Origin of the sequence: Streptomyces sp. NPDC005423, assembly GCF_040606415.1 — a bacterium.
Lineage (GTDB): Bacteria > Actinomycetota > Actinomycetes > Streptomycetales > Streptomycetaceae > Streptomyces.
In genome coordinates this window covers 225,620-281,890 of sequence record NZ_JBEXET010000003.1, presented here as the reverse complement: position 1 = coordinate 281,890, position 56,271 = coordinate 225,620, and the positions used below count along the sequence as shown (strand labels likewise).

General features: G+C 71.5%; 53 protein-coding genes (1 of these 53 running past the window's edge). 16 read left to right on the top strand and 37 right to left on the bottom strand.

Annotated features, from left to right (window positions below; translation table 11 throughout):
* The 6 genes from ABZT12_RS07580 to ABZT12_RS07555 all read right to left on the bottom strand — a co-directional run.
* On the bottom strand, positions 1–513 hold the 5' portion of the coding sequence (locus ABZT12_RS07580; RefSeq protein ID WP_356378843.1) for a lytic transglycosylase domain-containing protein. 192 nt of this gene lie to the left of the window's left edge; only the first 513 of its 705 coding nucleotides appear in the window; the start codon lies at positions 511–513; its stop codon lies off the left edge, out of view.
* Between the two features lie 424 nt (positions 514–937).
* Positions 938–2,263 (bottom strand): PhoH family protein, encoded by a 1,326-nt coding sequence (locus ABZT12_RS07575; protein WP_356378840.1) that lies wholly within the window; start codon positions 2,261–2,263, stop codon positions 938–940.
* A 317-nt stretch (positions 2,264–2,580) separates the two neighbouring features.
* Positions 2,581–3,354 carry an isoprenyl transferase gene (locus tag ABZT12_RS07570; protein WP_356378837.1) on the bottom strand — a complete coding sequence of 258 codons (774 nt, stop codon included), beginning with the start codon at positions 3,352–3,354 and terminating at the stop codon, positions 2,581–2,583.
* A gap of 624 nt (positions 3,355–3,978) precedes the next feature.
* Positions 3,979–4,764 carry a methyltransferase domain-containing protein gene (locus ABZT12_RS07565; RefSeq protein WP_356378834.1) on the bottom strand — a complete coding sequence of 262 codons (786 nt, stop codon included), beginning with the start codon at positions 4,762–4,764 and terminating at the stop codon, positions 3,979–3,981.
* Positions 4,765–4,870: 106 nt separating this feature from the next.
* Positions 4,871–5,743 carry an LLM class flavin-dependent oxidoreductase gene (locus ABZT12_RS07560; protein ID WP_356378831.1) on the bottom strand — a complete coding sequence of 291 codons (873 nt, stop codon included), beginning with the start codon at positions 5,741–5,743 and terminating at the stop codon, positions 4,871–4,873.
* A gap of 128 nt (positions 5,744–5,871) precedes the next feature.
* Complete coding sequence (locus tag ABZT12_RS07555) at positions 5,872–6,609, bottom strand: A24 family peptidase (protein WP_356378828.1); 738 nt, start codon at positions 6,607–6,609, stop codon at positions 5,872–5,874.
* Between the two features lie 124 nt (positions 6,610–6,733).
* Here ABZT12_RS07555 and ABZT12_RS07550 point away from each other — a divergent pair, with 124 nt between their 5' ends.
* Complete coding sequence (locus tag ABZT12_RS07550; protein ID WP_356378825.1) at positions 6,734–7,102, top strand: DUF192 domain-containing protein; 369 nt, start codon at positions 6,734–6,736, stop codon at positions 7,100–7,102.
* 63 nt (positions 7,103–7,165) lie between these two features.
* Here the strand turns inward: ABZT12_RS07550 and ABZT12_RS07545 are convergent, their stop codons facing one another.
* The 16 genes from ABZT12_RS07545 to ABZT12_RS07470 all read right to left on the bottom strand — a co-directional run bounded on the left by ABZT12_RS07545 (position 7,166) and on the right by ABZT12_RS07470 (position 21,454).
* Positions 7,166–7,711 (bottom strand): hypothetical protein, encoded by a 546-nt coding sequence (locus tag ABZT12_RS07545; RefSeq protein ID WP_356378822.1) that lies wholly within the window; start codon positions 7,709–7,711, stop codon positions 7,166–7,168.
* A gap of 29 nt (positions 7,712–7,740) precedes the next feature.
* Positions 7,741–9,582 (bottom strand): hypothetical protein, encoded by a 1,842-nt coding sequence (locus ABZT12_RS07540; protein WP_356378820.1) that lies wholly within the window; start codon positions 9,580–9,582, stop codon positions 7,741–7,743.
* Positions 9,583–9,793: 211 nt separating this feature from the next.
* Entirely contained in the window at positions 9,794–10,429 is a 636-nt protein-coding gene (locus ABZT12_RS07535) for an OmpA family protein (RefSeq protein ID WP_356378817.1), read from the bottom strand.
* A gap of 7 nt (positions 10,430–10,436) precedes the next feature.
* The gene (locus ABZT12_RS07530) at positions 10,437–11,018 is read right to left on the bottom strand and encodes a hypothetical protein (protein ID WP_356378815.1); all 582 of its coding nucleotides are present in this window, start codon (positions 11,016–11,018) and stop codon (positions 10,437–10,439) included.
* A 34-nt stretch (positions 11,019–11,052) separates the two neighbouring features.
* Positions 11,053–11,658: a pilus assembly protein TadG-related protein gene (locus ABZT12_RS07525; protein WP_356378812.1), complete on the bottom strand. Its 606-nt coding sequence runs from the start codon at positions 11,656–11,658 to the stop codon at positions 11,053–11,055.
* The gene (locus ABZT12_RS07520; protein WP_356378809.1) at positions 11,655–11,891 is read right to left on the bottom strand and encodes a hypothetical protein; all 237 of its coding nucleotides are present in this window, start codon (positions 11,889–11,891) and stop codon (positions 11,655–11,657) included. Before ABZT12_RS07520 ends, ABZT12_RS07525 begins: the two co-directional genes overlap by 4 nt.
* Before the next feature lie 166 nt (positions 11,892–12,057).
* Positions 12,058–12,987, bottom strand: a complete 930-nt coding sequence (locus tag ABZT12_RS07515) for a response regulator transcription factor (RefSeq protein ID WP_356378806.1) — start codon at positions 12,985–12,987, stop codon at positions 12,058–12,060.
* 56 nt (positions 12,988–13,043) lie between these two features.
* The gene (locus ABZT12_RS07510) at positions 13,044–14,519 is read right to left on the bottom strand and encodes a histidine kinase (protein ID WP_356378803.1); all 1,476 of its coding nucleotides are present in this window, start codon (positions 14,517–14,519) and stop codon (positions 13,044–13,046) included.
* Between the two features lie 17 nt (positions 14,520–14,536).
* Complete coding sequence (locus tag ABZT12_RS07505) at positions 14,537–15,427, bottom strand: DUF5936 domain-containing protein (RefSeq protein WP_356378800.1); 891 nt, start codon at positions 15,425–15,427, stop codon at positions 14,537–14,539.
* A 31-nt stretch (positions 15,428–15,458) separates the two neighbouring features.
* Positions 15,459–16,400: a type II secretion system F family protein gene (locus ABZT12_RS07500; RefSeq protein ID WP_356378797.1), complete on the bottom strand. Its 942-nt coding sequence runs from the start codon at positions 16,398–16,400 to the stop codon at positions 15,459–15,461.
* Positions 16,401–16,408: 8 nt separating this feature from the next.
* Positions 16,409–17,746: a CpaF family protein gene (locus tag ABZT12_RS07495; protein WP_356378794.1), complete on the bottom strand. Its 1,338-nt coding sequence runs from the start codon at positions 17,744–17,746 to the stop codon at positions 16,409–16,411.
* Positions 17,747–17,770: 24 nt separating this feature from the next.
* Positions 17,771–18,145, bottom strand: coding sequence for a TadE/TadG family type IV pilus assembly protein (locus ABZT12_RS07490; RefSeq protein ID WP_356378792.1), 375 nt, complete (start codon positions 18,143–18,145; stop codon positions 17,771–17,773).
* A 1-nt stretch (position 18,146) separates the two neighbouring features.
* Positions 18,147–18,563, bottom strand: coding sequence for a TadE/TadG family type IV pilus assembly protein (locus ABZT12_RS07485; RefSeq protein ID WP_356378789.1), 417 nt, complete (start codon positions 18,561–18,563; stop codon positions 18,147–18,149).
* 4 nt (positions 18,564–18,567) lie between these two features.
* Entirely contained in the window at positions 18,568–19,815 is a 1,248-nt protein-coding gene (locus tag ABZT12_RS07480; protein WP_356378786.1) for an AAA family ATPase, read from the bottom strand.
* Positions 19,816–19,824: 9 nt separating this feature from the next.
* Entirely contained in the window at positions 19,825–20,535 is a 711-nt protein-coding gene (cpaB, locus tag ABZT12_RS07475) for a Flp pilus assembly protein CpaB (protein WP_356378783.1), read from the bottom strand.
* Positions 20,536–20,644: 109 nt separating this feature from the next.
* Positions 20,645–21,454 (bottom strand): hypothetical protein, encoded by an 810-nt coding sequence (locus tag ABZT12_RS07470; protein WP_356379051.1) that lies wholly within the window; start codon positions 21,452–21,454, stop codon positions 20,645–20,647.
* A 660-nt stretch (positions 21,455–22,114) separates the two neighbouring features.
* Between ABZT12_RS07470 and ABZT12_RS07465 the strand changes: the two genes are divergently transcribed.
* Positions 22,115–23,815 (top strand): glycosyl hydrolase family 18 protein, encoded by a 1,701-nt coding sequence (locus ABZT12_RS07465; RefSeq protein ID WP_356378780.1) that lies wholly within the window; start codon positions 22,115–22,117, stop codon positions 23,813–23,815.
* Positions 23,816–23,915: 100 nt separating this feature from the next.
* Here the strand turns inward: ABZT12_RS07465 and ABZT12_RS07460 are convergent, their stop codons facing one another.
* The 5 genes from ABZT12_RS07460 to ABZT12_RS07440 form a co-directional block, all read right to left on the bottom strand.
* A complete protein-coding gene (locus tag ABZT12_RS07460; protein WP_356378777.1) occupies positions 23,916–24,623 on the bottom strand; it encodes a hypothetical protein in 708 nt (235 codons plus the stop codon).
* Between the two features lie 64 nt (positions 24,624–24,687).
* On the bottom strand, positions 24,688–26,193 hold the full coding sequence (locus tag ABZT12_RS07455; RefSeq protein WP_356378774.1) for a gluconate:H+ symporter: 1,506 nt from the start codon (positions 26,191–26,193) through the stop codon (positions 24,688–24,690).
* Positions 26,194–26,321: 128 nt separating this feature from the next.
* Positions 26,322–26,729 (bottom strand): RidA family protein, encoded by a 408-nt coding sequence (locus ABZT12_RS07450; protein ID WP_356378771.1) that lies wholly within the window; start codon positions 26,727–26,729, stop codon positions 26,322–26,324.
* On the bottom strand, positions 26,726–27,493 hold the full coding sequence (locus ABZT12_RS07445) for an IclR family transcriptional regulator (RefSeq protein ID WP_356378767.1): 768 nt from the start codon (positions 27,491–27,493) through the stop codon (positions 26,726–26,728). The genes ABZT12_RS07450 and ABZT12_RS07445 overlap by 4 nt, the downstream gene beginning before the upstream one ends.
* Positions 27,490–28,551 (bottom strand): sugar kinase, encoded by a 1,062-nt coding sequence (locus ABZT12_RS07440; RefSeq protein ID WP_356378764.1) that lies wholly within the window; start codon positions 28,549–28,551, stop codon positions 27,490–27,492. Before ABZT12_RS07440 ends, ABZT12_RS07445 begins: the two co-directional genes overlap by 4 nt.
* Before the next feature lie 136 nt (positions 28,552–28,687).
* Here ABZT12_RS07440 and ABZT12_RS07435 point away from each other — a divergent pair, with 136 nt between their 5' ends.
* Together ABZT12_RS07435 and ABZT12_RS07430 are read left to right on the top strand one after the other, a co-directional pair.
* Complete coding sequence (locus ABZT12_RS07435; RefSeq protein WP_356378761.1) at positions 28,688–29,965, top strand: amino acid deaminase; 1,278 nt, start codon at positions 28,688–28,690, stop codon at positions 29,963–29,965.
* A gap of 32 nt (positions 29,966–29,997) precedes the next feature.
* Entirely contained in the window at positions 29,998–31,626 is a 1,629-nt protein-coding gene (locus ABZT12_RS07430; RefSeq protein ID WP_356378758.1) for a D-aminoacylase, read from the top strand.
* A gap of 8 nt (positions 31,627–31,634) precedes the next feature.
* On the opposite strand, the gene ABZT12_RS07425 is transcribed toward ABZT12_RS07430, so the two are convergent.
* Complete coding sequence (locus tag ABZT12_RS07425; RefSeq protein ID WP_356378755.1) at positions 31,635–32,459, bottom strand: serine protease; 825 nt, start codon at positions 32,457–32,459, stop codon at positions 31,635–31,637.
* Positions 32,460–32,639: 180 nt separating this feature from the next.
* On the opposite strand from ABZT12_RS07425, the gene ABZT12_RS07420 reads away from it, so the two are divergent.
* Complete coding sequence (locus ABZT12_RS07420; protein WP_356378752.1) at positions 32,640–33,851, top strand: pyridoxal phosphate-dependent aminotransferase; 1,212 nt, start codon at positions 32,640–32,642, stop codon at positions 33,849–33,851.
* Between the two features lie 103 nt (positions 33,852–33,954).
* The gene (locus ABZT12_RS07415) at positions 33,955–34,371 is read left to right on the top strand and encodes a hypothetical protein (protein WP_356378749.1); all 417 of its coding nucleotides are present in this window, start codon (positions 33,955–33,957) and stop codon (positions 34,369–34,371) included.
* Between the two features lie 417 nt (positions 34,372–34,788).
* On the opposite strand, the gene ABZT12_RS07410 is transcribed toward ABZT12_RS07415, so the two are convergent.
* A complete protein-coding gene (locus ABZT12_RS07410) occupies positions 34,789–36,639 on the bottom strand; it encodes a phosphoenolpyruvate carboxykinase (GTP) (RefSeq protein WP_356378746.1) in 1,851 nt (616 codons plus the stop codon).
* A gap of 318 nt (positions 36,640–36,957) precedes the next feature.
* On the opposite strand from ABZT12_RS07410, the gene ABZT12_RS07405 reads away from it, so the two are divergent.
* The 3 genes from ABZT12_RS07405 to ABZT12_RS07395 all read left to right on the top strand — a co-directional run bounded on the left by ABZT12_RS07405 (position 36,958) and on the right by ABZT12_RS07395 (position 39,994).
* Positions 36,958–37,671 carry a hemolysin III family protein gene (locus tag ABZT12_RS07405; RefSeq protein WP_356378743.1) on the top strand — a complete coding sequence of 238 codons (714 nt, stop codon included), beginning with the start codon at positions 36,958–36,960 and terminating at the stop codon, positions 37,669–37,671.
* 125 nt (positions 37,672–37,796) lie between these two features.
* Positions 37,797–39,365 carry an MFS transporter gene (locus tag ABZT12_RS07400; protein ID WP_356378740.1) on the top strand — a complete coding sequence of 523 codons (1,569 nt, stop codon included), beginning with the start codon at positions 37,797–37,799 and terminating at the stop codon, positions 39,363–39,365.
* The gene (locus ABZT12_RS07395; RefSeq protein WP_356378737.1) at positions 39,362–39,994 is read left to right on the top strand and encodes a TetR family transcriptional regulator; all 633 of its coding nucleotides are present in this window, start codon (positions 39,362–39,364) and stop codon (positions 39,992–39,994) included. Before ABZT12_RS07400 ends, ABZT12_RS07395 begins: the two co-directional genes overlap by 4 nt.
* A gap of 34 nt (positions 39,995–40,028) precedes the next feature.
* Here ABZT12_RS07395 and ABZT12_RS07390 read toward each other — a convergent pair whose 3' ends face one another.
* The gene (locus ABZT12_RS07390) at positions 40,029–42,059 is read right to left on the bottom strand and encodes a thioredoxin domain-containing protein (protein ID WP_356378734.1); all 2,031 of its coding nucleotides are present in this window, start codon (positions 42,057–42,059) and stop codon (positions 40,029–40,031) included.
* Positions 42,060–42,217: 158 nt separating this feature from the next.
* Between ABZT12_RS07390 and ABZT12_RS07385 the strand changes: the two genes are divergently transcribed.
* Entirely contained in the window at positions 42,218–45,427 is a 3,210-nt protein-coding gene (locus ABZT12_RS07385; RefSeq protein ID WP_356378731.1) for a tetratricopeptide repeat protein, read from the top strand.
* 37 nt (positions 45,428–45,464) lie between these two features.
* Here ABZT12_RS07385 and ABZT12_RS07380 read toward each other — a convergent pair whose 3' ends face one another.
* Positions 45,465–45,731 carry a hypothetical protein gene (locus tag ABZT12_RS07380; protein WP_356378728.1) on the bottom strand — a complete coding sequence of 89 codons (267 nt, stop codon included), beginning with the start codon at positions 45,729–45,731 and terminating at the stop codon, positions 45,465–45,467.
* Positions 45,724–46,584: a mycothiol conjugate amidase Mca gene (gene mca / locus ABZT12_RS07375; RefSeq protein ID WP_356379048.1), complete on the bottom strand. Its 861-nt coding sequence runs from the start codon at positions 46,582–46,584 to the stop codon at positions 45,724–45,726. Before mca ends, ABZT12_RS07380 begins: the two co-directional genes overlap by 8 nt.
* Positions 46,585–46,719: 135 nt before the next feature.
* Between mca and ABZT12_RS07370 the strand changes: the two genes are divergently transcribed.
* Together ABZT12_RS07370 and greA are read left to right on the top strand one after the other, a co-directional pair.
* Positions 46,720–47,118 (top strand): DUF4307 domain-containing protein, encoded by a 399-nt coding sequence (locus tag ABZT12_RS07370; protein ID WP_356378725.1) that lies wholly within the window; start codon positions 46,720–46,722, stop codon positions 47,116–47,118.
* Positions 47,119–47,286: 168 nt separating this feature from the next.
* The gene (gene greA, locus ABZT12_RS07365; RefSeq protein ID WP_356378722.1) at positions 47,287–47,787 is read left to right on the top strand and encodes a transcription elongation factor GreA; all 501 of its coding nucleotides are present in this window, start codon (positions 47,287–47,289) and stop codon (positions 47,785–47,787) included.
* A 150-nt stretch (positions 47,788–47,937) separates the two neighbouring features.
* Here greA and ABZT12_RS07360 read toward each other — a convergent pair whose 3' ends face one another.
* The 3 genes from ABZT12_RS07360 to ilvA form a co-directional block, all read right to left on the bottom strand.
* Positions 47,938–48,795: an ABC transporter permease gene (locus tag ABZT12_RS07360; RefSeq protein ID WP_356378719.1), complete on the bottom strand. Its 858-nt coding sequence runs from the start codon at positions 48,793–48,795 to the stop codon at positions 47,938–47,940.
* Complete coding sequence (locus ABZT12_RS07355; protein WP_356378714.1) at positions 48,792–49,820, bottom strand: ATP-binding cassette domain-containing protein; 1,029 nt, start codon at positions 49,818–49,820, stop codon at positions 48,792–48,794. Before ABZT12_RS07355 ends, ABZT12_RS07360 begins: the two co-directional genes overlap by 4 nt.
* 218 nt (positions 49,821–50,038) lie before the next feature.
* Positions 50,039–51,268, bottom strand: a complete 1,230-nt coding sequence (gene ilvA, locus ABZT12_RS07350) for a threonine ammonia-lyase (protein WP_356378711.1) — start codon at positions 51,266–51,268, stop codon at positions 50,039–50,041.
* 163 nt (positions 51,269–51,431) lie between these two features.
* On the opposite strand from ilvA, the gene ABZT12_RS07345 reads away from it, so the two are divergent.
* The 3 genes from ABZT12_RS07345 (at position 51,432) to ABZT12_RS07335 (ending at position 52,910) form a co-directional block, all read left to right on the top strand.
* Entirely contained in the window at positions 51,432–51,938 is a 507-nt protein-coding gene (locus ABZT12_RS07345; RefSeq protein WP_356378708.1) for a MarR family transcriptional regulator, read from the top strand.
* 185 nt (positions 51,939–52,123) lie between these two features.
* Complete coding sequence (locus ABZT12_RS07340) at positions 52,124–52,627, top strand: sigma factor-like helix-turn-helix DNA-binding protein (RefSeq protein WP_356378705.1); 504 nt, start codon at positions 52,124–52,126, stop codon at positions 52,625–52,627.
* A gap of 25 nt (positions 52,628–52,652) precedes the next feature.
* Positions 52,653–52,910, top strand: coding sequence for a hypothetical protein (locus ABZT12_RS07335; RefSeq protein ID WP_356378702.1), 258 nt, complete (start codon positions 52,653–52,655; stop codon positions 52,908–52,910).
* 15 nt (positions 52,911–52,925) lie between these two features.
* On the opposite strand, the gene ABZT12_RS07330 is transcribed toward ABZT12_RS07335, so the two are convergent.
* Entirely contained in the window at positions 52,926–54,083 is a 1,158-nt protein-coding gene (locus ABZT12_RS07330) for a cystathionine gamma-synthase (protein ID WP_356378699.1), read from the bottom strand.
* A gap of 175 nt (positions 54,084–54,258) precedes the next feature.
* On the opposite strand from ABZT12_RS07330, the gene ABZT12_RS07325 reads away from it, so the two are divergent.
* Positions 54,259–55,377, top strand: a complete 1,119-nt coding sequence (locus ABZT12_RS07325) for a hypothetical protein (protein WP_356378696.1) — start codon at positions 54,259–54,261, stop codon at positions 55,375–55,377.
* Positions 55,378–55,741: 364 nt separating this feature from the next.
* On the opposite strand, the gene msrA is transcribed toward ABZT12_RS07325, so the two are convergent.
* Positions 55,742–56,254, bottom strand: a complete 513-nt coding sequence (msrA, locus tag ABZT12_RS07320; protein WP_356378693.1) for a peptide-methionine (S)-S-oxide reductase MsrA — start codon at positions 56,252–56,254, stop codon at positions 55,742–55,744.
* Positions 56,255–56,271: the final 17 nt, after the last annotated feature.

Here is a 56,271-nt window from a genome sequence, read left to right as displayed (position 1 = left end):
GTAGTTCCAACTGGACTCGTGGTCCACGATGTTGCTGAAGCACTGGAACTGGCCGCTGGGCACCACTGCCGCCGCCATCGCCTTGATCTGCGCGACGGTGTAGGAGCTCTGGACCGGGAAGCTGGCCGCGGAGACGCTCTTGCTGCGGCTGGCGGCCGCAACCTTCGCCGCCGCACGCTCCTTGGCTGCCTTCTCCGCCTTCTCGGCCGCGGCCTTCTTGGCCACGGCGGTCTCGGCGGCGGCCTTGCGGGCGGCTGCCTCGGCATCCTTCTTGGCGCTCGCGTCGGCCTGGATGGCCTGGGCGTCGGCCTGCTGCGTCAGGGACGCGGTCTGCACCTGGGCCTGCTGCCCTGTGGGGATGTCCGCCAGGAGCGTGGTGTCGGCTGCCGTCGCTTCGGCGTCATTGTTCTGCGCCTGCGCAACGCTGCCCGAGGCAACGCCTACGACGCTTCCGACGGCGGTGACCGCGGTGGCCGAGGCCACTGCGAATCCCCGGACCGAAATCCGGCTCACTCGGTTTCCTTCCAGCATCGCCCGCCTCGGTGACCCTGGCGGACGCAATCGTGCCCCTGAACGCTGGCCTCCCCACTACGCGGGTCACGGGAGGCACGGGCCCGGTGGGCGACTCCCGCACGGGGAGCGCCACATGAAGCGCGGGCGGCATACGACTACGCTGTTGAGTTGGCTTTGCTGCATCAAGTGGTGCCGTGTACCGCTGGGGGTACAGGTGTGTCGTATGCGGGGCCTGACAGGACTGAGACTCTGCCGTAACCGGACGCCAAGTGGCAATTCCGAGTTGCGTGTGAAAGCTCACACCCGGTTTGCCCCACGGGATTTGAGGAAATCCCCACGCACGAAGGCGCCGCCCGGCTAGGCTTGATGCCTTTCCCGGACGGCGCCAACTGCCGCGTAACCGACCCTTATTGGGCCTTGGTGCTCAAATCTGCCCGTCCTCCAGCATTTCGGTCACAAGAGCCGCGATCTGGGACCTCTCGGACCGGGTCAGCGTGACGTGGGCGAAGAGCGGATGCCCCTTCAGTTTCTCCACCACGGCGACGACACCGTCGTAGCGGCCGACCCGCAGATTGTCCCGCTGGGCCACGTCGTGGGTGAGGACCACCCGCGAGTTGGCGCCGATCCGGGACAGAACGGTCAACAGGACGTTCCGTTCCAGGGATTGGGCCTCGTCGACGATCACGAACGCGTCGTGGAGCGAGCGGCCGCGGATGTGCGTGAGCGGCAGGACCTCCAGCATCCCGCGGGAGGTGACCTCCTCGATGACCTCGCGGCTGGTGACCGAGGAGAGGGTGTCGAAGACCGCCTGCGCCCAGGGGCCCATCTTCTCGGCCTCGGAACCGGGCAGGTAGCCGAGTTCCTGCCCGCCCACCGCGTACAGCGGCCGGAAGACCATCACCTTCTGGTGCTGCCTGCGCTCCAGTACCGCCTCAAGTCCCGCGCAGAGCGCGAGAGCCGACTTCCCGGTGCCGGCCCGGCCGCCCATCGAGACGATGCCGATGTCCGGGTCGAGCAGGATGTCCAGCGCGATGCGCTGCTCCGCGCTGCGGCCCTTGAGCCCGAACGCCTCCCGGTCGCCGCGGACGAGCCGTACGTTGCCCTCGGCCGTGACCCGGCCGAGGGCCTTGCCGCGCTCGGACTGGATGGTCAGGCCCGTGTGCACGGGCATGTCCGCCGCCTCCGGGACGTAGGCGTGGCCCTCCTCGAAGAGGATGTCCACCTGCTCGCCCGGCAGCGTCAGTTCGGACATTCCGGTCCAGCCGGAGGCGTCCGTGATGGCGAGTTCGGCGCGGTACTCCTCGGCGAGGAGCCCCACGGACGAGGCCTTGATCCTGAGGGGCAGATCCTTCGACACGACCGTGACGTCGAACCCCTCGGCCTGAAGGTTGCGGGCGACCGCGAGGATGCGGGAGTCGTTGTCCCCCAGGCGGTAGCCGCTGGGCAGCACGCTGGGGTCCGAGTGATTGAGCTCGACCCGGACCGTCCCGCCGAGTTCCCCGATCGGGATGGGGGAGTCGAGGCGGCCGTGCCGGACCCGGAACTCGTCGAGCAGGCGCAGGGCCTGCCGGGCGAAGTAGCCGAGTTCGGGATGGTGCCGCTTGGCCTCCAGCTCTGTGACCACGACGATCGGGAGCACGACTTCGTGCTCGTCGAAGCGGCTGAGCGCGTTGGGGTCGGCCAGCAGGACGCTGGTGTCGAGAACATAGGTGCGCCGGTCAGGCATACGGCGCTTTGTGCTGGTCACCACGGAAGGACGTACCCCCTCGGAAGAGGTCGGGGAGCGACGGAGAGGAGCTGGACCGGTCCGGGCCGCGGTGCGCGGGCCGGAGACCGGCCCTCCGTCTCGCCCGTACTGACCGCACGGTCGGGCTGGTGCAAAGGGCCTCCCGGGCGGACGGCCCCGTGCCGTCCGCTGAGATCCGACACCCGTGGTTCGGGCGTCGACCTGCTAGGTCTATGCCCTCGAACGAGCGTCGCCATGCCATGACATGAGGCGGCGCGCCGGTGAACTCCTTGTTACGTCCGTGCCGGAGGGGGTATGCGCTCCGGCCGTGTCCGGGCCGGTCAGCCTCCGTAGCGCCGGTGGCGCGCGGCGTAGTCGCGCAGGGCCCGCAGGAAGTCGACCTTGCGGAAGGCGGGCCAGAAGACCTCGCAGAAGTAGTACTCGGAGTGCGCCGTCTGCCAGAGCATGAATCCGGACAACCGCTGCTCCCCGCTGGTACGGATCACCAGGTCGGGGTCGGGCTGGGCGCCGGTGTAGAGGTGCTTGCCGATGAGGTCGACGTCGACGGCCTCGGCGAGCTCCTCCATCGAGGTGTTCTTCTCGGCGGCGTCCAGGATCATCGAGCGGACCGCGTCGGCGATCTCCTGGCGGCCGCCGTAGCCGATGGCGACGTTGACCAGTATTCCGTCGACGTGCTCGGTGGACTCCTCGGCCTCTTTCAGGACGGACTGCATGCGCGGCGGCAGCAGGTCCCGGATGCCGACGTGGTGGACGCGCCAGCGGCCGTCGGCGGCGAGGGAGCCGACCACGTTCTCGATGATGCCGAGCAGCGGGCCGAGTTCCTCCTGCGGGCGGTCGAAGTTGTCCGTCGACAGCAGCCACAGGGTGACGACCTCGACGTCCGTCTCGCTGCACCAGCCGAGGAACTCCTCGATCTTGTCGCCGCCGGCCTGGTGTCCCTGGACGGTGGTGGAGCCGGCCGCCTTCGCCCATCGCCGGTTGCCGTCCATGATGACGCCGATGTGCTTGGGCACCTGGGCGTGGTCGAGATGGCCTCCCACCCTGCGTGTGTAGAACCTGACCAGCAGGCGGCGCAGGGTGTCGCGCAGGTTCACGTGTTGTCAGCCCCTCCGTGCGAATCGGACAGGCGCGGCCTGAAGCGGCCCTGAGAGTGCGGCTCGGCGCAGCGCTGCCCGTATGGCGGTCCCCCGGGGGGCGAAGCCTACCCCCGCCCGGACCCGGCTCTTCCGAAGGGTGACCGGGCACAAAAAACGGGCCGGTCCGTGGGGGGATACGGACCGGCCCGAGGGGGGGTTTCCACCATAACCCTTTGTAAGTGATGCCGCGCGCATCGGCGTGTCACAACTACTCTCCGGAGTCGCCCGGCAACACCCCGAGGAGGTCGGAACGCCTGATTCCGGCTCCGGTCATGGCCGGTTCACGGCGGATCGCCTGGTGGGAGCGGAGAAGAAGCGGAGATCCGGCGAATACCGGGAGGTCTGCCGGTTCACGGGGCCATCAGGACGCTCGCCCGCGTGTCGCCCGCAGGGGGTACCCCGTCGGCGAACGTCCGCTTGACGGAGACGGCACCGCGCGGCCCCCTCCTCCGCACGGTGCCCACCGCGCGGCTTTGCTCACGCGAATATCGTTGGCCTGAAGCTACGTGAGGACGAGGGCGGCAGGTGAGCCGTCGCCGGCAACGATGTGAAAACCCCGTGGCGGAACGGGCGCCCAAGGCCTCAGCGCTCGCGTTTTCGCGCGTCGAAGAGGTGCCGGGTGCTGTGCGCCACGAACGGGCCGTGCCTCTCGATCCGCTCGTGCAGGGCGCGGAGCCGGGGCTCGTACGCCTCCGCCGTGAAACCCGGGACCATCCAGATCACCTTGCGCAGGAAGTGGACGACCGCGCCGATGTCGTGGAACTCCATGCGCAGCCGCTCCGCGCGCACTGCGCCGACGTCGAGCCCCGCGGCCTCGGCCTCCGCGCGCTCGCCGTCGGGGTGCCGGGCGCCCGGTACGCCCGCCGCGCGGGACCCCAGGAACCACTCGGAGAGCTCGAAGACGCTGCGGGGCCCCACGTGTTGGGCGAAGTAGGTGCCGCCGGGTTCGAGGACGCGGGCTATCTCGGTCCACCGGGGGCACACCGGGTGGCGGCTGAGCACGAGGTCGAAGGCCCGGTCGGCGAAGGGCAGCGGGGCGTCCTCGGGGACGGCGACCACGGTGACCCCGCGCGGGCGCAACAGGGCGGTCGCCCTGGCCGTGTTGGGCGGCCAGCCCTCGGTGGCGGCGACGAGCACCGGCGGCCGCTCCGCGGCGGCGAGGGAGAGGTCGAGGACCTCTCCTCCCCCGGTCTGGATGTCCAGGGCCGCGGTGGCACGGGCGAGGCGTCCGGCGGCGGAGCGCGCGTATCCCCACGAGGGGCGGGCCTCGGTGGCCCGGCCCTCGAACCAGGAGAAGTCCCACCCGTCGGTGGGTACGGCGGCCCCCTCGGCCACCAGCTCCTCGAAACGGCTCGTCGCGTCGCTCATACGGAGATGGTGGCAGGGCGGTGCCGGTGGGCGCCGCTGGTTTTTCCGGCCCGGCGCCCGACAAGGGCGCCCTGGGGACGGCGGACGGGGCCGTGCGGACCGCCCGTCACCCGACCAGCGGCCGTACCTCCTCGGCGGCGAAGCGTATGAAGCCCTCGGGGTCCGGTTCGTCGCCGGTGGGCTGGAGGACGACCGTGTCGGCGCCGGCTTCGGCGAGACGCCGGACGGCCTCCGCGACGGTGGCCGCGTCGCCCGCCACTCCCGTGCCGGAGGCCGACTCCACGCCCTCGGCGGCCAGTTCGGCGCGCAGGCGGGCGCCGGCGTCGGGACCGGTCGCGGTGAGGAGGTAGACGACGACCCGGTGGGGGTCGGTGCGAGCGGCCGACCGGCGGCCCTCCTCGATGAGCAGGCGGGCCCGGCGGACGCCGTCGGGGGAGGTGGCCGCGGTGAGGACCGTACCGTCGGCCGCCTCGCCGGCGAGGCCCAGGGAGCGCGGGCCGGTGGCACCGGCGTAGATCTCGACGGGGTGCTCCGGCGGCCAGTCGAGGGCGACGTCGTCCAGCGTGACGTACCGCCCCTCGACGGTGAGCCGCTCACCCCGCAACAGGGCGCGCAGCGCGCCGAGATGCTCGCGCAGCAGCGTCACCGGCGACTCCGCGCGCGCCCCGACCTGCCCCATCCACGCCTGTACGCCGTGGCCGACGCCCAGGATCACCCGGCCCGGGAAGAGGCGGTGCAGGGTGGCGGCCTCCATCGCGGTGACGGCGACGTTCCGCAGCGGTACGGGCAGCAGTCCGACGCCGACCCGCACCCGCTCGCTCCACGCGAGCGCCGCTGCCGCCGCCGAGATCCCGCCCTCGCGAAAGCAGTCCTCCCACAGCCAGAGTTGCTCCAGTCCCGACTCGTCGGCGAGCCGGGTCACGGCACGCAGTCGCTCGGGGGGCAGTTGGGGCCGGAAGACAGCGCCGAGTCCAGTCATGGATCTTCCCCTACCCGGACGACGGGGGCCGTCAATCGCCGTGACCGGCACGGTTGTTGAGCTGAGCCGTACGGTCCTCCGGACGGGCGGGGCACCTCGTCGGCCGGCGGGGGCGGCCCGTCACCGCCTCACGCGGTCGCGGCCGCCCCCAGCAGGAGGCCCGTGAACGCGCCCCCGATCATGAACGGCCCCAGCGGGATCGCCGACTTGCGGCCCGCCCCGCGCAGCACGACCATGCCGAGGCCGTACAGGGCCCCGTAGAACAGGCCCGCGCAGCCGCCCGCGACGAGGATCGGCCAGCCGTACCAGCCGAGGGCCGTGCCGAGGGCGAGGGCGAGCTTCACGTCGCCGAAGCCCATGCCGGCCGGGTTGAGGAGGAAGAGCGCCAGGTACGCGGCGCTCAGGGCGACTCCGCCGAGCAGGGCGGTGGGCCAGGAGCCCGCGTCGGCCGGGAGCGCCGCCGCACCACCAAGGAGCGCGAGGACGGCGGCGGCGAGGGGCAGGGTCAGCACGTCGGGGAGGCGGTGGACCCGGTGGTCGATCAGGGCGAGCAGCACGGCCACGGGGGCGGTGAGCAGCCATACGGCGAGTTCGGGACGGGGTCCGGTGGCCGCGGCGAGGGCCCCGCAGACGAGGGCCGTGACGGTGGCCACGACCACCGCGGACGGGCCGTAGCCGCCGCAGGTTCCGGCGCAGCGGGCGGGTCCGAGCCAGCCGGCGAGCGGCCCGGTGATGGGGTGACCGGCGGGGCACGCGGCGCTCCACGGCTGCCCGGGGTCGACGGAGAACCGGTGCGCTGCCCGCGGCAGCAGCAGCCCGGCACCCGCGCCCCACAGGACACCCGCGACGATCAGAAACTCGCGCACGCCGGGACCCTATGCCGGGGCCGCCGGACGCGGCATGGGCCCGTGGGCCCATGTAGGGCCTACTCCCCGGTGGATACGGTCGGTGGGCACCGGATGCCGAGGCAGAGCGGGAAGGCGGCCTGACATGGGACGACGCTGGCGTGACGGGCGGGGGAAGCTGGTCGTGCAGGGGGCCCGGGGCGCGGTCGCGGTCCCCCTGGAGGTGGCGGCCTCCTACGGGGCCCGGACGAAGGGGCTGCTGGGGCGGGACGGGATCGACGGGGCGATGCTGCTCTCCCCGGCGAGCAGTGTGCACACCTTCCGGATGCGCTTCCCGATCGATGTGGCGTATCTGGACCGGCAGTTGACGGTCGTCGCCGTGCACACGATGGAGCCGGGGCGGCTGGGGCTGCCGCGGTTGCGGTCGCGGCACGTGCTGGAGGCGGAGGCCGGGGCCATGGCGGAGTGGGGGCTGGGCGCCGGGGCGCGGGTCACGGTGGAGACGACGACGTAGCGGTGGCGGCCGTCGCGACGGGGCGACGGGCGACGGGCGACGGTGGCCGTTCGCCCGGTCGGCTCAGCCCGGCCGGCCGCCGTCCGCGTGGTCCTGTTCCCAGCGGCGCATGTCCTCCGCGTTGCCGATCCTGATGCCGAAGGGCCAGCCGGGGTCGAAGAACAGCCAGTGGCGGCTTTCCAGTTCCAGGGCGAGGCAGGTGAGCGCGGAGTCGCCGGGGCCGAGGCCGGCGCCGGGCCGCGGGTACGGGCGGACGGTGGTGCAGCGCAGCCGGGTCCATCCGTCACCGAAGAGCTGCTCGCCCTGGGAGGAGAGGGCCAGTTCGTCGCCCTCCTCGGCGATGGCCTCGAAGAGGTCCACCCCGGCCAGCGAGACGGCGTCCACGAGCTCGGCGTCCAGCCGCCCGTACTGGCCGGCCGACTCCAACCGCAGCGCCCCCTCGTCGAGTTCGACGAAGACGACGAGCGGCTGCGGCACGAACCGCGCGATCCCGGCGACCGTCTCGTCCTGGTCGATCCGGCCCGGCACGAGGACATCGGTGACGTACCGGTCGCGCAGCGCGTCCTCGATACGGCTCCAGGGGGTACGGCTCCCGGTGGGAGGGGTCACTGCTGCTCCTGTCGCCCGGCCGGTGCGGCTCACTCGGCCCTCTTGGTGATCTCGATCGACGTGTCCAGGCCCTCGCCGGTCTTCAGCGCGGTCCAGAAGTCGCCGTTGTCGCGCAGGACGATCGTCACGCCGTTGCCACGGTAGATCAGTCCCTCCGGCTCGCCCTTCTTCAGCGTGCCCTTGCCGACCAGCTTGAAGGTGCCGTTCTCGATGGTGGCCTGGATGTCCTGGAGGAAGCGCGGGCCGTCCTCCTTGAGCTTCTTGTACTTGGTGCCGAGCGCGTCCTCCACCAGTTTCTTGTGGCGCAGGAAGTGGTCCTTGAACTTCTTCGGGTCGCCCTGGCCGACGGTCGGCCGCTTCGCCGCCTCGACCTCCGCCTTGTCCATCCGGCCGGCGGCGTGGTCGGCGTCGTCGGCCTGTTCGCGGGCGTCCTCGGCCTCCTTCTCGGCGTCCTCGTCACAGCCGTCCTCGGCGAGGACGACGTAGGGCGAGGCACCGGCCGCCAGGACGGTGGTGGTGGCGCCGCCCGGGACGGGGCCGGCGCCGCCGCCGTAGGGGACGCGGCGGGCCGGGGCGGAGACGGTGCAGCCGGTCTTCCTGGCCTTCTCCTCCGCCTCCGCCGCCGCGTCGTCGGCGTCCTTGGCGGCCTTCTCCGCGGCGGCCAGGTCACCGGCCTTCGCCGCCTTCCTGGCCCTCTCCGCCGCTTCGGCGGCCTTCTCGGCGAGCTCGCCCAGCTTCCCTAGCCTGCCGACCTTGCCGAGGTCGCCGACCTTCTCGACGACCTTGCCGACGTCGTAGCCGGGGATGAAGAGGGACCCGACGTTCCACAGGACGTGGCTGACGGCGCGGGTCTTCTGCCCGTGGTTCCAGTCGTCGGCGACGTCGTCCCCGACGAACACGTCGTAGACGACCGTGCCGCCGGTCTTCAGCGACGCGCCGCCCCAGTCCCATAGGGCCCCGCCGTAGTCGCCGTCGGCCCACTTCTTCGCGGCGCCCCGGGAGTTCTTCGTCCAGTCCGTGCCGAGCTTCTTGCCGTAGTCGCCGATGCCCTTCACGGTGTCGACGGGGTGGCGGACCAGGCCGTAGATGCCGGTGAGGTCGCCCCAGACGCCGTCCACGCCGACGCCCTGGCCGACCTGTTTGACCTGGTCGCCCGCGCAGCCGAAGAAGGCCCCGACGCCGGAGAAGCAGCCGTCGTCCTTCCCGCCGTCCTTCTTCTTCGCCGAGACGGGGACGGCGGGCGTGCCATCTCCCTTGTCCCGTACGGACGTTGTGTCCGTACCGTCGCCTCCGCGGGCCGGTGCGGGACAGCCGGCGCCGGTGACCTTGCAGACCTCCGACCGGATGCCGTCGAAGATCCGCGGACCGAGACCGCCGACGAGCAGGGCGGTGACGAGGGCGACGACGATCGCCACGAAGCCGAGGTACTCGACGGACGTCTGTCCCCCGTCGTGCCCTGGGCGGACCAGCCGGGCCAGGGAGAACGGCCGGCGTTCCACCCGGTCCAGGACGGGCAGCCCGTACCACTCCCGGCTCTCCGGCCGGAGCACGAAGCAGAGGACGAGCACCGGGAGCAGGAGCTGCGTGCCGCCGCGGGCGGAGCCGGCGGCGACATGGGCGAGCGCGCCGACAACCGACCAGACCTGTACGGCGACCAGCCCGCGCCGGACCCGGACCCCGCCCTCCCAGCTACGCCGGGCCAGCCACCAGCCGAGGACCCCGGGCGCGGCCCCGTAGGCGACGAGCCCGACGGTCTCGCCGTCGAGCACGCCGTACGACGCGGCGGTCGCCAACAGGCCGAGCCCGCCGACGACCGTCACCGCGAAGAGTGTGTGGACCAGCACCAGCGCGACGCGGACGGAGTCGGGCATCGCCCGGCGCCCGCCCGTCCCGGCCGGCCCCCGCCATCCGCCCGCGGGCCCTGGCACTCCCCCGTAAGAGGCCATGTCTCACCCGTCCCCCGACGTCAACGGTGCGCAACACCGCCAGAACTCAGAGAGGTTACGGACCCACGGTCATCCGCGCATGGGCCCGTGGGCCCAACGCGGGCCCACGGGGGGGGTGGGCCCCGGGGGCCTGCGCTCAGTCTCCCGGTCGGGGGAACGTCACCTCGACGCGCCGGTTCTTCTTGCGGCCCGCTTCCGTCGAGTTGTCGGCGATCGGGTACTGCTCGCCGTACCCGCGCACCTCGAAGGTGATGGCCGGGTCGTTGAGGTCGGAGTCCAGGACGGCCTGTACGGCGTCGGCGCGCTGCTTGGACAGCACGTCGCCGTGGGCCGAGGAGCCCAGGTCGTCCGTGAAGCCGAAGACGCGGACCTGCGTCGCCTTCTGCTTCTTGATCTCGGCCGCGATGGCGTCGATACGGGACTTGGCCGCGGCGCCCAGCTTGGCGCTGTCCTTGCCGAAGAGGACCTCGGCCTGGAGCGCGAACGTCACGTCGGAGTTGGTGTCCTCGCGGCGTTCCTCGCCGCCCTGGTCCTCCACGACGGACTTGATGTCGAGGACCTTGGGATCGGCGAGGGTCGCGCCCTCGGGCAGTTTCAGGTCGGGGTCGGTCGGGTCGACCTTCACCGGCGCGGACGCGGTGGCCTCGGTGCCCGGGGGCACGCTCGGGGCGGGCGTGTCGTCGGCGCGGGCCGCCACCGCGCCGACGATGTTGGCGGCGACCATGATCGTGGCGGCGGTGATCGTCACGGCGAGGCGTGGAGTGGTGGTCACTGTGGCCTCATCCGGAGATCTTGATCGTGCCGCTGGAGAAGGTGGGCAACTCGAGTGTCACTTGGCTGGCGCTCGTCGGCGGTGCGGGGAACTGCATGAAGACCGGGATCGTCTGCCCCGCCTCGATGGTCGTGAGACCGGTCGTCGTGAGCGGGCGCCCGTCGGTGTCCCGCAGTACGTAGTAGCGCTTCTTGCCCTGGGAGTCGATCAGCGAGGCACCGCCGAGGGACGTACCGTGCTTGAGGATCTCGGTCTCGTCACCGCGCACTTCGGCGGGGATCACCACTGACTGCGACGCGTCGTTCTTGAACTGGCCGTTCAGCGTGAGGAATCCGCCCGAGTCCCGCTGGGCCGAGGTGATCTGGAGAAGGAGTCCGCCCCCACCCTTGAGTTCGGCCAGGGGGGTCTGCGGCTGCGTCTCCTGAGCACTGGTTCCCGCACCACTGCCCTGCGAGGCGGACGCCGAGGAATCCGGCTTCTTGTCGTCTCCGCCCCCGCTGCCGCAGCCGGACGCACCGATGGCCAGGCCGGTCACGAGGGCCAACGCGACCATCCCCCTGCGGGCCTGCGCAGTGAACCGAACGCTCATCGCTCTGCTTCCTTCATCACTCGTCGTTCGCTTGTCAGTCGGCCAAATGGACGTCGAAGAGGTCCGCGGGTCCCGGGAGGGAGGTGGGGTTCTGCGGATCCGGATTCCAGGTCTTCTGGTTGTCGCAGAAGAGTTCCGGCAGCACGCCGCCGGTCCCGGTGCCCGTACCGGGGAGCTGGAAGTGGCAGAGCGGTTGGACGACGGCCGTAGCGCTTGCCTTCGACCTCTTGTGCGCCGTGATCGGGACGACGGACCGGCCCATGGTCTCCCTGGTCTGCACAACGATGTCGTAGCCCACGCCGTGAGACGTCGGCAGACATCCCTTCAGCACGGCGTCGTTCTGGCCGGCCAGCTGACCAGCCCGCGCACACGCACCGGGAGCCGTCCCGGCGCCGGCGAAGATGGGGCCCCACTTGGTCGGATCGAGTAGGTCGGTCACCCACTGGCCCGCGAGTTCGTCCCGGAGGTCCTGAGCCGCGGCGAGCGCCGCCGCGTCGGCGGCGGTCTGGGCACCGCTGCGGTTCACCGTGGCCTGGCCGACCGCGAAGTAGGCCAGCGCGAGAAAGAGCAGGCCCCCCACCACCGTGATGTAGATGGGAAAGACCTGCCCTGAGTCGCTGTACCGGCGCGGTCCGCTCAAGGGCCACCGACCTTGCTGATGATGCTCGTGATCTTGTTGAGGATCGCGGTGCCGATGCTCGTACCCCCGATCGCGACCACGATCGCCACCACCACGGCGATGATGCCCAGGTACTCGACCGCGGTCTGTCCCCTGTCGCCCGCGCGGCGCTGGACGGCCTGGACCGTCGTGTTCCTCCAGCCGCTCATACGGACCTGCGTCGCAACGGCGGTCTTCAGCATCAGGTCGCTCATGGTTTTCCTCTCCGAGTGAGGCGTAACCGGCTTCCTCCTTGCCGGTGCCGCTGACGCAAGCACGGTATGCGGCGCCCGCGGGTCCGACACAGGGCCCGTGGGCCCAATCCGGGGCCCAAACCGAGGCCCGGAGCCGGTCTTCCCCTCCCGCTGCGGCCATGGCGGATCACCCCAGCCCTCGGTGCGAACCCGGCGCGGTACCCAGCCACTTGGCGGCGGCCTCGGAGCGGCTGGTGCTGTGCAGCTTGGCGAAGATGCGGTTGATGTGGTTCTTGACCGTCTTCTCGCTGATGAAGCACAGGGCGGCGATCTGCCGGTTGTTCATGCCGGCCGCGATGTGGTCCATGATCTCCACCTCCCGCGCGCTCAGTTGGAACCGTGACCTGTCGACGGCGGCCGGCCGGCCGCCTGTCCACCCAGACGACGACTGTCCCACATTCGGTTGCATTTGCGAAAGGTTTTCTGAAGAACTGTTTGAGGGGTGGGCAGTTGGCGAGTACTGAGCATGTGCACTCGCACCGAATTGCGGCTCCTGGGAACCCAGGCCCTCGGGCAGGGACGGGCCGCCCTGTCCCTGCTCCGGCCGCTGCCCGTACCCCTCACGCAACTGGGCGAGCAGCGCACCCGCCGCCGTGGCGCTGAAGTGCGCCCGGCCCTCCCTGATGTCCCTGACGGCGGAGACCAGTTCGTCGGCGGTGAACTCGCCGTGGACCAGGTAGCCGCCCGCGCCCCGGCGCAGCGCCTCCTGGACGATCTCCGACTCGCGGCTGTACGTCAGCATCACCACCGGCGCGATCCGCACCAGGTAGGGCAGCGCCGAGATGCCGTCCACACCGGGCATGCGGACGTCGAGGAGGACCACGTCGGGCCGGTGCTGGTGCGCCGCCTCGTAGGCCTGGCGGCCGTCCGCCGCCTCCGCCACCACCGTGATGTCCGGGCGGCCGGAGAGCAGGGCCGTGAGGCCGGCCCGGACCACGGGGTTGTCGTCGGCGACGACGACCCGCAGCGGGGCGGCCGGTGTGGCCGCCGGGAACTGCTCGAAGGGGTTCGGGGGCGGTGACTGCGGAAAACCGGGGGGCGTCGTCTGGTCCGGCATCGGGCGGCCTCCTCTCGGGTCGTGGGGGATGTGGGGCGGCGGATACGGCGTACCGCTCATGATGCCGCCGCCGTCAGGGCGCCGAGCGGGAGTTCCAGGCGGACTTCGGTGCCCGTCGGACGGCCGCCTCGGCCGATGCGGATGCGGGCACCGACGGAGGCGGCCCGTTCCACCATGCCGACGAGGCCGAAGTGGCCCGCGCGGCGCAACTGTTCCAGGGTGGTGCCGGGCGGCAGGCCGCGCCCGTCGTCGTAGACGCTGATGCGCAGGAGGTCGCCGTGGACGCCCGCTTCGACGTCCACGCGGGTCGGGGCCGCGTGCCGGTGGGCGTTCTCCATCGCCTCCGTGGCGATGGTGAGCAGTTGGCGGGCGACGGCGAGCGGTACCGGCGGGACGTGGCGTTCGCCGGTCGGGTGGTAGTCGGCGGCCAGGCCGGTGCGGGCGCTGAAGTCGCGGGTACGGGCGGCCAGTTCGACCAGGACGTCGGTGGCCTCCTCCGGGTCGGACTCGCGGCGCAGGTCCGACAGGAGTTCCCGGGACTCGGCCGCGGCCCGGCGGGCGGAGCGGGCCACCAGTTCCGCCTGCTTCTTGACCAGGTCCGCGTCGAGCCGGTCGGCGCCCGCCGAGGAGGCGAGGCCGTCCGCGACCAGGGCCACGCCGTGCAGGGTCTTCGCCACCGAGTCGTGCATCTCCCGTGCCAGCCGGGAGCGTTCGGCGCCGACCGCCTCGGTCACGGCGAGCCGGGCCTGCACGGTGGTGAGGGCCTGGGTGGCTTCGCCGAAGCGGAGCATCAGGTTGCGGAGGGTGACCCCGACCGCGCCGCTGATGACACAGAGGCCCGGCAGCAGGGAGGCCTCCGCGACGCCCGGGTGGGCGCCGGCCGCGGCGCTCTGGGCCAGCAGCAGGATCAGCGCCTGGAGCGAGGCGAAGCAGCCCGCGCCGCGCCAGCCGTAGACGAGGCCGGCCAGGAGGGGGGTGCAGACGCTGACGTAGGCGAGGGTGCTGCTGGGGCCCGCGGAGATCAGGAGCAGGGAGGCGAAGAGGGTGTCGACGACGAGGAGGGAGGGGTGGCGCAGCAGGAGGGGGCCGAAGCGTTCCCAGTCCCGGAACAGGACGTAGGAGAGCATGAAGGTGATCACCACGGCGGCGCTGACCAGGTTTCTGGCCGGGCCCGGGTTGGAGTTGAGGAGGGCGGAGGGGGAGGCGAGGGCGATCATGGCCAGCCGGAAGCCGAAGACCTGCCGGCACATCGCCTGGAGGGCACTCACCTGGATCGGTATGGTGCGGTCGTCGGCGGGATCCGCGGTCTTGGCCGGGCCGCCGGAGGCCGACGGCCCCTGGGGGTCGCCCGGCCGGTCCGGGCCCGTCGGTGCCCATCCCGGCGGCAGCGCCGGCGTCACCGAGGTGACGGGGATGTCCGCGGCGCCCGTACGGACGTGGTCCGGCAGGACGGTTCCCACCGGCGGACCGGTGATCTCCGTCGTCTTCGGGCGCCGCCGCAGCAGCCCCTTCCGTTCGGCGGTGGTCGTCATGGTTGCGGTCCCTTGCCCTACTTGCCCGTGACCGAGCTGAAGTCCGTGCCGGACCCCAGGAGGAGGCTGGCGCCGAGCAGCAGCATCGTGGCCGGGACCATGAACGTGGTGATCATCACGGTCGCCTTGGGCACGGCACGAGCGGCCTTGCGGCGGGCGTTCTGGGCGTCGGTGCGACGCATGTCCTTGGCCAGTGACACCAGGGTGTCGACGATCGGCGCGCCCAGCTCCTCGCCCTGCTGGAGCGCGGTCACGAACATCGCCACCTGCTCGGAGTCGTTGCGGCGGCGCAGTTCGGCGAAGGCCTGGCGGCGGCTCATGCCGAGGTCCATCTGCCGCAGCGTGATGCGGAGTTCGTCCGCCCAGGGGCCCTCGTACTTCGAGGAGACGCGGTCCAGGGCCTGCCGGAAGCCGAGGCCGGCGCTGACCACGACGGCGAGGACGTCCAGGAAGTCCGGCAGGGTCCGCTCGATCACGTCCTTGCGGAGGCGGATCGCGGACCAGATGCCGACCTCCGTCCAGAAGGCACCAAAGGCGAAGAGGATCAGGGCGACGAAGTAGCTGCCCTTCATGATCATGACCAGGCCGCCGAAGCCGCCCAGGAAGCCGTAGACCGCCCGCCGGGCCGCGTACCGGTCGATGGTGAGGCCACCCGGGTTGCCCGCCAGGTCGATCTTGCGCCGGTACTTGATTACCTGTTTGGGGCCCATCAGCCGCAGGACGGTGGGCGCGTAGCGCATGCCGAGGCGGTCGACGAGGGAGTCGACCGCGCCGGTGCGGGTGGAGCCGACCTCCAGGGCGAGGGCGAGGTCGCTGGGGAGTTTCGCGTCCGCGCGGTACATGCGGACGCCGGCGAAGATCCCCCAGACGCTGAGGGCCATCACGAGAGCGAGCAGGAGTGCTGCCATGGGTGCGTAACCTCCTCGGGACCTGTCGGCCTCAGACGTCGATGCGGGAGAGCCGGCGGATCAGGATGAAGCCGACGGCGTAGAGCGAGAAGGCGATGATCACGCAGGCCTGGCCGACCGGGGAGCCCGTCATCCGGTCCAGGGCGCCGTCCTTGACGCCGTTCATCAGGAACAGCGCGCCGACGCCCATCACCGGCACGGCGTAGGAGGTCATGTTGACCTGGGACAGCTGGGTGCGGACCTCACGCCGGGTCTCCTTGCGTTCGTCCAGGGTGTCCGTGAGGTTGCGCAGCGCGCTCACCACCTGGCCGCCCGCCCGGTTGGAGAGGACCAGTGTGGTGACCAGGACCACCAGTTCACGGGAGGGGAGGCGGTCGGCCAGTTCGCCGAGTGCCTCGTCCATCGACGCCCCCACCGCCAACTGGTTGGCCACTTTACCCAGTTCCTCGCCGGCCGGTGCCTCCAGCTCCTCCGCCGCCATGCCGATCGCGGTGCGCAGGGCCAGGCCGGCGTGGGTGGCGTTGGCCAGGATGCGGGCCAGTTCGGGGAGTTGGTTGATGAACCTCTCGATGCGCTTCTGGCGCTGCCAGTTGAGGAACTGGACCGCCACCCCGATACCGAGCAGTCCGGCGATGGGGCCGAAGAAGGGGGCCAGGGACGCCTGGCCGATCAGCCACAGGGCCGCCACGGTGGCCAGCATGTAGGCGAAGAACTCGCCCGGGGTCATGTCCAAGCCGGTGGCGGCCAGGCGCAGTTCGAGCTTCTTGCCCAGTTTCGTGCGGCGCAGCCGGCGGTCCAGGCCGCGGAACCGGCGCTGTCGGCCGATCCGGATGTTGCCGGTCGAGGAGAGCCGGTCCACCAGCGCCGCGCGCTGCGCCTTGCCCATGGCGTAGGCGTGCAGTCCGGCGACGGCCAGGACGCAGGTGAGCAGGGTGACGCCGGTGGTGAGCGTGGCGAGGGACTGAAGATCCATGGACGGTCCTACCTGGCTTCTCGGACGGCCAGTTGGTCCGCGCTCTGCGCGACGCCGAAGGCCTGGGGTATGGGCTGGCTCGCCATGTAGAGCCGGTCGGCGGTGCGGCGAGAGAGCGGGAAGTACTCGAAGGCGCCGTAGACACGGCCGTCGGCGGCCATCGGCTGGGCGTTGAAGCGGGCCACGGTCGCCAGCCGGTAGGGCTCGCTGCCGTGGCTGTCGAGGAGGGCCACCTCGGTGATGCGGCGGACCCCGTCGGCGAAGCGGGTGAGCTGGATGATGACGTCGACGGCGCTGTTGATCTGGTCGTGCAGCGCCTCGAAGGGCACACCGGCCTCTGACATCGATGCCAGTGTCTTCAGCCGCATCAGCGCGTCCTCGGCGCTGTTGGCGTGGACGGTGGCGAGGGAGCCGTCGTGGCCGGTCGACATCGCCTGGAGCATGTCGAGGGACTCCCCGCCGCGGACCTCGCCGACGACGATGCGGTCGGGGCGCATCCGCAGGGAGTTGCGCACCAGGTCGCGGATGGTGACCCGGCCCTGGCCCTCCACGTTGGGCGGCCGGGCCTCCAGCCGGATCACGTGGGACTGCTGGAGCTGGAGTTCGGCGGAGTCCTCGATGGTGATGATGCGTTCCGTCTGGGGGATGAGCCCGGAGAGCGCGTTCAGGAGCGTGGTCTTCCCGGTGCCGGTCGCGCCCGAGACGATGATGTTGAACTTCGCCTGCACCAGCCCGGCGAGGAGGTACAGCATGTGCTCGTCGAGGGAGCCGAAGCCGATCATCTCGCGGAGGGTGAAGGAGCGCGGGAAGCGGCGGATGGTGAGGACGGCGCCGGTCAGCGAGAGCGGGGGGATGATCACGTTGACGCGCTCGCCGGAGGGGAGGCGGGCGTCGACCATCGGATTGGACTCGTCCACCCGGCGGTTGACCGTCGAGACGATCCGCTCGATGGTCTGCATCAGCTGGTCGTGGGAGGGGAAGCGGAGCGGCAACTGCTCGACCCGGCCGCCGCGTTCGACGAAGATCGCGTCGGGTCCGTTGACCATGATCTCGGTGATCGACGCGTCTTCGAGCAGCGGTTCCAGGATGCCGAGACCGAGCGCCTCGTCGACCACCCGGCGGATCAGCTGCGAGCGCTCGACCGTCGAGAGGACCGGGCCCTCGCGGCTGATGATGTGGCCGAGCACCCGCTCAAGACGGGCCCTGCGCTCGGCGGCGGCCAGCGCGCTCATCTCCGCGAGGTCGATCTCCTCCAGGAGCTTGGCCCGGTAGGAGGCGACCAGGTGGCCGTCCTCGCCCCGGTTGCCGTTCTCCTCGGGGGAGTTGATGCGTGCCCGCAGACTCATGGGTCCGTGCTCCTCGCTCCTCGTTCAGTGGTCGAGCGGCATGGTGGCCGTCTTGTGGACGTTTCTACCGCCCCAGCCGGGGAGGACGGAGGGGATGTGGACGGTGGCGGTGACCGTGACGGTGTCGGCGCCGCGCGCCTGGACACAGGTGGTGCTGCGGGCGAGCCGGCTGCTCACGGCGGCCCGGCAGGCCTGCTGGGCGCTGTGCCCGAGCGAGGCGCTGCGCGCCCCGGCGCGGGCCGCCGTACCGGCCTGCTGTGCCACGTAGGCGATCACTCCGAGCTGTACGGCCGCCAGCGCCACGAGCAGCAGGATCGGGATGAACCCGATGTACTCGATGGCGACTTGGCCCCGGTCCCGCCCGGCGCGCGGCCCGCCGCCCCTCCCGCGGTACGCCATCTCAGTTCGTCGCCTCCTCTACGGCGCCGGCGTGGCCGTGGATGCCGGGGACGTGGAAGCCGATCGAACCGGGGAAGAGCACGGGGACGTTGAGGTACACGTCGGCCGTGACGAAGCCGTTGCTCGTCCAGCAGCTCACCTGGGCACCGCTCCTCCACGCGGCCGACAGCTTGTCCAGACCGGCCTGCCGGCAGGCGGCGTCCCGCGCGCCGCCCCGTACGGCCGCCGTCGCCGCGCGCACCGCCTCGTCCGCGGCGTTGCCCGCCAGCGTATAGGTGTAACCCACCAGCACGATCTGCCACATCAGTACGAGGGTCAGGATGATCAGCGGGGTCATCCCGAGCAACTCGATGGTCACCTGGCCCCGGTCCCGCTCCCGCGCCCGGTCCCGCCCGCGCGCTTTCACCCGTCCGTCCATCCCCTCACTCCTTCCGGCGCCGGAAGGAGACCGAGCCCCGGTCGCCGCCACGTGCGCGGCCACCCCGCTGAGGGGTCTCCTGGGCCCGGACCAGACCCAGTTCGCCGGCCAGGCTCCACAACGCCTGCTTCACCACACTCTTGTTGTCCAGTTCGTGGATGCGCCCGGCGTCCACCACGCTCTGAAGTTCCTTGAAGTGGGCGGGGATCGCGGTGGCCGCCACCGCCGTGCCGGTGATCTTCTGGATCAGCGGGGGCTGGATCTCCGTAGCGCGGGTGTGCCGGTTGACGACGATCGTCGTCTCCTCGGCCTTGCGGATCTGGAGGCGGTCCCACATGCGGACGGTGCGTTTGGCCGCGCGTACGGCGACCACGTCCGGGGTGGTGAGGAGCAGCGCGGTGTCCGCCATCTCGACGGCCGCCGCGCCGGCGCCGCTCATCTGGGCCCCGCAGTCGACGACGACGACCTCGTAGCGGGAGCGCAGGGCGCTGATGATCTGGCGGGCCGACCGGTCGCTGACCTCCTCGCCGCGTTCGCCCTCGCCGGGGGCGAGCAGCAGGGCGACGCCGGTGTCGTGGCGGAAGACGGCGTCGGCCAGGACGCGCGGCGAGATGTCGGTGATGGCGGCGAGGTCGACCACCGAGCGGCGGAACTGCACGTCCAGGTAGGAGGCGATGTCGCCGGTCTGGAGGTCCATGTCGACCAGGACGGTGGGGCGGCCGGACGCCTGGGCGGCGAGGGCGAGCTGGATCGCGGTGAGGGTGGCGCCGGTGCCGCCCTTGGCGCCGCTGACCGTGACGACGGTGCCGCCGACGCCGGTGAACACGTCGCCGCCGTGGCCGAGATGGCGCCGTACGCCGACCGACCACTGGGCCACGGCCTGGACGCGGCTGGCGAGTTCCTCGTAGCTGAGGGGCATGGCGACCAGGCCACGGGCGCCGGAGTCGACGGCGGCCTGGAAGAGGCCGGGGCTGACGTCGGTGGTGACGAGGATGACGCCCACCGCCGGGAAGCGCAGCGCCACTTCGCGGATCAGTTCGAGCGCGGGGACCGGACCGATCCGCTCATGCACCACCACGACCTCGGGCAGCTCGTCGACGGACTCCGCGGCCAGGCGCGCGAGGGTGTCGATGAGCTGGGTCGAGTCGGCCACCGGGGTCACCGGGTCGGCGTCCGGGAGCTGGCTGAGCCGCGTCATGATGGCGCGGATGGCGTCCGCGTCGCCGACCGCGGGGAGGATCCTCGTGGGCATGCGGGTCCCTCACTTGTCGTTCGCGAGTTCGTACGTCCGGTCCTTGTCGGGCACGGTCGTGGCGCTGCCGGGTGCCACCAGCGCGAGCCTGACCCGCTGGGCGAAGGACTCGGCGTACGTGATCCGTTGAGCGTCGAGGGTGGACAGGGCGAAGGTGATCGGGACGGCGTCGGTGGGCTGCTGGGTGGTCTTGTCGCTGCTGCTCGGGTCCAGTGCGGTGATTTTACCGACGTCGATGACCTGGGCGTTCGTCACGATGATCTTGGATTCGGACGGGTCCCCCTGGCGCGCGCCGGTGAAGGTGGCGTAGACGTTGACCGTGGCGCCCGCGGTGATCTTGCCGGCCACGCCGGTCGCCGCGTCGATCATGATGGCGACCTCCTGCTGCCCGGGCTTCAGGGCCGGCTGGTCGACGATCATGTCCGTCTGGAGGAGGGACCCCTGGCGCAGGGTATTCACCGCGATCTTGCCCTCGATCTGCCGCAGGTCGGTCACGGCGTTGCCCGACAGCCACCGCTTGGGCATCTTGATCTTCTCGAACTGGCCCGCGGTGAGCGGCGTGTAGGGCGCCACGTCACTCTTGATCTGGTAGGCGGTGACCTCGGGGCCGACCTTGGACTTCACGTCACTGATGACGGAGAGGACGCCGACGAAGGCGCCGAGGGCGCAGACGACCGACAGGAGCAGGAGTATCACGCCGCGGCGCTGACGGGAGTTCATGAACCGTACAACCTCATTGGGGATATCGGTCGATCGGGCGGGATCGGTACGAGCGGTGCGCTGACGGGTGGTTCGGGGTGTTCGGGTGGTGCGTCCCGTGGTGCCGGACTCACCTCGCCTGTATCTGGTTCTCGTGGACGGGTGCGGTGGCGGAGCAGAAGACGCAGCGATCACCGATGACGTCGATGCCGCACCAGTGGCAGACGGACTGCCGGACCGAGGTGACCAGTTGGTAGAGGACCGACAGGTCGGGCAGGAAGGTGCAGAACTCGACCAGTCTGCCCGTCCCCCACCAACTCGCGGACTCGGCGGGCAGGGTGGCCTCGCGCAGCCCCAGCACGTTCCACGCCGGGGCGAGGGCGGTGCCGATCCACTCGGACTGGAGCTGGCCCTTGGCGACCAGCATCCAGGTGCCGAACTCCGGTCCGTTCAGCGTCGCGTCGGGTCCGATCCGGACGAGTTGCGGCTCGGGGTGGGCTAGGACGGCGAACTGGGTCCCTGGGACCCAGGACTTGGCATGGGCCCTGAGACCCACCGGGACCCGGTCCAGCTTGGTGACGGAGCCGAGCAGCGCGCCCGCGTGGATGTAGTGGGTGAGCAGCCGGCCCGCCGAGGCGAGCACCCCGGGGGTGAGGTCGCAGGAGGCCAGCTGCCTCAACTGACGGGCGAGTACGGCCAGTCCGAGCGGGGGCAGATCGGGCTGGAACAGGGCGATCCGGTCACTCTCCAGGATGGACCGCACGGTGTGCAGCCGTCGCCGCACCCCTTCGGAGACCGCCTGCGAGGAGACGACGATGAGATGTCCGTGCTGGTCGAGCAGGGCCTGGACCTCCGACAGCACCTCGTCGAGGGGCCGCCGGTCCAGTTCGGCCAGGACGACGGCGGGCAGGGTCCGGTCGTCCTGCGCCGGCAGCGCCATGTCAGCACTGGTCACGGCAATGGCAGTTGGCACGCGTAGCTCCCGATTCACCGCCAGTGGGCCCACCGGTTCTGCTCCGGTGCGCCGGATCGACTTCACTGCGTGACTTCCTCCGCACTGTATCCACGCCTCTGTGGCCGGAGAACAGCGTTTCTGTAGCTGTGCGGCAACGGCCACCGCACAACACCCGCCAAACCGGGGCAGGTCGAGCGCCCGGTCCAGGTTGGGTCCGGGTTTGGGTCCGCAGGCCCACGCCGCCCGGGGGTGCCCGAACCTACGTTTACGGCACAGCCAGTCGCTGTGATCCACACGGCAAGAAAGGGCCAGCGAAATGAACAGCACCCAGAAGAAGATCCAGACGCTGACCGGCGCCCAGTTCTCGGGCACACCCCAGTCGAGGATGCGCACGTACGTCCCCTACAACTGCTGCGTGAACTGATCACCTCCCACACAACTCCTCCCGTACGACACCTTGTTCCACACGATCACCTCCGTCACACAGGACGGCCGCGGACGCCGGGCCGCACGGCCGTTCAATTCTCCCTGGCACTGGACAAGTTGGTCTGGACCTCTTGACAAGAGAATTGGTCTGGACCAACTTGTAGATGCAGCGGTGGCCACCGTCCCCAACTCCTCCCCTCTCCCCCACCGGAGGCATCAGTGGACCGCCTACCAGGATCTCCCGGCAGAAGACGCGTCTGGGCCACCACCGCCCTCGCCGCCCTCGCCCTCTCCCTCGCGGGCACCGGCCAGGCGTCGGCCGCCGACGTCAACAACGCCAGGAACGCCGGTTTCGAATCGGGTCTGAGCGGCTGGACCTGTACGGCCGGCAGCGGAACGACCGTCTCCTCCCCGGTGCACGGCGGCTCGGCCGCGCTCAAGGGGACACCGGCCGGGCAGGACAACGCCCAGTGCACGCAGTCGGTCGCGGTCAAGCCCAACTCGACGTACACGCTGAGTGCCTGGGTGCAGGGCGGCTACTCCTACCTCGGTGTGACCGGCACCGGCACGACCGACGTGTCGACCTGGACGCCGGACACCAGCGCCTGGAAGCAGCTGTCGACGTCGTTCACGACGGGCGGTTCGACCACCTCGGTCACGGTGTACACGCACGGCTGGTACGGCCAGGCGCCCTACTACGCCGACGACCTCTCCGTGTACGGCCCGGACGGCGGCGGCGGGGGCGACCCGGCCCCGACGGTCCCGGCGGCGCCGACGGGCCTCACGGTGGCCTCCGCGACCTCCTCCTCGATCTCCCTGTCCTGGGGCACGGTCTCCGGCGCGACGGGCTACAACGTCTACCGCAGCGGTACGAAGGTGACCGCGGTGACCGGCACCTCGGCGACCGTGACCGGCCTCTCGGCCTCGACGGCGTACTCGTTCCAGGTCACGGCGGCCAACTCGGCGGGTGAGTCGGCGAAGTCGGCGGCGGTGACCGGCACGACGGCCGCCACCGGCGGCGGGGGCGGTACGGGTCTGCCCAAGCACGCGGTGACGGGTTACTGGCAGAACTTCGACAACGGCGCCACGGTGCAGAAGCTGTCGGCCGTCTCCTCGCAGTACGACATCATCGCGGTGGCCTTCGCGGACGCCTCGACGACCCCGGGCGCGGTGACCTTCAGCCTGGACTCCGCGGGCCTCGGCGGTTACACCGTCGACCAGTTCAAGGCCGACATCAAGGCCAAGCAGGCGGCCGGCAAGAAGGTCGTCATCTCCATCGGCGGCCAGAACGGCACGGTGTCGATCAGCGACTCCACGTCGGCGGCGAACTTCGCCAACTCCGTCTACTCCCTGATGCAGACGTATGGATTCGACGGCGTCGACATCGACCTGGAGAACGGCCTCAACGCGACGTACATGACCCAGGCCCTGCGCTCGCTGTCGGCCAAGGCGGGCTCCTCCCTGATCCTGACGATGGCCCCCCAGACGATCGACATGCAGTCGACGTCCAACAGCTACTTCCAGACGGCCCTGAACGTGAAGGACATCCTCACGGTCGTCAACATGCAGTACTACAACAGCGGTTCGATGCTGGGCTGCGACGGCAAGGTCTACAGCCAGGGCTCGGTGGACTTCCTGACGGCGCTCGCCTGCATCCAGCTCCAGGGCGGGCTCGCCCCGTCCCAGGTAGGCCTCGGCCTCCCCGCCTCCACCCGCGCGGCGGGCAGCGGCTACGTCTCCCCGGCCGTGGTGGACAACGCCCTCGACTGTCTTGCCAAGGGCACCGGTTGCGGCACCTTCAAGCCGTCGAAGACCTACCCCGACCTGCGCGGGGCGATGACCTGGTCGACCAACTGGGACGCCACCGCGGGCAGTTCGTGGTCGAACACGGTGGGAGCGCACGTCCACGCGCTCCCGTAGCGTCCAAGCACCCGCCACGCCCCTCAGGTCCCCGGACCCGCCGTGCCGCCCGGCCCCTCACACAGGGCCGGGCGGCACGGCGGTCTCAACCGGGGCCCCGCTACGGCTTCTTAGGCGCGCCGGCCGACTTTCCGTCGGCGGGCTCGACGGGTTCGGCGGGCGCCTCGGCCGAGGCGTCGGTCGCGTCGGCGTCGCCCGTGTCGTCGGCGTCAGCGGCAGCCGTGCCGTCCGTGTCCTCGGTGCCTTCGGTGCCTTCGGCGTCAGCGGCCTCGTCGGCACCGTCGTCGAAGAAGGCGTCGAGTACCGCGTCCAGTTCGGTCTCCCACTCGGCGAAGCGGCTTCTGGCGGCCGCCTCGATCTCGATGGGGTACCAACGGCGGTCCGGGGTGTGCACCGTGATCGTGAACCGCTTGCCGAAGCGCGGGGTCTCGGTCTCGATCGCGCCGATCTCGTCCCAGCGGAACTCGCACTGCTGGTCGTCGAGGCGCAGGCGTACGCCACTGTGGTCGGCGACGATCTCCGCGCGGCGGTCGGACGCCTCGAAGACCGGGCCCTCGGGGGCGACTTCCTCGGGAGTCCCCTCCTCGGCGTCCTCGGGGGCCTCCGCGTCCTCGGGGGCCTCGGGGGCCCCGGCGTCCGGCGCCGGCGGCTCGGTCGTGTTCTCGGGCTCCTCCGCCTGGGCCTGCGCGGCCTCCGGCTCCGTGTCCCGCTGTCCGCCGGACACGGGCGGGGTGAGCCCGGGGATGAAAGCCGGGTCGAACCCGGCGCCCTCCAGGGGCTGGCTGCTCGAACCTATGCGCTGCTCCACAGCGGGCAGTATGGTCGACGATCCTGTGCCGGGCACAGCCAGCCCCAACTTCGTTATCAGACGACTACACGAAGAGGCTCAGCACCGCCGCCACCGCGAACCCGGCGACCGACAGCACCGACTCCAGCACGGTCCACGTCCTCAGCGTGTCCCGTTCGCTGATCCCGAAGTACTTCGCCACCATCCAGAAACCGCCGTCGTTGACGTGCGAGGCGAAGATGGAGCCCGCCGAGATGGCCATGATGACCAGCGCGACGAAGGCCTGCGAGTGGTCGCCCTCGGCCAGCAGCGGGGCCACGATGCCCGCCGTCGTCACGATCGCGACGGTCGCCGAACCCTGCGCGACCCGCAGCACCAGCGAGATCAGGTACGACAGGACGAGCACCGGCAGACCCACGTCGTGGAAGGTGTCCGAGAGGGCCTGCGCGACCCCGCTCGCTTTCAGCACGGCGCCGAAGATCCCGCCCGCGCCGACCACCAGCAGGATGTTGCCGACCGGCTTGAGGGACGAAGTCGACACCGCCTCAAGGGACTTGCGCGACCAGCCGCGGCGCAGGCCCAGCAGGTAGTAGGCGAGGAGCAGGGCGATCGTCAGGGCCACGAAGGGGCTGCCGAAGAACTCCAGGACCGAGCGGAGCGTGGAGGGGTCCAACGCGATCGAGGAGAAGGTGGCCGCCAGGATCAGCGCCAGCGGCGTACCGATGATCGCGAGGACCGTGCCGAGCGGGACGGGCGTCTCCTGCGGCTCGACGCCGGCCGCCCGCTGCTCGTCGAGCACCGCTTGCCGGGCCTCCTGAGCCGCCTCCACCATGTCCTGCGGTACGGCGACGAAGATGCGCTTGCCGATCCAGGCCGCGTAGGCCCACGCGGCCAGCACCGCCGGGAGACCGCAGACGACGCCCATCAGGATGACCCAGCCGAGCTGGACGTGGAGCAGGCCGGCCGCCGCGACGGGACCGGGGTGCGGCGGCAGGAACGCGTGCGTCATCGACAGGCCCGCGAGCAGCGGCAGGCAGTAGAGCAGGATGGACTTGCCGCCGCGCTTGGCGGCCGCGTAGACGAGCGGTGCCAGGACGAAGATGCCGACGTCGAAGAAGACCGGGATGCCGAAGATCAGGCCGGTCAGGCCCATGGCGAGGGGTGCCCGTCTCTCGCCGAACAGCCCGAGCAGCCGGGACGCCAACACCTCGGCGCCGCCGCTCACTTCGAGGATCGCACCGAGCATCGTGCCCAGGCCGATGATGATCGCGACATGGCCGAGGATGCCGCCCATGCCGGACTCGATGGTCGAGACGGCGTCGGAGCGCTGGACCGTGCCGAAGAGTTCGGTGACCGACAGACCGGCGAGCAGGCCGACGGTTATGGAGACGGCGAGGAGCGCCACGAAGGGCTGCAACCGGGCCTTGATGATCAGGAAGAGGAGCAGGGCGATACCGAGGGCGGCGACGGTGAGCAGTCCCGTCGTGCCGCCGACGAGGAGGAGCAGGCCTCCGGTGTGGGGTGGGGCGGCGGGTGCGGTGGCGGCGAGCGGTAGGTAGGACAAGGGGGGTCCTCTGGTGGGTGGGAGCATCGGGCTTTCGGGCAGGGGGTATCGCGGCGCGGCGTCCGCCGCGTGCGGGGCGCCGTGCCGTGACGAACGCGGCATACGGTGTGCGGGAGTTGGGGCCCGGGGAGGGCCGGCGGGGCGGTCGGGGGCGGTCAGCCCAGGACGGCCAGCGCGTCGATCTCGACGAGGAGCCCGGCGGGCAGGCCGACGTAGACCGTCGTACGGGCGGCCGGCGCCTCGGTGAGGTGCTGCTCGAAGTACTCGTTGTAGATCGTGTTCAGCTCGGCGAAGTGGTCGGTGTCCGTCAGGTAGACGCGGATCATCACCACGTCGTCCCAGGAGGCCCCGCCCTCCTCCAGGATCGCCCGGACGTTGGCGAGGGTCTGGAGGGTCTGCTCGCGCAGGCCGGGCCCGGCGGGCGTGGGCGGCCTGCCCTCCTCGGCGGGGAGGAAGCCGACCTGCCCGGCCACCTGGAGGATGTTCCCCTTCCGCACCCCGTGCGAGAACCGGGCGGGCGGCGCGGTGTGGGTCTTCGGGGTGAGCGCGGTCTTCTCGGTCATGCCGGGTCCTTTGCTGGTGCGGGGGTGCGGCCGGAGTACTCGCCGCTGATGGCGTCCGCCGTGCGGCGCACCAGCGGAAGCAGGGTGAGGAGTTCGTCGGCGGTGACGACGACGTTGGGCGCGGAGACCGACATCGCGGCGACCACGCGTCCGTCGGCGCCCCGGATCGGCGCGGCGACGCAGTTGATGGACTCCTCGTGGCCGCCGAGGTCGGTGGCCCAGCCCTGCTCGCGCACCTTCTCCAACTCCCGCAGGAAAGCTGCGGCGTTGGGGGTGGAGCGGGAGGTGTAGAGGGGGTAGTCGAGCTTCTCGGCGAGGGCGCGGCGCTCGGGTTCGGGGAGGTCGGCGAGGAGGAGTTTGGCGACGGCGGCGACGGTGATGGCCACCGGTTTGCCGATCCGCGAGTACATGCGGACGGGGTAGCGGCTCTCCACCTTATCGATGTAGAGGACCTCGTTCTCCTCGTGGACGGCGAGGTGGACGGTGTGGCCGCACCGCTCGTTGAGCCGGGCGAGGTGGGGGTGGGCGATCTCGCGGATGTCGAGGTTCTCCATCGCCTCCTGGGCGAGCGCGATCAGCCGCGCGCCGAGGCGGTAGCGCTGGTCGGACTGGCGGTAGACCAGCCCGTGTTCGTGGAGGGTGCGCAGCAGCCGCAGCGCGGTGGACTTGTGCACGTCGAGCCGGCCGGCGACCTGGCCGAGGTCGGCGGGGCCCTCGGCGAGCAGCGGCAGGATGCTGAGCGCGCGGTCGACGGTCTGGCTCATGGTGTGTGTACCTCCTCGTCGGCCCGCGAGGCGTCGGTCCAGCCGGGGCCGAGTCGCAGTCTCTCCCACGCCGGGTCGTCGAGGGCGGCCAGCCGGTCGGCGTGGCCGCGGGCGGGCGGGGCGGCGAGGTCGCCGTGGACGGTGAGGGCGGCGGCGGCCGTCAGATGCCCGTGCCGCAGCCGGTCGCGGACGGGCAGTCCGCGCAGGGTCGCGGAGAGGAACCCGGCGGCGAAGGCGTCCCCGGCGCCGACGGCGGCGACGACGTCCACGCGCGGTGCGGGCACGAAGGTGACCGTCGGCCCGCCGTCCCCGGCGCCGCGCGCGAACACGGTCGCGCCGCGCCCGCCCTGCTTGACGACGACCGTCCTGGGGCCGGGCAGCGCGGCCCGTACGGCGTGCGCGCCGCGCAGCCCCCACACCTCCTGCGCCTCGTCCTCCCCGACGAAGACGGCGTCGGCGCCGCGCGCCAGTTCCAGCAGCGGCCCGGGCCCGTCGGTCCCGCGCCACAGTCCGGGCCGGTGGTTGACGTCGAAGGAGACGAGGGGGCGGCCGGGCCGGGGCGCGGTCAGCGCGCGCACCAGGGCGAGGCACTCCGCGGAGAGCGCGGGGGTGATCCCCGAGAGGTGGAGCACGCGGGCGGCGCGTACGGCGGCCAGGTCCACGTTCTCCACACTCATCGCGGAGGCGGCGGACCCGGCCCGGTAGTACGCCACCTCGTGGGCGTCGGTGGCCCGGTCGCCGGCGGTGCGGAAGTAGACGCCGGTCGGGCGGGCGGGGTCGCGTCGTACGGACGAGACGTCCACGCCGTAGCCGCCGATCGTCTCGACGAGGTGGTCGCCGAAGCCGTCGGCGCCGACCCGGCTGACCCAGCGCGCGGAGTGCCCGGCCGCGGCGAGCACGCAGGCGACGTTGGACTCGGCGCCGCCGATGGCCCGGTCGAAGGACGGTACGTCGGCGAGGCGGCCGGGGCGGGTGGGCAGGAAGGTGACCATGGACTCGCCGAGCGCGACGACGTCCACGACATCGGGGGCGGCACGGACAGGTCCTTCGGCGGTCACGATGGCGGGGCTCCTCGTCGGTGCACCGGGGGCGGCGGCTCCGTTGACCCGGTGTTGGGCGAGATGTTAGACAGCAGTAAGCGGCATACGCAATGAGCGTTGCAGAGAACACAACACACCAGTTCAGGGAGGCTCCATGGTCCGCGACACGGGTACCGAAGCGCTCGCCCGGCTCGCCGGGGAACGCGTCGACCACCGCTTCAAGGGCCTCCCCCCGGACGCGTACGGCCTGACCGTCGGCGAACTGGCCGCCCAGCGCCGCAACCTCTTCACCGGCGGCTTCACCACCCCGGTCCTCGCGCTGTCCGCCGAGCGCCTGGAGCACAACCTGACGCTCATGGAGGGCTACGCGACCCGGCACGGCCTCGCCTTCGCCCCGCACGGCAAGACGTCCATGGCCCCGCAGCTCTTCCACCGGCAACTCGCGCACGGCGCCTGGGGCATCACCCTCGCCGTACCCCACCAGGTGCGCGTGGCACGGGAGTTCGGCATCGACCGGATCTTCCTCGCCAACGAGCTGGTCGATCCGGCCGCCCTGAAGTGGATCTCCGCCGAACTCGACTCCGACCCGTCCTTCCACTTCGTCTGCTACGTCGACTCCGTGCGCGGGGCCGAACTGATGGACGCGGCCCTGCGCGGCGCCGCCCGCCCGCTCGACGTGGTGGTCGAACTCGGCGCCGGCGCGGGCGCCCGCACCGGCGTCCGTACGGAGGCGGAGTGCGCGGCGGTGGCGGACGCGGTGGCCGCGGCGCCGGCCCTGCGGCTGGTCGGTGTCGCCGGCTACGAGGGCGAGGTGCCGGAGGCCGATCCGGAGCGGGTGCACGCGTGGCTGCGCCGGCTGACCGCGCTCGCCGTGGACTTCGACCGGGCCGGCCGGTTCGCCGGGACGGACACGATCGTGGTCAGCGCCGGCGGCAGCGCCTGGTTCGACGCGGTGGCCGACGTCTTCGCCGAGCTGCCCGAACTCTCCTTGCCCGTGCTGAAGTTGCTGCGCTCGGGCGCCTACGTCTCGCACGACGACGGCCACTACCGCAGGCTGACCCCCTTCGCCCGGGTCCCGGAGGAGGGCGCCCTGCACCCGGCGTTCCGGCTCTGGGCGCAGCTCGTCTCCCGGCCCACGCCCGGCCAGGCGTTCGCCAACGCGGGCAAGCGGGACGCGGCCTACGACCTCGACCTGCCCGTGGCCCAGGCGGTCCGCCGGGACGGCACCGAACGCCCGGCCACCGGCGTCGAGATCACCGGCCTCTCCGACCAGCACGCCTGGCTGCGCACCTCCCCGGAGGCGGACGTGCAGGTCGGCGACTGGCTCGCGATGGGCCTGTCCCACCCCTGCACCTCCTTCGACAAGTGGCAGCTGATCCCGGTGGCGCGGGCGGACGGCACGGTCGTCGACTACCTCCGTACGTTCTTCTAGAAGACCCCGCACGCACACGGCAGGAGGCCGGCATGGAAGAGCTCGTCATCCGGGACGCCGACGTCGTGGACGGCTCCGGCGCCCCCTCCTACCGCGCCGACGTGGTCGTCGACCGCGGCAGGATCGTCTCGATCGTCCAGGAGGCAGCGGCGGCCGGCTGCCAACGCCCCAAGGCGCGGAGGGAGTTGGACGCGGAGGGGCTGGTCCTCTCCCCCGGCTTCATCGACATGCACGCGCACAGCGACCTCGCCCTGCTGCGCGACCCGGACCACAGCGCCAAGGCCGCGCAGGGGGTGACGCTCGAAGTCCTGGGCCAGGACGGGCTGTCGTACGCGCCGGTCGACGACCGTACGCTCGCCGGGGTGCGGTCGGCGATCACCGGCTGGAACGGGTCCGGCGACGACATCGACTTCGACTGGCGTTCGGTGGGCGGCTATCTGGACCGGCTGGACCGCGGGATCGCGGTCAACGCGGCCTACCTGGTGCCGCAGGGTACGGTCCGCGCGCTCGTCGTCGGCTGGGAGGACCGGGAGGCGACGCCCCAAGAGGTGGACCGGATGCGGCAGTTGGTCGCCGAGGGCCTGGAGCAGGGCGCGGTGGGCCTCTCCTCCGGCCTCACCTACACCCCCGGCATGTACGCCCGGAACGCCGAACTCACCGCACTGTGCCGGGTGGTGGCGTCCTACGGCGGCTACTACTGCCCCCACCACCGCTCCTACGGCGCGGGCGCCCTGGAGGCGTACGCGGAGATGGTGGAGCTGACCCGGGAGGCGGGCTGCGCGCTCCACCTCGCGCACGCCACCATGAACTTCGGCGTGAACGAGGGCCGCGCCCCCGAGCTGCTGGCGCTGCTGGACGAGGCGCTGGCGGCCGGCTCGGACATCAGCCTCGACACCTACCCCTACACCCCCGGCTGCACCACCCTCGCGGCCGTGCTGCCGGGCTGGGCGAGCGCGGGCGGCCCGGAGGCGGTGCTGGAACGGCTGGCGGACGACTCCACGGCCGAGCGCATCCGCCACCACCTGGAGGTGACCGGCTCCGACGGCTGTCACGGCGTACCGATCGACTGGGACACGATCGAGATCTCGGGCGTGAACGACCCGGCCCTGGCCGCGATGGTGGGCCGCACGGTCCAGCGGTCGGCGGACCTGAACGGCGAGACCCCCTGGACGACGGCCCGGCGGCTGCTGGTCGAGGACCGGCTCGGCCCAACGATCCTCCAGCACGTGGGCCACGAGGGGAACGTCCGGACGATCATGCGCCACCGCGTCCACACCGGCGGCTCGGACGGCCTGCTGCGGGGCAGCAAGCCGCATCCGCGCGCCTACGGCACGTTCCCGCGCTATCTCGGCCACTACGTAAGGGAGTTGGGGCTACTGTCGCTGGAGGAGTGCGTCGCCCACCTCACCTCGCGGCCGGCCGCCCGGCTGCGGCTGCCGGACCGGGGCCTGGTGCGCGAGGGGTACCGCGCCGACCTGGTCCTGTTCGACCCGGCGACGGTAGCGGCCGGCGCCACCTTCGCCGCACCGCGCACACCGCCGACGGGCATTCCGTACGTCCTGGTCGACGGCCGGTTCGTGATCGAGGACGGCCGGCGCACGGACGTCCTGGCGGGGCGGTCGGTCCGTCGCAGTCCCGTGCGACGGAACGGTCCCGCGTGACCCGGGCCCTACGGCTTGGGCAGCGTGCAGCCGCTCGCGCTGAGGCTGAGCACGTTGGCCGAGGTGAAGCAGGCCGGGATGGTGTAGGTCTCCTCGGCGTAGTTGATGCCCTCGCGGACCGTCACGTTGCCGTTCGCGTCGACCTCGCACGGGTTGTCGACGGTGCAGGTCTCACCGTCCTCGTTGCCCGTGTTGTTGACGGCGACGACCTGGCCGGTACTGGTGTCGATCACCGGGGAGCCGGAGGTGCCGCCGATGGTGTTGCAGGCGGAGGTGTAGCGGACCGAGTCCTTCCAGGTCCAGTCGCCCTCCTTGAGCCGGTACACGAACCCGTCGATGGCGCAGCTGTAGATCGTCTTCCAGTACCCGGAGACGACCTTGATCGCGGTGCCGGCGGTCGGGTGCGTGGCGCTCACGGTGAGCGGGCTGATGCCGTACGCGCTCTTGATCGCCGCGTACGTCGTGGTGGTGCGGTAGATCGTCACGTCCGTGTCGGTCATCGTGGAGTAGACGACCTGGTTGGCGCGGAGCGTGGCGACCTTGCTGCCGGCCGAGTTCAGCAGCCCGAAGGTACGGCTGGAGGACTGGCCGGTGATGACCTCGCCCGGGTCCGGGAAGCCGGTCTCCAGGCAGTGGCCGTTGGTCAGCACCAGCGCGGGGGCGGTGTCGGCCGAGCCCGGGAAGCGGATGACCGACCCGGAACAGTTGCTGAGGGAGACGGTGCCGGCGAAGTCGACGGTCACCGCCGCGGTCCGCTGCGCGGCGACCGCGGGCGCCACGCCGGTCCCGGCCAGGGCCAGGACGGAGAGCGCGGCAAGGAGAGGTTTGTTCATGTGGGGGTTCCCCTCTACTGACACGGGCTGCCGGAGATCTTCCGGCCCACCCGGAGTTGTCATGCGCATTGTTAGCGGAGGGGTGCGCGAGGGCAAGGATCCGTTTCCGGCCGCGAGCGACGCGTCCACGTGGCGGAAAACACGAGCCTCGGCGCGTTACCGGGCCGTAAGCTCCCAGACATGCAGGTGATCCAGTCGACCAAGCTCGCCAACGTCTGTTACGAGATCCGGGGACCGGTCCTTGAGGAGGCGATGCGGCTGGAGGCGGCAGGCCACCGCATCCTCAAGCTGAACACCGGCAACCCGGCCGCGTTCGGCTTCGAGTGCCCGCCCGAGATCCTGGAGGACATCCTCCGCAACGTGTCGTCCGCCCACGGCTACGGCGACGCGAAGGGGCTGCTGGCCGCCCGCCGCGCGGTGGTCATGCACAACCAGACCCTCGGCATCGAGACCGACGTCGAGAACGTCTTCATCGGCAACGGCGTCTCCGAACTGATCGTCATGGCGATGCAGGGCCTGCTCGACGACGGCGACGAGGTCCTGGTACCCGCCCCCGACTACCCCCTGTGGACCGCCGCCGTCTCCCTCTCCGGCGGCACCGCCGTGCACTACCGCTGCGACGAGCAGTCCGACTGGATGCCCGACCTCGCCGACGTCGAGCGCAAGGTCACCGACCGCACCAAGGCGCTCGTCATCATCAACCCCAACAACCCGACGGGGGCCGTGTACGACGAGGCGATGCTCAGGGGCCTGACCGACATCGCCCGCCGGCACAACCTGCTGGTCTGCTCCGACGAGATCTACGACAAGATCCTCTACGACGACGCCGTCCACACCCCGACCGCCAAGATCGCCCCCGACCTGCTCACCCTCACCTTCAACGGCATGTCGAAGGCGTACCGGGTGGCCGGCTACCGGGTCGGCTGGGTCGCGATCTCCGGCCCCCGCGCCCACGCCGAGTCCTACATCGAGGGCCTGACGATCCTGGCCAACATGCGGCTCTGCGCCAACATGCCCGGCCAGCACGGAGTCGTCGCCGCGCTCAGCGGCCGGCAGACCATCGGCGACCTGGTGCTGCCCGGTGGCCGGCTGAAGGAGCAGCGGGACGTCGCCCACGAACTGCTGACCCAGATCCCCGGCGTGACCTGCGTGAAGCCGCGCGGCGCGCTCTATCTCTTCCCGCGGCTCGACCCCAAGGTCTTCAAGATCAAGGACGACCGGCGGATGGTCCTCGACCTGCTCCGCCGGGAGAAGATCATGGTGGTCCAGGGCACCGGCTTCAACTGGCCCGAACCCGACCACTTCCGGGTCGTGACCCTGCCGACGGTCGGTGATCTGCGGGACGCGGTGACCCGGATCGGCAACTTCCTCGACGGGTACGGCCAGCCCTGACGGTGACCGGACGTAGCCGGTCCGGCCGGGTTTGTGAGCAGCTCAACTTTAGACGACATCTAAGCTAGGATGGTTTCCTGTCAGAGCACAGGAGGCCATCCCCATGTACGAACCGATCCGCACCAAGTCGGTGCACAGCACGATGGCCGGCGTCCCCTCCGACTTCCCCCATCGGTCACGCGAGGAGGAGCTGGACATCCAGCTCGCGAGTCATCTCGCCGCACTGCTCACGGTCACCGACGAACTGCGCGCCCTGGAGCCGTCCGCCGACCTGGACGCGGCGGCCGAGCGGCTCGCCGCCGAGGTGGCCCGGCTGCGCGGCGGAGCGGGACCGCTCCGCGCCACCGTGACCGTCTCACCGTCACCCCTCGCGGCCCTGCACCGGCGCGCACACGCCCTCGCCAACCGCGCCCTGGTCGTCGCCGCCTCCCGCGCCGACACGGCCGCCGCGATCCTGGCCGCCGAGCGCATGGACGCCCACGCCGACGCGCCGGAGCCCCGGGCCCTCGCGTCCCACTGAGCCCGTCCCGCCGAGCCCGTGCCGCGGCGCTCGTCGCGCGCCGAGCCCGCCCCCCCGAGCTCTTGCCCCGGAGCTCGCGCCGGTCAGCCCGTCCTGTCGAACCGCTCCACCGAACTCAGCGCGCCGCATGCGTAGCGCTGAGCCCCTCGTCCTCGCCCCGTCCGGCCGTCCGTGCCGGGCGGGTCCCGAGCCCCCCGGCTCCCCAGAACGGCCCCGGTCCGCGCGCACCCGCAGCGACGTGCGGACCGGGTGCCACGACCCCCTGCGGGCGCGTCGAGCGCACGCGGCGAGCAGACGAGAAGGGCCCCGCACGACGTCGGTCGTCGTACGGGGCCCTCACTCGTCTGCTGTCTCCGCGGCCGGCCGTGACGACGCTGGTCAGGGCAGACGGGACCGGCCGCGGAGGTCGAGGGGTGCTCAGCCCAGGCGCTCGACGAGCGCGTGGTACTCGTCCCACAGCTCCTTGGGCGTGTGATCGCCGAAGGTGTTGAGGTGGTCGGGGACCAGCGCCGCCTCCTCGCGCCACACGTCCTTGTCGACGGTGAGCAGGAAGTCGAGGTCGGCGTCGGACAGGTCGAGGCCCCGGGTGTCGAGGGCGCCCTTGGCCGGCAGCACGCCGATCGGGGTCTCGACACCCTCGGCGCGGCCGTCGAGGCGGTCCACGATCCACTTCAGGACGCGGCTGTTCTCGCCGAAGCCGGGCCACACGAACTTGCCCGCGTCGTTCTTGCGGAACCAGTTCACGTAGTAGATCTTCGGGAGCTTCGACTGGTCCCGGTCCTTGGCGACATCGACCCAATGGCCCATGTAGTCACCCATGTTGTAGCCGCAGAACGGCAGCATGGCGAACGGGTCGCGGCGCAGTTCACCAACCTTGCCCTCGGCGGCGGCGGTCTTCTCGGAGGCCACGTTGGCGCCGAGGAAGACGCCGTGGTTCCAGTCGAAGGACTCCGTCACCAGCGGAACGGCGGACGCGCGCCGGCCGCCGAAGAGGATCGCCGAGATCGGCACGCCCTTGGGGTCCTCCCACTCGGGCGCGATGATCGGGCACTGCGAAGCCGGCACGGTGAAGCGGGCGTTGGGGTGCGCGGCGGGTGAACCGGACTCCGGCGTCCAGGAGTTGCCCTTCCAGTCCGTCAGATGGGCCGGAGTCTCCTCCGTCATCCCCTCCCACCACACGTCGTTGTCGTCGGTGAGCGCCACGTTGGTGAAGACGGAGTTGCCCCACAGGGTCTTCATCGCGTTGGCGTTGGTGTGCTCGCCGGTGCCGGGCGCGACGCCGAAGAAACCGGCCTCGGGGTTGATCGCGTAGAGCCGGCCGTCCGCGCCGAACCGCATCCAGGCGATGTCGTCACCGATCGTCTCGACCGTCCAGCCGGAGACCGTGGGCTCCAGCATGGCGAGGTTGGTCTTGCCGCAGGCGCTCGGGAAGGCGGCGGCCACGTACTTCGACTCGCCCTGCGGGGGCGTGAGTTTGAGGATCAGCATGTGCTCGGCGAGCCAGCCCTCGTCGCGCGCCATGACGGAGGCGATGCGCAGGGCGTAGCACTTCTTGCCGAGCAGCGCGTTGCCGCCGTAGCCGGAGCCGTAGGACCAGATCTCGCGGGTCTCCGGGAAGTGGGAGATGTACTTGGTGGAGTTGCACGGCCACGGCACGTCCGCCTCGCCCTCGGCGAGCGGCGCTCCGAGCGTGTGCACAGCACGCACGAAGAAGCCGTCGGTGCCGAGTTCGTCCAGGACGGGCTGCCCCATGCGGGTCATGGTGCGCATGGAGACGGCGACGTAGGCGGAGTCGGTGAGTTCGACGCCGATCGCGGAGAGGTCCGAGCCGAGGGGCCCCATGCAGAACGGGACGACGTACATCGTCCGGCCCTTCATGGAGCCGCGGAAGATGCCCTGTTCTCCCGCGGAACCCTCCCGCGCGCCCTCGCCGGTGAAGAGGGCCCGCATCTCGGCGGGCGCCTTCCAGTTGTTGGTCGGGCCGGCGTCCGCTTCCCTCTCGGAGCAGATGAACGTCCGGTCCTCGACCCGCGCGACATCGGTCGGGTCGGAGGCTGCGTAGTAGGAGTGGGGGCGCTTGACCGGGTCGAGCTTCTTGAAGGTGCCCTTCTCGACGAGCTCCTCGCTCAGCCGGTCGTACTCCGCCTGGGATCCGTCACACCAGACCACGCTGTCCGGCTGGGTCAGTTCGGCGATCTCGTTCACCCACGAGATCAGTTCCTTGTGCTCGGTGGGAATGACGGGGGGAGCCGCGATGTCGCGCGCCACGATTGCTCCTATGGTGAGGGGTTTCGTCCTTGTTGCCCCTTGGGGGCCGCGACCCGGATGCTTCACGGTGGGGGGTCCCTGGCGCTCATCCGGTGCCGACCGCACTCATTTGATCATCCGACGCATCCGCCCATCTGTCCAGAGGGCCTCACACCTGAGCGGCGTGACCATCGCCACGTACCGAGATGTTTTCCGTCCGTCACCACGGCTTCACTTCGGGTACCCAGCGGCCCGGTACGCATGAGAGCATGGCCACTTCTGGCTCTTCATCAGGTGGGACCGACGCGTAACCTACGGTTGCGTAGGTACGATGCGGGTATGACTGCGTCCGTCCCCGACGCGCCCACGGACACGCCGGCCGCAGGCCGCGGTCCCGTCGCGCTCCCCCTGCCGCATCCGGTCAAGCCCAAGCTCCGCGGGTGGCTGCACCTCGGCATGTTCCCGGCCGTCCTCGTGGCGGGTCTGGTGCTCACCGCCCTCGCCGACTCCCCCCGGGCCCGCCTCGCCTGCGGGATCTTCGCCCTGACGGCGTGCCTGCTGTTCGGAGTCAGCGCGCTCTACCACCGGGGTGACTGGAGCCCGCGCATGGACGGCGTCCTGCGCAGACTCGACCACGCCAACATCTTCCTGATCATCGCCGGCACCTACACCCCGCTGACGATGCTGCTGCTGCCCGGCGCCAAGGGGCGCTGGCTGCTCTGGAGCATCTGGGGCGCCGCCCTGGCCGGCATCCTCTTCCGGGTCTTCTGGGTCGGCGCCCCGCGCTGGCTCTACACCCCCTGCTACATCGCGATGGGCTGGGCGGCCGTCTTCTTCCTGCCCGACTTCATGCGCACGGGCGGCATCGCCGTCCTGGTCCTGGTGGTCGTCGGCGGACTGCTCTACAGCGCCGGCGGCGTGATCTACGGCCTGAAGCGGCCCAACCCGTCACCGCGCTGGTTCGGTTTCCACGAGGTCTTCCACTCCCTCACCGTGGCGGCCTTCCTCGTGCACTACGTCGGTATCTCCCTGGTGGCGTACCGGCACGGCTGATCCGCTCCACCCGCCCCCCTCAGGGCCACGGCTTGCGAGCCGTGGCCCTTTTCCGTGCGCCCGCACAGCCTCTGACAGAGCCCACCCATTGACAGCTACCACCTTTTGACAGTTACTCTCATTTCATGGTTACTGTCACTCAACCCGATGCCGTCCGGAGCGACCCGCGCCGCTGGTGGGCCCTCGCCGCCCTGGTCGCGAGCATGCTCACGCTCGGCTTCGACACGACGATCCTCAACGTGGCCCTGCCCACCATGGCCGCCCAACTCGGCGCCACCACCGGCCAGCAGCAGTGGATGGCGGACGCGTACGTCATCGTCTTCGCAGCGCTGATGCTCCCCGCCGGCCTGCTCGGCGACCGGTTCGGCCGGCGCCGGATGCTCGTCGCCGGGCTCGGCGTCTTCCTCGCCGGCTCGGTGGCCGGCGCCCTCGCCGACGACGTGAACTGGGTCATCGCGGCCCGCACCGTGATGGGCTTCGGGGCCGCGCTGATCACCCCGCTCGCCTTCTCCGTCCTGCCTTCGCTCTTCGAGCCCGCCGAGCGCACCAAGGCCGTCGGCATCATCTCGGCCGGCTCGGCGCTCGGCCTGCCACTGGGTCCGATCATCGGCGGCTGGCTGCTCGACCACTTCTGGTGGGGCTCGGTCTTCCTGGTGAACGTCCCGATGGCCGCCATCGGCATCGCCGCCTGCCTCTTCCTGTTGCCGGAGACCCGTGACCCCGCCTCCCCCCGGGTCGACGCCCTCTCCACCGTCCTCACCGCCGCCGGGCTCGGCGCCCTCATCTACGCGATCATCGAAGCCCCCGGCCGCGGCTGGGCCAATCCACTCGTCCTGAGCATGCTCGGCGGCGGCGCGCTGCTTCTCGCCGCGCTGGTGCTGCGCGAGCGGCGGATGGAGCGGCCCATGCTCGACATGGCGCTCCTGCGCCACCGCGGCTTCCTCCTCAACACGCTGGCGGCGACCCTGGTGATGTTCGTCCTCTCCGGCCTGCTCTTCGTGCTGCCGCCGTACCTCCAGGCCGTTCTCGGCAACGACGCCCTCGGCACCGGTCTGCGACTGCTGCCCATGATGGGCGGTCTGCTCGTCGCGGCCCGCGTCGCGCAGCCGATCGTGGCCCGGCTGGGGGCGCGCGCCGTGGTCAGCGGGGGCCTGGTGGTGCTGGCCTTCGCCGCGCTGCTCGGCAGCCGTACGACGGCCGGCTCCGGCTACGGCTTCACCGCGCTGTGGCTGTCGATCACCGGCTTCGGCTTCGGTTTCTCGGTCGTGCCCTCGATGGACGGCGCGCTGGGCGCCCTGCCCCGTGACCGGGCGGGCAGCGGCTCCGGGCTCCTCATGACGCTGCGCCAGGTGGGCGCCGCCGTCGGCATCGCCCTGCTCGGCAGCCTGCTGGCGAGCGCGTACCGCGACCGTCTCGACGTGAGCGGCCTGCCCGCGAAGGCCGCCGACACCGCCGGGGAGTCCGTGGTCGCCGCGCACCTCGTCGCCGGGAGGACGGGCTCGGCCCACCTGGTGGCCTCCGCGAACAGCGCCTACGTCCACGGCATGGGCCTGGTCCTGCTGGTCTGCGGCGTCGCGGCCGTCGTCACCGCCCTGCTGGCCGCCGCGCTGCTGCCGAACGCCCCCGTGCCGCCCGCCGCGAAGGAGGACCCGGACCCGGCCATGACCACTGTTCCGGCGGATGCCGGACAATGACCGTCATGACGGCCGCACCCTCCCCCCCGAGCCCCGCCGACCGCCCCCAGCCGGGACTCCGCGAGCGGAAGAAGATCAGGACCCGCGAGGCGATCCGTACCGCGACCTACGCGCTGGTCGGGGAACAGGGGTACGACGCGACGACGATCGAGCAGATCGCCGAGCGCGCCGAGGTGTCGCCGTCGACGGTCTTCCGGTACTTCCCGACCAAGGAGGACATCGTCCTCACGGACGAGTTCGACCCGCTGCTCGTGGAGGAACTGCGGGCCAGACCCGCCGACGAGCCGTGGATGCAGTCCCTGCGGTACGTGCTGCGCAAGACCGTCCAGCTCGGCATCGACGAGGACCCCGAGGTCTCCCGGCTCCGCACCCACCTGATGGTCCAGGTCCCGGCGGTGCGCTCCCGAATGATGGAGAGCATGTCGGTCACCGGCAGCATGCTCTGCGAGGCCATCGCCGAGCGCACCGGCCTCCCCCCGGACGGCCTCGAGGTCCGGGTCTACGCCATGGCGCTCATCGGCGGCCTGATGGAGACGTCCCTGTACTGGGCGGAGAACGGCCACCGGGACGACTTCGCGGGCCTCCTCGACCGCACGATGAACGTCCTGGAGAACGGGCTGCCCCGGTAGGTCGCAGCCGGTCCGCGGTCGGTTCGGAGCCGGTTCAGTGCCGGTTCAGTGCCGTCCGCAGTCGCTCCGGGTCGGTGGTCGGGGCGTCGCAGGTGAAGTTGCGGCAGACATACGCGGCGGCCCGCCCGTCGATCAGCGGCCGGCCGGCGAGCAGCGGGAGTTCGCCGGCGCCGGCCACCCCCACGGCGACGACGGCGCCGGGCGCGGTGCCCAGCAGCGCCGTACGGCGCAGGGCCGCCGTCTCCTCGTCGGTGAGCGAGGGCCCGACGACCGCCACCTCGCGCGGTCCGTCGAGATACGCCTCGGCGACCGCGAGACCCCAGCCGATGAACCGCGGAACGCGCGGCCCGAGCGCCTTCACCACCCCCAACGCCCGTTCGGCGGCGGCCCGGTGGGGTTCGGCGCCGGTCTGCGCCGCATAACTCAGCAGGGCGCCCGCGGCGGCGGTCCAGCCGGACGGGGTGGCGTTGTCGGTCGGATCCTGCGGGCGGCGGATGAGCCGCTCGGCGTCGGCGGCGGTGTCGTACAGCGCCCCTGACGCGTCGGTGAACCCGGCGAGCACGTGGTCGAGCAGCAGTCCGGCGAACTCCAGCCAGACCCCCTCCCCGGTGACCGACGCCAGCGCGAGGAACCCCTCGGCCACGTTCGCGTAGTCCTCCAGCACCCCGGCGTTCGGACCGACCCGCCCGTCCTTGCTGGTACGGGCCGGCCGCGCCTGCTCGTCCAGATGCAGCCGTACGAGGAGATCGGCGGCGCCGACCGCGGCCTCGACCAGGTCGGGGCGGTCGAAGTACGCGCCGGTCTCGGCGAGGGCGGCGATCGCCAGGCCGTTCCAGCCGGCGACCACCTTGTCGTCGCGGCCGGGGGCGGGCCGGCCGCCGCGGGCGGCGAGCAGACGGCTGCGGACCGACTCGATCCGCCCGGCGTCGAACACCGCGTCGCTCTGGGGAAGTTGGAGGACCGACTGGCCCTCCTCGAAGGTGCCCTCCTCGGTCACCCCGAAGTACTGGGCGGCGAGAGCGGCGTCCTCCTCCCCCAGCACCTCGCGCAACTGCCCGGGCGTCCAGACGTAGTAGGCGCCCTCGACATGCCCGCCACTGCCGTCGTCGCTGTCGGCGTCGAGCGCGGAGGCGAACCCGCCCTGCGCCGTGCGCAGTTCACGCACCATGAAGTCCGCGGTCTCCAGGGCGACTTGACGGGCCCGCGCGGAGCCGGTGGCGCGCCACAGATGCGCGTACACCCGGCAGAGCAGGGCGTTGTCGTACAGCATCTTCTCGAAGTGCGGGACGGTCCAATCGCGGTCGACGGAGTACCGCGAGAAGCCGCCGCCGAGCTGGTCGTAGAGGCCGCCGCGGGCCATCCGCTCACAGGTGTCCTGGGCCATCTGGAGAGCGCCCTCGGCGCCGGTGCGCGCGTGGTGGCGGAGCAGGAACTCGATCACCATGGACGGCGGGAACTTGGGCGCCCCGCCGAATCCGCCGCGCTGCGGGTCGTACTCGCGGGTGAGGCCGAGGAGCGCGGCGGCGAGCTCCTCCTCACCGGGGGCCTCGGTGCCGCCGTAGTCGATCTCGCGCTGGGAGAGGTCCCGGACGATCTTCCCGGCGACCTCCGCGACCTCGTCCCGGCGCTCGGTCCAGGCGCCGCGGACGCCTTCGAGCACCTGCCGGAAGGAGGGCATGCCGTGCCGGGGGGCCGGCGGGAAGTAGGTGCCGAAGTAGAAGGGTTCGGCGTCCGGGGTGAGGAAGACCGTCATGGGCCAGCCGCCCTGGCCGGTGGCCGCCTGGACGGCCTCCATGTAGACGGCGTCGACGTCCGGGCGCTCCTCGCGGTCGACCTTGACGCTCACGAAGTGCTCGTTGAGGTAGTCGGCGGTGGCCCGGTCCTCGAAGGACTCGTGCGCCATGACATGGCACCAGTGGCAGCTGCTGTAGCCGACGCTCAGCAGGACGGGGCGGTCCGTCCTGCGGGCCTCCTCGAAGGCCTCGGCCGACCAGGGCCACCAGTCGACCGGGTTGTCGGCGTGCTGGAGCAGGTACGGGGACGTCTCATCGGCCAGTCGGTTCACCGTTCCACTCTCCCATGGGCCACGGCGGCGCGCGGGGCACGGAGCCGGGCGGCGCGCCTCCCCCGCGCCCGTCCCCGTGATCGCCGCCCCTCTCGCGCTCGCGCCCCGCCCGAAGGACACTCGTAGCCAACGGAGTTGCTGCCGGAGGGGGACGTGACATGCGGGAGAGCCATCGGGCCGACGCCGAACGACTGCTGGCTCGGGCGGTGGAGGAGGAGGTACGCCGCTCGGGCGGGCGCACGGACACCCAGACCCTGCTGACCCGCTCCAGGGCCGCGCTGGACACCATCGCCGCGACGGCGGCCGGGGAGTACGACGCGTACACCCGCTCGCTCGACGAGGTGGCGGCGGACCGGCTCACCTTCGGGCAGCGGTACGCGCGGGAGGCGGGCCCGACTCCCCTGCTGGTGGCGGGAGTTGCCGCCGTCGCCGCCGTGGTGGCGGACCTGGCGCTGGGCACCGGCACCGGTCCGGCCGTCGGCGCGGGCGTCGCGGCGGGCGTCGCGGGCGCGGCGGCGACGGTGGCGAAGGTGACCGCCTCGCACCTGCCCGCCGCGCACCACCGCGCCGGAGCCGCCGGCCAGCCCGGCGGCCCGGAACAGCTGCGGTTGCAGTGGCTGACGGCGCTGGAGGTGCGGGGCATCCGCCCCTTCCTCGACCAGCAGCGGGTACTCGGCGCCGCCACCGGGCCGACGAAGCGAACGGGACCCCAGCTGCGCGGCACCGACAAGAGCGCGGCGGCCCGCAGACGCACTGTGCTGGAACAGTCCTTCGGCCAACTCCCGTCCCCCACAGGGTCGTTCGCGGGGCGCCGGACGGAGATGGCGCGCATCCGTCAGTGGGTGCAGGCGGCCCGGGCCCACACCGAGACCCGGCCGACCGTCGTCGTCCTGCACGGCGTGCCCGGCTCGGGGCGCAGCACCCTGGCGGTCCGCGCCGCGCACGACCTGCGCGACCAGTTCCGCGGCGCCTGCGTGGTGGACCTGCGCGGCGACGCCGAGGAGACACCGCTGCCCACCCGGGACGCCCTGCTGCACCTGCTCAACCGGCTCGGCGCGCCCCGCGAACAGCTGCTCTTCCGGGAACGCTCCTCCCCCGACCAGCAGGTCAAGCGGCTGAGCGAGCTCTACCACCAGCACCTGACCGGGCTGCCCGTGACGATCGTCCTGGACGACGCCGTCGACCCGGAACAGGTGCGCACCCTCGTCCCCGAACGCTCCGACAGCCTGGTCCTGGTCACCACCCGCGAACCCCTCGACCTGCCGGCCGCCCTCCTCGCCTGGGTGCACCACCTCCCGGTCGAGGCCCTGGACGCGGCGGGCGCCGAGGAGCTGCTGACCGCGGCGGCACAGGACACCTCGGCGCCCTACGACGCCACGTCCGAGGAGCGGATCAGGGAACTGTGCGGCGGGCTCCCGTTGGCGCTGCGGATCGCGGGCTCGGCGCTCGGCCCGCGCTCCCCGCGCCGGCTGGCCGCGGACCTGGACGCGTACGGGCCGGTGCAACCCGTCGAACGGGTGCTGTGGCTGCGCTACACCGACCAATCGGACCCGGCCCGGCGGCTGCTGCGCCGGCTGGCGCTGGCCGGGCGGGCGTCGCTCGGCGCGGCCGCGGCCGCCGCGCTGCTCGCCACCGACGAGACGGAGGCGACCCGTCACCTGGAGGCGCTCTCCGAAGCGGGCCTGATCACCCATGTGCGGGGCCGCCGCTACCGGCTGCACGACCTGGTCCGCGCCTTCGCGCAGGCCCGCCTCCTCGACGAGGAGGACCCGGCCGAACGCACGGCGGCGCAGGAACGGCTGATCGTCAACTACGCCGAGCTGGCCGACTCGGTGCTGCGCCTGGTCGACGGGAACATGTCGACCCGGTCGGACCGGTTCGGACCGCACGGCTTCACCTCCCTCGACGAGGCGCTGCGCTGGCTGGACGACGAGTCGAGCTTCATCACCTCGACCCTGCGGCAGGCGGAGGACGTCGACCAGGGCGCCGTACTCAACCTGCTCGGCGCCCTGTGCGACTACTGCCTGCTCCGCGGCGACCTCTACCGGCTCGGCGAGATCAGCGAGTTGGCGCACAGCGTCGACCAGGGGCTGCTGGTCCGCTCCGTGCAGTGGCGCACCGGTATCGCCGCCCGCCAGCTCGGCGAACTCGACAAGGCACGGACGACACTGACCTCCGTCGTCGACCTCTACATGGAGGCCCACCACGACGCCGGCGCGGCCCGCGCCCTGGGCTCCCTCGGCATCACCCTGCACCACCAGGGCAACCTCACCGAGGCGGCGGCCCGGCTGCGGGAGGCGCTCGATCTCCAGGCCTCCCCCGAGCTGGCCACCGACCGGGCCTGGACGATGCACGCGCTGGCGGCCGTCGAACGGGACCGCGCCCGGCTGGCCGAGGCACTCCAGCTCCTCACCGAGTCCCTGGTCCTGCACCGCGCCGGCGAGTCGGTGCACGGCGAGGCCTGGGCCCACTTCCAGCTCGGCCAACTCGGCCTGCGCATGGGCGAGATCACCCGCGCGGAGACCGAACTGCGCACCGCCCTCGGCCTCTACGGCCGCACCCACGACGCCCGCGGCGAGGCCTGGGCGCTGACCCAGCTGGCCCGGGCCCGGCTGGTGGCCGGCGACGCGTCCGCCGCGGTCGACGGCCTGCGCCGGGCCGCCGCCCGGCACCGCGACAACGAGGACGCGCGCGGCGAGGCCTGGACGGTCTACTACCTCGGCCAGGCCCTGGAGGAGACCGGCGACCTGAACCAGGCGGTCCGCGAACTGGAACGGTCCAGGACGATGTTCGCCCGCATCCGGGACGTCTACGGCCTGGCCTGCGCCCGCCATCACTCGGCCCGGGTGACCCGCGACCAACGCGCCGCCCAGACCGGCTCACTCCGCAACTCCGGCTTCGCCCGCCAGCTCCTGGTCGACGGCCGCGCCGACTTCCAGCGCATCGGCGTCGCCCACGGCGAGGCGTGGACCTGTCTGGAGCTGGCGGTCGTCGACGCGGGCAACGCCCGTACCCAGCAGGCCCTGGGCCTGTGCGACGAGGCGATCGGCCTGTTCACCTCGTACGGCGACCGGCGCGGCGAGGACTGGGCCCGCTTCCTGCGCTGCACCCTCCTGCCGTACGCGGCACCCGGCGGGGTGGAGATCGGCACGGCGGTGGCGCAGGAGGAGCTGGCCCAACTGGCGCGCGGCGGCCATCCCCTCAGAGACGAGAAGCTCGACGACTACGTGGAGGCGTACCAGCTCCTCCTGGAACGCGGGGTGAACCTGGAGGCGGGCTGGCAGGCGTGGCGGCTGGGCATGGTCCCCGGCCGGCACGCCCGGGAGGTGATGGGCGTGCCGGTCCCGACGGTGCCGACGGACCACTGACCCCGGCGGCCGGCCACCGGCACTCCCGGCGCTCCCGTCAGGCCTGCCGGGCCCCGGGCTCGGCCGGGGCGGCGGCCCCGGACTCCGCCTTCGCGTCCCGGTCCGGGCCGGCGGCCGGGGTCTCCTCGAAGTCGACCCTGCCCATCTGCTTGCTCATCGACTTCATCAGGCCCCAGACCGCCACGGCCATCACCGCGAAGACGATGAAGCCGAGGATGCCGGGGGTGACCTTGTTCTCGTCGACCTCGGCGAGGGGGATCAGGTGCGTCATTACCGAAGCTGCGCTAGCGCTCATGTCAGGCATTGTCGCGGATGCCCGCAAAGAGGTCGTCCTCGGGGAGGGAGGTATCGACGAGGGACTTCGCCAGCTCGTACTCCTCGGTGGGCCAGACCTCCTTCTGGAGCTCCATCGGCACCCGGAACCAGCCGCCGTCCGGATCGATCTGGGTGGCGTGCGCGATCAGCGCCTTGTCCCGGATCTCGAAGAACTCCGCGCACGGAACGTGCGTGGTCAGCGTGCGCTCGGTGCGCTCGATCTCGTTCCACCGCTTCAGCCAGTCCTCGTACGGGGACTCCAGGCCGCGGGCGATCAACGCGTTGTGCAGGGCCTCGGTGCGCTGCCGGTTGAAGCCCTGGTTGTAGTAGAGCTTCTGCGACCGGTACGCCGGGCCGAACTCCGACTCCGGGTACTTCTCGGTGTCCGCCGCGCCCTCGAACGCCACCATCGAGATCTTGTGGGTCATGATGTGGTCGGGGTGCGGATAGCCGCCGTTCTCGTCATAGGTGGTGATCACCTGCGGACGGAACGAGCGGATCTGCCTGACCAGCTCGCCGGCCGCCTTGTCGACGTCCTCCAGGGCGAAGCACCCCTCCGGCAGCGGCGGCAGCGGGTCGCCCTCGGGCAGACCTGAGTCGACGAAGCCGAGCCACTCCTGCCGGACGCCGAGGATCTCGCGGGCCTCGTCCATCTCCTTCTTGCGTACCTCGTGGATGTGCTCCTCGATGTACTTGTCGCCCTGCAGCTTGGGATTGAGGATGGAGCCGCGCTCCCCGCCCGTGCAGGTCACGACCAGTACGTCCACCCCCTCGGACACGTACTTCGCCATCGTCGCCGCACCCTTGCTCGACTCGTCGTCGGGGTGGGCGTGGACGGCCATCAGTCGCAGCTGGTCAGTCAAGACACAATCCTCATAGGTCGGCGCCCGGTGTGAGCGGGTGCGATCGGCGCTTCTATAGTGACCGAATCGGGGGGCGAATAATTCCGGGGCCCCGCCCCTCCCAGGAGGACGATCATGAGCGCGGCGAGCACGCGACTTCCCGAGGGCCGCTACGGCCGCTCGTCGGACGACCGCGCCGACCGCAAGCTCAGAACCGCCGGCTACGTCCTCGCCGCGGCCCTGATCGCCCTGGTCGGGTACTTCGCCTACCACTACGTCGTGGAGACGAAGATCAGCGCCGAGGTCATCACCTTCCAGGCCTCGGACACCGCGGTCAGGGTCCACCTCGAAGTGCACAAGAACGCCGGCACCGACGGCTACTGCACCCTGCGCTCCCAGGCCGCGGACGGCGACGAGGTCGGCCGCGCGGACTTCCACTTCGACGGCTCCGCCACCCGTATCGACAAGGTCGTCACCCTGCGCACCACCGCCCGGGGCACCACCGCGGAGCTGCTCGGCTGCCACTCCGGCTGACGTCACCCGTTCTCTGTAGGGACTGACCTGCGCCGACGTAAATCTGATGGGTTATGTCCTCCCCTGGCGGCCCGGGAATTGTTAGGCTCGTGGTTTCGCCCTTTCATGGAGGAACATGCTTCTGGGCAGGGCGATGCTTTGTATTCCCAGTACCTACGAGGAGCACCTGTGACCCAGACCAGCGAAGACGTCACCTGGCTCACCCAGGAGGCGTACACCAAGCTCAAGGACGAGCTGGAGTACCTGTCTGGTCCCGCGCGCGCCGAGATCACCGTGAAGATCGCGGCCGCTCGCGAGGAGGGCGACCTGCGCGAGAACGGCGGGTACCACGCGGCCAAGGAGGAGCAGGGCAAGCAGGAGCTCCGCATCCGCCAGCTCACCCAGCTCCTGGAGAAGGCCCAGGTCGGCGAGGCGCCGAAGTCGACGGACGGCACGGTCGCGCCCGGCATGGTCGTGACGATCGCCTTCGACGGCGACGAGGACGACACCACGACCTTCCTGCTCGCCTCGCGGGAGTACGCCAGCTCCGACATCGAGACCTACTCGCCGCAGTCCCCGCTGGGCTCCGGCGTGATGGGCCACAAGGTCGGCGAGGACGCGCAGTACGAGCTGCCCAACGGCAAGAAGGCCTCGGTGACGATCCTCAAGGCCGTGCCCTACAACGGCTGACCCCACCCGGGGACGGGGCCTCACCGCCCCCGCACCGCCCTCCCCTCCCCGCCCTCTCCACGACGAACCCCCGGCCGCCCGTGCGCGCGCCGGGGGTTTCGCCGTGCGTACCGTCACGGGCGCCTGTCGGGCCTCTGCGGCTGGGCGCCGTCACGCCGTAGCGGAGCGGTACTTGCGTACGGCCAGCGTGCGGAAGACGACGATGATCAGCACGGAGTAGATCAGCGACGCCCACACGGGGTGCACCATGGGCCAGGCACCGGAGGCCGACCGGCCGGGGTTGGCGAAGAGCACCCGGCAGGCCTGCACGGTCGCGCTGAACGGGTTCCACTCGGCGATGTGCCGCAGCCACGGCGTCATGTTGCCGGTGTCGACGAACGCGTTCGAGATGAACGTCACCGGGAAGAGCCAGATCAGTCCGCCCGAGGTGGCCGCCTCGGGTGTGCGCACGCTCAGACCGATCAGGGCGCCGATCCAGGTGAAAGCGTAGCCGAGCAGGAGAAGCAGACCGAAGGCGCCGAGGACCTTTCCGGCGTTGGTGTCGCCGTCCGACCCGACGCGCCAGCCGACGAGCACGGCGACGATCGCGAGCACCAGCAGGGTCAGCGCCGTCTGCACCAGGTCGGCGAGCGTCCGCCCGGTGAGCACCGCGCCGCGCGCCATGGGCAGCGAACGGAAGCGGTCGATGAGCCCCTTGTGCATGTCGTCGGCTATGCCCGCGCCGGAACTCGCGGTGGCGAAGGTGACGGTCTGCGCGAAGATGCCCGCCATCAGGAAGTTCTTGTAGTCGGTGGCGCTCGTGCTGCCGCCGATCCGCATGGAACCGCCGAACACGTAGGTGAACAGCACCACGAACATGATGGGCTGGATGAGCCCGAAGATCACCATTTCAGGGATCCGGGACATGCGGATCAGGTTCCGTTTGGCGAGGACCAGGGAGTCGTGGACCGACTGGCCGAGCGCGCTGCTGGGGGCCGCGACCGGCACGGTATCGGTGGTGGTACTCACTTGGCGGTCTCCTTCTTCTGCTTGCGGTCCTCGGTGCCGGTGCCGTCCGTTCCGCTCTCTCCGTCGCCCGCCTCGGCGACATGGCCCGTCAGGGAGAGGAACACGTCGTCGAGGGTGGGGCGGCGCAGGCCGATGTCGTCGATCTCGATGCCCCGGGTGTCCAGTTCGCGGATGATCTCGGCGAGGAGTTTCGCTCCGCCGGAGACCGGGGTGGTGATCTTGCGGGTGTGCTGCTCGATGGTGGTGTCGCCCTGGTCGGCGCCGCGCACGCTGAACCGGTCCATGAGGGCGGAGACGGTTGCTATGTGCTCGCGTTCGTGGACGACGACCTCGACGCGTTCGCCGCCGGTGCGGGCCTTGAGTTCGTCGGAGGTGCCGCGGGCGATGACCCGGCCGTGGTCGACGACCGCGATGTCGTGGGCGAGGTGGTCGGCCTCCTCCAGGTACTGGGTGGTCAACAGGAGCGTCGTACCGCCGGACACCAACTGCTTGATGACCTCCCACAGTTCCTGGCGGTTGCGCGGGTCGAGGCCGGTCGTCGGCTCGTCCATGAACATCACGGGCGGGGAGACGACGAGCGCGGCGGCCAGGTCGAGGCGGCGGCGCATGCCTCCGGAGTAGGTCTTGGCGGGCCGGTCGGCGGCGTCCGCGAGATGGAACTGGTCGAGCAGTTGCCCGGCCCGGGCCTTGGCGACCCTGGCTTTCATCTGGTAGAGCTGGCCGACCATTTGAAGGTTCTCCCGGCCGGTCAAGTACTCGTCGACCGCGGCGAACTGGCCGGAGAGACCGATGGAGCGCCGTACCTCGTTGGGCTGCTTCAGCACGTCGAGGCCGGCGACGATCGCCCTGCCGCTGTCGGGTCTGAGGAGCGTGGTCAGACAGCGGACGGCCGTGGTCTTGCCCGCCCCGTTCGGTCCGAGCAGGCCCAGGACGGTGCCCTCGGGGACATCGAGGTCGACGCCGTCCAGAGCTTTCACGTCGCCGAAGGTCTTCACCAGGCCTTCGGCATAGATGGCGCCTGGCATATGAGTCTCCACGTCGTCGGGGATTCTGGGAAAAGCCTAGGGTTCGTGCCCACGTTCGCGCCTTCTGTTTTCGCCGAGCCGCGGCACGAGACACACCATAACGCGATGTATCGCGTCTCTCAACAGACTTTCCCGTACGAGTGAGCAGGAGAGTGGCCCCGCACCACGGCCGAAGGAATGCGGGAGGAGTGCCGCAGGAGGCCGGACCGGCCCGGACGTCAGGCGATGACCGGGTAACCGGCCGCGCTGAGGGCACGGCCGACCTCGGCGATGTGCGCCGCGCCCTTCGTCTCCAGGTGCAGCTCCACCTCCGCCTCCGTGAGCCCGAGCCGCGGATCGGTCCGCACATGGCTCACGTCGAGCACGTTGGCGTCGACCGCCGACAGCACCCCGAGAAGCGTCGCGAGGGCGCCGGGCCGGTCGGTCAGCCGCAGCCGTACGGCGAGGTAGCGGCCCTGCGCGGCCATGCCCTGGCGCAGGATGCGCTGGAGCAGCAGCGGATCGACGTTGCCGCCGGAGAGCACCGCGACGACCGGTCCGTCGAAGCCCCGCGGATCGCTCAGCAGCGCCGCGACCGGGCTCGCGCCGGCCGGTTCGACGACCAGTTTCGCCCGTTCCATGCAGAGCAGGACCGCGGCGGACAGCTCGTCCTCGGTGACCGTGCGGACCTCGTCCACCAAGTCGCGGACGATGCCGAACGGCACGTCGCCGGGGCGCCCGACTCTGATGCCGTCGGCCATCGTGACCGGGTTCCGCACGGCCACCGGGCGACCCGCGGCGAGCGAGGACGGGTACGCGGCGGCCCCCTCCGCCTGCACGCCCACGATCCGCACGTCGGGCCGCAGCGCCTTCAGCGCGACCGCGATCCCGGCCGCGAACCCGCCCCCGCCGATCCCCACGACGACGGTGCGCACCTCCGGGCACTGGTCCAAAATCTCCAGCCCCACCGTGCCCTGGCCCGCGATCACGTCGGGGTGGTCGAAGGGGTGGATGAACACGGCGCCGGTCGCCTCGGCGTACTCCTGCGCGGCGGCCAGCGTCTCGTCGACCACCTGGCCGTGCAGACGCACATCGGCGCCGTACTCCTCGGTGGCGCTGATCTTCGGCAGGGGGGCGCCCTTGGGCATGAACACAGTCGAGGCCACGCCGAGCAGCGAGGAGGCGAGGGCGACGCCCTGCGCGTGGTTGCCCGCGCTGGCGGCGACGACACCGGCGGCGCGCTCCTCGGGGAGCAGTCCGGCGATACGGACGTAGGCGCCGCGCAGTTTGAAGGAACCGGTCCGCTGGAGGTTCTCGCACTTGAAGTGCACCGGGGCGCCGACGAGCTGGGACAGGTGCCTGCTGCCCTCCATCGCGGTCACCCGTGCCACGCCCGTGAGCATCTTCTGGGCGCCGCGCACATCGTCGAGGGTGACGGGCCGCAGGGGGTCGGCCGGGCTGTAGCTCATGACTCCAGCATCGCAGTCCCCACCCGTGAATCGCTGGTGTGACCAACCACCGAGACCGGTTTGCGCAGCCCCCGTACGGCCCGCCGCCCGGCCGCGTACCCTGTCCCCCAACCCAGCGCCCCCTTCATGAAGCGAGCCCCCGGCCATGCCCACAACACCAGAAATGTCGATGGACATGACGACCGTCGGTGACCCCGGTCTTCTCGACACGTTGCAGCACGAGGTGGCGGTGTTCGCCCGCCGTGCCGAGCAGACCCGGCTCGGCGGTGTCGGGCAGGTCCGCAACTCCATGGACCGTGCCGCGTACCTGCTGCTCAACCGCCTCGACAAAGAGGGCCCGATGGGCGTCAAGGCGCTCGCCGCGAGCATGGGGATCGACTCCTCGACGGTCACCCGGCAGGTGGCTCCGCTGGTCGACACGGGGCTCGTCAAGCGCACCTCGCACCCCGAGGACGGGCGTGCGGTGGTGTTGCAGTTGTCGCCGCGCGGACTGTCGCGGCTGGAGGAAGTCCGTTCGTCCAGGCGTCAGTTGATGGCCGAGCTGACCCAGGACTGGGAGCCCGGGGAGCGCGAGACGTTCTGCGCGCTCCTCACGCGCTTCAATGACGCGCTCTCCGCCCGGATGGCGGTACCGGGAATGCCGGGTACGGAGAACTCGCCGGCCTCCTGAGCGGCCGCCGCCCGCGATCGACGGCCACGCGCGCGCACTGTCCGGCCATCACCTTGCCGCCGCACTCTTGACCGCGGTACGGCCCGGGGCCTCATATGAGACCGGGTCCTGTCGTACGCCGTTGTGCGCCCCGCGGGAGCGACCGGACCCGGTGCCCTCAGGGTCGCGTTCAGGCGGGAGGAGCGGTGCGAGAACGGCAACTGTCCCAAGACGCCCGCCGGGCCCGGGAGTTCGAGGCCTTCGTGGCGGGAGCGGCAGGGCGGCTGCTGCGTGCCGCCACCCTGCTCACCGCCGAGGCGGACGACGACAACCCGCGCGCGCGGCGCCTGCTGGCCCACTCCCTCGCCCATACGTACGCGTGCTGGGACCGGCTGCGCGGCGAGGACCCCTACGCCCGCGCCCGTCAGTACCTGGCCACTCGTTTCGCCCGTGCGGCCTGGCACCAGTACGGCGGTTTCGGCCGCGCCCGCCCGCACCCGGGGAGCGCGCTGGCCGCCCTCGCACCCCGGGAGCGGCTGATCCTCGTTCTCAGGCTGTACGAGGGGGTCGCCGAGGAGCAGACCGCGGCTCTGCTCGGGCTGCCCACGGAGCGGGTGAGGACGATCTGCGACCGGGCGACGGCGACCCTGCTGCATCCGCCGAGGGGGCCGGCGCCGACGGTGCTGGGTGCCGAGGTGGCGCCGTCATGAGGTCCGGGAGCGGGGGGACGCGCGCGTGAACCGCCCCCAGCGGGAGGCCGCCGTACGACGGCTCATGGGTCTCCGGCCGCCCCAGGTACCGCCCGAGCTGTACGGCGATGTGGTGCGCCGGGGCGCCCGGATGCTGCGGCGCAGAAGGATCGCCCGGCGACTGCTGTGGATGGTGCTGTGCACGGCGGCCGTCGCGTTCACCGTGTGGGCGCTGACGGCCAGGCCCTGGGTGGAGCCGCCGTCGGAGACGACTCCACCCGTGACGAACTGGACGAACTGGTGACCGGCGGTCCGCCGGCTACCGCCCCAGGGCCTGCTGAAGGTCCTCCAGGAGGTCGTCGACGTTCTCGATGCCCACGGAGAGGCGGACGAGGTCGGCGGGGACCTCCAGGGCCGAGCCGGCGACGGAGGCGTGTGTCATGCGCCCGGGGTGCTCGATCAGCGACTCGACACCGCCGAGGGACTCGCCGAGGGTGAAGATCTTGGCCCGGTTGCACACCTCGACGGCGGCCTCCTCGCCGCCCTCGACCTGGAAGGACACCATGCCGCCGAAGGACCGCATCTGCTTGGCGGCGACCTCGTGGCCGGGGTGGTCCGTGAGACCCGGGTAGAGGACGCGCGTCACGCGCGCGTGGCGGACGAGCATCTCGGCGACCTTCGTCGCGTTCTCGCTGTGCCGGTCCATGCGCACCGACAGCGTCTTGGTGCCGCGCAGCACCAGCCAGGAGTCGAAGGGGCCGGCGACGGCACCCATCGCGTTCTGGTGGTACGCCAGTTCCTCGCCGAGCGCCGGGTCGCTCACGACCAGCGCGCCGCCCACGACGTCCGAGTGGCCGCCCATGTACTTGGTCAGCGAGTGCACGACGATGTCCGCGCCGAGGGACAGGGGTTGCTGGAGGTAGGGCGTGGCGAAGGTGTTGTCCACGACGAGCTTCGCGCCGGCGTCCCGGGCGATCTGCGCGACGGCGGCGATGTCGGTGATGCCGAGGAGCGGGTTGGACGGCGTCTCCACCCAGACCGCCTTGGTCTTCGGGGTGACGGCCGCCCGGACGGCCGCCGGGTCGCTGGTGTCGGCGACCGACCACTCGACGCCCCAGCGGGAGACGACCTTGGCGAAGAGGCGGAAGGTGCCGCCGTAGGCGTCGTTCGGGATGACGACGTGGTCGCCGGGGCTGAGCAGCGTGCGCAGCAGGCAGTCCTCGGCCGCCAGTCCGGACGCGAACGCGAGGCCGCGGCGGCCGCCCTCCAGGGCGGCGAGGTTCTCTTCCAGGGCGGTCCTGGTGGGGTTGGCGCTGCGGCTGTACTCGTAGCCGCCGCGCAGGCCGCCCACGCCGTCCTGCTTGTAGGTCGAGACCTGGTAGATCGGCGGGACGACCGCCCCCGTGAGGGGATCGGCGGTGTTGCCCGCGTGGATCGCGAGGGTCTCGAAGTGCTGACTGATGTGCCTGTCGCTCATGAGGACCGAGCGTAGTGCGCCCGCCGGGCGGACGCCCTATCGGACGCTTCGCCGCGGGCCGGCCGCTCGGCCGCGCGAGGAGTTCTCCACCGGGCGGGGGCCGGGGTGCCGACGGTTTTCCACAGGGCGGGGAGCGGGTTGGCCAATTGTCGGACCCGTCTGGTTCGCTTGAGGCATGGAGATTCTCTGGGTCCTGATGGCGCTGGTCATGATGGGCTTCGTGCTGGTCCCGTTCCTGCGGCGCAGGCGCGGGGCGATCGAGCAGGTCGCGCCGGGCCACCCGGACGCCGCGGACCCGGCCGACTACGGGTTCGTGCGCGAGGAGGAGCTGGACATCCGCATGCCCGGCCCCGACCAGGACCTGCTGGACGTCCTGGACCTCGTCCAGCGCACCCAGGACTACCGCGCGGCGGCGCAGTTGCTGGCCGGCACGGAGACGGCGGGCGAGCGGCGCTGGCAGCGCGTGCAGGCCTTCGCGGGCGCCGCGTCGCTGGAGCTGCGGGAGCGGCCGGGCGGGGTCTCCGAGACGCCGGGCGGCCAGTGGCTGCGGGTGTGGCGGGCCGAGAACCCGAAGGACGCGGGCGGCGCCGCCGTCCACGCCGAGTTCCTGGTGCAGCAGGCGTGGCGTACGTCGACGCCCGGTACGGACGAGTTCCGGATCATCATGGAGGAGGCGCGGGACGCCTGCGGACAGGCGGCGCTGCTCTCCCCCGGTGACCCGGTCCCGTACGTCGTCGAACTGTCGGCGGCGCGTGGACTGGCGTACTCCCAGCCGGAGTTCGAGAAGCTGTGGCTGAAGATCCTGGACCGCGCGCCCGCCCACATGGGGGCGCATCTGGCGGCGCTGCACTACTGGTGCGCGAAGTGGCACGGCTCGCGGGAGGTGGCGAACTCGTTCGCGGAGGCGGCCGCCGCGCGGGCCCCGCAGGGTTCCCTGCTCGCCGCGATGCCGCTCTTCGCGGTCTTCGAGCACCTCCCCGAGGTGAACCTGGTCAGCAGCTTCTACCGGAGCGAGGTCGTCCTGAAGGCGATCCACGGCGCGCTCTTCGCCGTCCACGCGGCCCGCCCCGACGACCCGATGCTGGCGCACGTCCGCCACCTGCTGCTGTTCTTCCTGGTCCGCTCCGAGCGCTGGTCCGAGGCGATGAACCAGCTCATCCACATCGACGGCCACGTGGGCGCGCTTCCCTGGACCCTGTCGGCCGATCCGGCGGCGGAGTTCGCGGACTACCGCGCGCTGGCGGTCGCCGGCTTCGAGGCGAACGGGGGCAGCCCGGCAACCCTGTCGTACTGAGCACCCTGCCCTGGCCGGGCGTAGGCGGGCGGGGTGTGGGCGTGGGCGGTGTGGTCGGGGGCGGGCGTGGACCTGGCCGGGTGGTCACACGGGCTGCTTGGTCGGGGCTGGTCCTGGGCGAAATGCCTAGCGGCGCACGGGGGTTGGTACGGGGGCGCCCGGTCCCCACGGGGCGTCGATGCCGAGCGCCGGCCCTGGGGAAACCGACCGGGCACGGTCGCCGGCGCTCCGCGTGGGGCCGTGGACGAACGACGTACTCGAGGCGCCGCGCACCGCGACGGGAACGGGGCACAGCCGCACTGCACGCGGCCCGAGCGGGAGCCCGGGTCGATCGGGCTCCGGGTGTCGTCGGGCCGCGTCGGGGTCAGTCCGTCGCGCGGGCCGGCAGTCGCCAGCCCGGGCGCGGGAAGTGGCAGGTGTAACCGTCCGGGTAACGCTGGAGGTAGTCCTGGTGCTCGGGCTCGGCCTGCCAGAACGGGCCGGCCGGCTCCACCTCGGTGACGACCTTGCCCGGCCACAGGCCGGAGGCGTCCACGTCCGCGATCGTGTCCTCGGCGATCCGCTTCTGCTCGTCGTCGACGTAGTAGATCGCCGAGCGGTAGCTGAGGCCGATGTCGTTGCCCTGGCGGTTCTTGGTGCTCGGGTCGTGGATCTGGAAGAAGAACTCCAGCAGCGCGCGGAAGTCGGTCTTCTCGGGGTCGTAGAGGATCTCGATGGCCTCGGCGTGCGTGCCGTGGTTGCGGTACGTCGCGTTCGGCACGTCGCCCCCGGTGTATCCGACCCTGGTCGCCGTCACACCAGGGAGGCGGCGGATCAGCTCCTCCATCCCCCAGAAGCATCCGCCCGCCAGCACGGCCCTCTGCGTCTGCGCAGCCATTGCGGCCCCTCATTTCT

What these genes read in the sequence shown, in the direction of transcription:
- ABZT12_RS07330 (WP_356378699.1), bottom strand. Translation starts at nt 54,083, where the DNA reads ATGAGCGACAGGCACATCAGTCAGCACTTCGAGACCCTCGCGATCCAC.
- ABZT12_RS07355 (WP_356378714.1), bottom strand. Translation starts at nt 49,820, where the DNA reads ATGCCAGGCGCCATCTATGCCGAAGGCCTGGTGAAGACCTTCGGCGAC.
- ABZT12_RS07450 (WP_356378771.1), bottom strand. Translation starts at nt 26,729, where the DNA reads ATGACCGAGAAGACCGCGCTCACCCCGAAGACCCACACCGCGCCGCCC.
- ABZT12_RS07540 (WP_356378820.1), bottom strand. Translation starts at nt 9,582, where the DNA reads ATGCCCGACTCCGTCCGCGTCGCGCTGGTGCTGGTCCACACACTCTTC.
- ABZT12_RS07500 (WP_356378797.1), bottom strand. Translation starts at nt 16,400, where the DNA reads ATGGATCTTCAGTCCCTCGCCACGCTCACCACCGGCGTCACCCTGCTC.
- ABZT12_RS07325 (WP_356378696.1), top strand. Translation starts at nt 54,259, where the DNA reads ATGGAGATTCTCTGGGTCCTGATGGCGCTGGTCATGATGGGCTTCGTG.
- ABZT12_RS07425 (WP_356378755.1), bottom strand. Translation starts at nt 32,459, where the DNA reads ATGAACAAACCTCTCCTTGCCGCGCTCTCCGTCCTGGCCCTGGCCGGG.
- ABZT12_RS07560 (WP_356378831.1), bottom strand. Translation starts at nt 5,743, where the DNA reads ATGACTGGACTCGGCGCTGTCTTCCGGCCCCAACTGCCCCCCGAGCGA.
- ABZT12_RS07550 (WP_356378825.1), top strand. Translation starts at nt 6,734, where the DNA reads ATGGGACGACGCTGGCGTGACGGGCGGGGGAAGCTGGTCGTGCAGGGG.
- ABZT12_RS07415 (WP_356378749.1), top strand. Translation starts at nt 33,955, where the DNA reads ATGTACGAACCGATCCGCACCAAGTCGGTGCACAGCACGATGGCCGGC.
- ABZT12_RS07490 (WP_356378792.1), bottom strand. Translation starts at nt 18,145, where the DNA reads ATGGCGTACCGCGGGAGGGGCGGCGGGCCGCGCGCCGGGCGGGACCGG.
- ABZT12_RS07400 (WP_356378740.1), top strand. Translation starts at nt 37,797, where the DNA reads ATGGTTACTGTCACTCAACCCGATGCCGTCCGGAGCGACCCGCGCCGC.
- ABZT12_RS07455 (WP_356378774.1), bottom strand. Translation starts at nt 26,193, where the DNA reads ATGCTCCCACCCACCAGAGGACCCCCCTTGTCCTACCTACCGCTCGCC.
- mca (WP_356379048.1), bottom strand. Translation starts at nt 46,584, where the DNA reads ATGGCCGTCCACGCCCACCCCGACGACGAGTCGAGCAAGGGTGCGGCG.
- ABZT12_RS07485 (WP_356378789.1), bottom strand. Translation starts at nt 18,563, where the DNA reads ATGGACGGACGGGTGAAAGCGCGCGGGCGGGACCGGGCGCGGGAGCGG.
- ABZT12_RS07505 (WP_356378800.1), bottom strand. Translation starts at nt 15,427, where the DNA reads ATGGCAGCACTCCTGCTCGCTCTCGTGATGGCCCTCAGCGTCTGGGGG.
- ABZT12_RS07445 (WP_356378767.1), bottom strand. Translation starts at nt 27,493, where the DNA reads ATGAGCCAGACCGTCGACCGCGCGCTCAGCATCCTGCCGCTGCTCGCC.
- ABZT12_RS07395 (WP_356378737.1), top strand. Translation starts at nt 39,362, where the DNA reads ATGACCGTCATGACGGCCGCACCCTCCCCCCCGAGCCCCGCCGACCGC.
- ABZT12_RS07470 (WP_356379051.1), bottom strand. Translation starts at nt 21,454, where the DNA reads ATGGCGCTGCCGGCGCAGGACGACCGGACCCTGCCCGCCGTCGTCCTG.
- ABZT12_RS07380 (WP_356378728.1), bottom strand. Translation starts at nt 45,731, where the DNA reads ATGCCTGACATGAGCGCTAGCGCAGCTTCGGTAATGACGCACCTGATC.
- ABZT12_RS07520 (WP_356378809.1), bottom strand. Translation starts at nt 11,891, where the DNA reads ATGAGCGACCTGATGCTGAAGACCGCCGTTGCGACGCAGGTCCGTATG.
- ABZT12_RS07530 (WP_356378815.1), bottom strand. Translation starts at nt 11,018, where the DNA reads ATGAGCGTTCGGTTCACTGCGCAGGCCCGCAGGGGGATGGTCGCGTTG.
- ilvA (WP_356378711.1), bottom strand. Translation starts at nt 51,268, where the DNA reads ATGAGCTACAGCCCGGCCGACCCCCTGCGGCCCGTCACCCTCGACGAT.
- ABZT12_RS07515 (WP_356378806.1), bottom strand. Translation starts at nt 12,987, where the DNA reads ATGCCGGACCAGACGACGCCCCCCGGTTTTCCGCAGTCACCGCCCCCG.
- ABZT12_RS07495 (WP_356378794.1), bottom strand. Translation starts at nt 17,746, where the DNA reads ATGAGTCTGCGGGCACGCATCAACTCCCCCGAGGAGAACGGCAACCGG.
- ABZT12_RS07385 (WP_356378731.1), top strand. Translation starts at nt 42,218, where the DNA reads ATGCGGGAGAGCCATCGGGCCGACGCCGAACGACTGCTGGCTCGGGCG.
- ABZT12_RS07480 (WP_356378786.1), bottom strand. Translation starts at nt 19,815, where the DNA reads ATGCCCACGAGGATCCTCCCCGCGGTCGGCGACGCGGACGCCATCCGC.
- ABZT12_RS07435 (WP_356378761.1), top strand. Translation starts at nt 28,688, where the DNA reads ATGGTCCGCGACACGGGTACCGAAGCGCTCGCCCGGCTCGCCGGGGAA.
- cpaB (WP_356378783.1), bottom strand. Translation starts at nt 20,535, where the DNA reads ATGAACTCCCGTCAGCGCCGCGGCGTGATACTCCTGCTCCTGTCGGTC.
- ABZT12_RS07430 (WP_356378758.1), top strand. Translation starts at nt 29,998, where the DNA reads ATGGAAGAGCTCGTCATCCGGGACGCCGACGTCGTGGACGGCTCCGGC.
- ABZT12_RS07420 (WP_356378752.1), top strand. Translation starts at nt 32,640, where the DNA reads ATGCAGGTGATCCAGTCGACCAAGCTCGCCAACGTCTGTTACGAGATC.
- ABZT12_RS07345 (WP_356378708.1), top strand. Translation starts at nt 51,432, where the DNA reads ATGTCGATGGACATGACGACCGTCGGTGACCCCGGTCTTCTCGACACG.
- ABZT12_RS07405 (WP_356378743.1), top strand. Translation starts at nt 36,958, where the DNA reads ATGACTGCGTCCGTCCCCGACGCGCCCACGGACACGCCGGCCGCAGGC.
- ABZT12_RS07510 (WP_356378803.1), bottom strand. Translation starts at nt 14,519, where the DNA reads ATGACGACCACCGCCGAACGGAAGGGGCTGCTGCGGCGGCGCCCGAAG.
- ABZT12_RS07370 (WP_356378725.1), top strand. Translation starts at nt 46,720, where the DNA reads ATGAGCGCGGCGAGCACGCGACTTCCCGAGGGCCGCTACGGCCGCTCG.
- msrA (WP_356378693.1), bottom strand. Translation starts at nt 56,254, where the DNA reads ATGGCTGCGCAGACGCAGAGGGCCGTGCTGGCGGGCGGATGCTTCTGG.
- ABZT12_RS07565 (WP_356378834.1), bottom strand. Translation starts at nt 4,764, where the DNA reads ATGAGCGACGCGACGAGCCGTTTCGAGGAGCTGGTGGCCGAGGGGGCC.